Here is a 57,671-nt window from a genome sequence, read left to right as displayed (position 1 = left end):
GACCACAGCGAGCATAACCAATCCAAAAGTCCCTAAATAATGAGAAGATGCTCCACTTAGTACAGGGCCGCCCGTGTCAAATAGTCCGAACAACTCCGTACTAGTCGCTCCTAGATAAGCAATCCCTACATAGATAATTGCAAGGAATGTAGTCGCGACTGCACCTGCTTTCGCTGTCGCCTTAAGAATTTCACGCTTATTCGTCACACCCATGGAGCGGATGGCGTTAATGACGATAATCCCGAAGACCAGTGAGGCGAGTGCGTCCATTGTATTATAGCCTTCCATAACACCTTTTATTAACGCTCCGCTTGTATAATCGCCTTGTGGAGGCTGAATCACACCCATTGGTTTTACAATGACCAAAACCAATAAAGCCAACAAAAGAACGATGAGTGCCGGTGAGAGAATTTTACCGACACGGTCAACAATTTTTGCAGGATTTAACGACAACCACAATGTTAGACCAAAGAACAATAACGTGAAAATAATGGAAGCACTTTGTATATACTCCTCGCTAATAAATGGGGAGATTCCGATATCAAACGCAACTGCACCTGTACGTGGAGCAGCGAAGAATGGACCGATTGTTAAATAGAGTAGTGATGTGAAAACAACTGCATAAACTGGATGAATCCGGCTTGCAAGTTGCTGTAAATTTTGGCTTCCTGAGAAGCCCATCGCTAGTATACCAAGAAACGGAAGTCCCACGCCTGTCACTAAAAATCCGATAATAGCTAGCCACATGTTCGTTCCGGCGTACTGCCCAAGCTGTGCTGGAAAAATAAGATTTCCGGCTCCAAAAAATAGTGCGAATAGCATCAAACCAATAGCAAGATACGATGAAAATGATAATTTCTTTTGCATAATTCCAGTTCCCCCTTGATGTTAAAACAGCATTATGTGTATGCAATATATCGCTAAAGTAATAATACGCCTATAGCTTCCTAAATGCAATATATCACTGGAAGTTCTTTTAAAAATACCTGTTGCAGCATAATACTGCAACAGGTATTTTTTCACATTTTATAATGCTCCCCGTCAACCATCAAGAACAACATACGTTTTATGTCTTCCGGAACAATCGATAGATTCAATTGAGGGTCATGAATTTCTTTATGCTTCAACATCGCAAGAAGCGCACCAATCAGACCCACTTGTAACAATATCAAATCAATTTCTGCTATTACTCCTTTTTTAATCCGTTTCAAAATTTCACAATCAATGATCGATTGCTTATAAATGTATCGGACATAGTCCTCAGAAAGCTCTGGATGCTTCTGTGATTCATTATACAAAATTGAATATTGAGGTCTATTTTTAAAAACAACTTCCATGACATATGTAGCCCATTCATGGAAAAGTTCTTTTTCAGACAAGGCTACGTAATAGTCTTCATCCCTCTCTGCAAGACGCTCCGGTTCAACAGTCGCAAGCAATAGCGCTTTTTTTCCTTTGAAATGCTTGTACAGTGCCGCTTCTGACAATCCAACTTTACTGGCAATCTGTGCAGTTGATGTTGCGTCAAAACCCCGCTCAAAAAAAAGTTCTCTAGCCACTTCAATAATTCGTATTTTCGTCAGATTTCCTTTTGTTTGTTGCTTATTTGAATGAGGCGAACCCGTCATCAAGCATAACCACACTTCCGTTAATCACATCTGCTTCTTCTAATGATAGCAAGTATACCGCATTTGCGATCGCTTCAGGACGAATAAGCTGCTGACGCATTTGCTGTTTTTTCAAATGCTCTTCCAAACCAGCATCTTTATAACCTTGAATGATTGGTGTATCGACTCCGCCTGGCGCAACGCCTACAACACGAATTCCGTAAGGCGCCAATTCCAGTGCAGCCGTTTGCGTCATCATGCGAACTGCTCCCTTGGATGCCTGATAAGAAAATGTACCATGGTTCGCCATATATCCGAAAACGGAAGCCGTGTTAATAATAACTCCTTTGACATTCAAATCACGCATTTTCCGTCCTGCCGCCAAAATCCCGTAGAATACTCCGTTTTGATTGACACCAATTACTCGATCATAATCGCTCATGTCATAGTCCAATAAATGTTTCATTCCCCCAATACCAGCATTGTTATGAAGAACATCGATTGAGCCATAAAGTTCGACTGCTTTATCGACAAGCGCTTCAACTTCTTCGAATTTAGAAACATCTACTTGTACAAATGTTGCTTCTCCACCTTCTTCTTTAATAAGGCTAACCGTTTGATTTCCGCCTATTTCATTAAAATCGGCAACAATAACTTTATCCCCTTTTCTTGCGAATTTCATTGCTGTCTCGCGTCCAATGCCACTTGCTGCTCCCGTAATTACGACTACACGTTCTGTCATGACAATCTCTCCATCCTCATTTAAGTTAGTTAGTACTCACTCACATATTTTGATCATACACTTCTATTTATCATTTCACAACTCTTTGTCTTCAAAAAAACGTACTGCATGTGAGTATGCAGCACGAGATTAATAGTTGTTTATTTGATTAAAAAATTAGTGTGACTATATCCTTCTCTCGTCTTTTTCACTTCAAGAGTCGCTGGGAAAGCGGCCTTCAATTCTTCTACGTGAGAGATGACGCCAATCATCCTGCCTGATTTCTGCAGGTCGATAAGCGTATCTATCGCTTTGTTCAGCGATTCTTCATCAAGCGAACCGAATCCCTCATCAATAAACATCGTGTCTATCGAAACTGAGCCTTGGAAGCTTTGGATGACATCTGCCATACCAAGTGCCAGGCAGAGGGATGCATTGAACTTTTCACCGCCTGACAAAGTCTTCACATCGCGAGTTTGTCCTGTATAGGCATCGTATACATCGAGACCCAGTCCGCTTTGCCTCCCTCGCACTTCCTGACGGTCACTTCGCATCAAGACAAATTGTCCGTTCGACATCTCTTTCAACCGTTCATTTGCAGACTGGATGATTCGCTCCAAATATTCGATTTGAATATAGCGTTCGAACGATAGTTTCAATCCGTTCTGCCCTCTTACAATATCGTAAAGGTCTGTGATTTTCCCATAAATCCGTTCAAGTTCAATCACCTTTTCAGACGACTTCACAAGTTTCTCTTTCAAACCAAATGCAGTCTTTTCAAATTCTGACGAAGCATTGTAGTCAGTAAGAGCGGCTTCATAGTCACGTTTCAAATCGTTCACTTTCGTTTCCAAACTACTTAGATCCACTATTTCTTTTCCTTCAAGCATAACTCGTAATTCCGCCACTGCATCGCGCAATGAATGGAGTTGCTGTTTATAGTTTGCAACTTTTTCTTTTAACGAATTACGGTCCACTTCTGGCATTTTTGCCTCGCGATAAGCCTCTACAGTTGGGAACGCGGATTCTTCCAATGCTTTTTTGAATCTACTTTCCGCCCGACTCTTTTTCCCTTTGGCTTCTTCCAAGGTTTTCACTGCATGCATTTCCGCAGATTTCGCCGTCGTCAGTTTCTCACTAGTTTCTTCACGCACTTTCTGTACGCTTTCCCAAGCATGATCTAATTCCGCTTTTTTCTTTTCTGCCCCAGCAATACGCTCCTGAAGTGCGGCAAGTACCTGCACATCTTCCGGTATCGTTTGTAATGTCATGTTAAAAAGGGCTAATTGAGTATCGTACAACGATTGTTGTCGTATCAATGCGTGTTCCATATCCGATTTTTGTGTCATGAGCTGTGCTGCGACTACTTCTTGTTGTTTCAATTTCTCTTTCAGATCGACGAGTAATTTTCGATCCCCGCGAAGCTTGGCCACTTCTGTCTCTACTTCCCGTTTAACCTCATGTAAATTCTTTTTATCCACTTCTATAGCTAACAGCTTCATTTCTTGTTCTTTATCCTTTAACTGTTCTACTGCATTTTGATAGGTAATGGCTACAGTTCGGAATTGACTTTCGGCTTCTTTCAGCCGTTCTTTTTCTGCCTCAAGCTGTTCTTTTGAAACAGTTGCTTCAATTGTTTTATGAGATTTGGCGGGATGTTCTTCGCTTCCACATACCGGGCAAGATTCACCGTCATTAAGAGACGCAGCTAACATAGCTGCTTGGTTATTCAACCAGAGTTGTTCTACTCGATCGTATTTCTTTTGACATACTTCATAATGCGCTTCCTTGTCGCTCTTTCCTTGTTCCAATATGTTCATCCGATTTTGAATGACGTTGAATTCATCCAGTACTTTGCATTTTTCATTTACCACATTTAATTGATCGATACGTTCATCATACTGAACAAGTCCCGCTTCAACCGTCTCGATTTTCAATTTCATACTTTCCACGTTCTTGGTTTCTTCTTCTGTTTTTCTAGCGGTTATTTCTAGTTCTTTTCCCAGAATATTATTTTCTTTTTTCATCAAATCAAGAGCAGCTTTTTTTGACGCTAAACTCGAAACTTCTGGTAAATAATCTTTTAGACGAATCAAGCTTTCTGCCAGTTGGTCACGGTCTTCTTTTCTTTCTTCTTCAGCTCTAAAACGTTGTCCGGCAAGTTCCATCTTCTCTGTTGCAATCTGGACTGCTTCCTGGGCTCTTTTAAGATCAACAGCTTTTGAAACAGTTTCTTCTTTCAATGCCTGAAACTGCATCTCGATTTCTCCAATTGAAACGGCCCGCTCTGCATCAGCCAGCTGCTGTTCTTTTCGTTCCATAGTCGGCAACTGTTCCGCTAACCCATTTAACGTAAATTCTTTTTGACGCAATTCAACAAAACGTTCATTCACACCTTTCGCGGAGTGGTACGTTTCTTGCATTTTGGTATGCTTTGCATAGACGTCGTCATAAGTCTTTTTAACAACAACCGTCTTTTCTTGATAAAATACAAGTTCTTCTTCTAACCCTTGAACGACTTGATTCACATTGTAATGTTCATTCGCCAGGACAGTAAAGACCGATGACTCACGTTCCGGCAGTAGGGAAGTTATTTGGCTAATATGCCCCTCGCTCTGTTGCATCTCTTTTGTCAATATCAGCTGTGCATTGTCTTTTTTCTCTTTCAATCGTTCTACAATTTCACGGTACTGATCTGTTTTAAATATTTTCCGCATGATTGTTTCTTTGTTTTCTGTATCCGATGTTAGAAACTTCCGGAATTCTCCTTGCGGCAACATCACAATTTGACTGAATTGCGCCTGTGTAAAACCGATCAGTTCCTCCGCCTTCTTATTAATTTCAGATACAATCTGTCTTTCAACTAGTGGTACTTCCCCGTCTGCCGTAAGTTCATAGAACTCGCATCGCGCGGTCGTTTCAGATTTATTCCCCTGTTTCACATATGGAATTTGCCGCATAATCCGATATGTCCGATTATGAATGTCAAACGTCAGCTCAACGGTCGTTTGAACTGCATCGTCAGCGAAGTCACTTCGCATCGCACGGTTATCCGTTCGGTCTTCTCCGCTCGCCTGACCGTATAGCGCAAAACAAATACCGTCAAAAAGCGTCGTTTTCCCTGCACCTGTTGCACCCGAAATGACGAATAGCCGATTGTCTTTCAATTCCCTGAAATCGACCGTTTCCATCCCTTTATATGGTCCAAATGCTGTCATTATTAGTTGGATTGGTCTCAATGTCCTGTCCCCTCCTTATGCATAACTTCATGGAGCACTTCCGCAAAAAGAGTTTCCGTTTCCGTGTCTGGCGCTTCGCCTTTCATCTCATCATAAAATGCTTTAAATAGTGCTAAATCATCATGCTTCACATGTTCCATCCGTTGTTCATCCCTCGAATTTGCAGTCTGTATAAACACTTTACGCTCAACATGCATCGCATTCGGATAGACCGACCGAACTTTTTCCATGGGGAATAAGACCGGTGTCTCATCCAATAGTTTGACGAATACGTAGTCCTCACTCACCGTATGTAATAAAATATCTTCCATAATCCCTTCAACTGTCCGCATATCGTGCTTCGGTTTCAACGCACGTTTTTCAACAACAACTTGTCCTTCCGCATCAAGTTCAATAATTAAAAAACCTTTGTTATGGTTTTCTTCTGAAATCGAGTATTTCATTGGCGATCCTGCAAACCGCACCGTTTCATTTAACACATAATGTGCCTGATGCAAATGTCCAAGTGCTGTGTAGTGAAATGGTTCGAAAAGATGTGCCGAAACGTATTCTGCTCCGCCAATTGCCAGTGGCCGTTCCGAGTCACTCGTATTGTCTTCACTTTCCCCGTGAGGTGTCACAAACGCATGTCCTACAAACACATGTCGTGCACCATCTGCCATTTGTTCACGAATTCCAGCTATCACTTTTTTCATTGCATCATTATGATTCACGATTGTTTCATCACCATATAAATGCTTTACAATCGATGGATCTGCAAACGGTACGAGATGAAAATGGACTTCTCCGAATTCATCCGTTAAAACGATCGGCTCTATTTCTTTCGTCATTTGACCGGCAATATGATAACCATTCACTCGCATCAATCCGCTTCCAAAATGGAGGCGTCCTGGGCTATCGTGGTTACCGCTAATTGCAAGGACAGGTGTCTCAAGTTCCATGGTGATTTTTCCGAGCACTTCATCGAGTAGTGCAACCGCTTCTGTCGGGGGTACCGCACGGTCATATAAATCGCCTGCGATAACGACCGCATCCGGCTTCTCTTCTCTAATTGCCTCAATGAATTGATCAAGGACATAACGCTGTCCGTCCGTCATATAAATCCCTTGAACGAGCTTGCCTAAATGCCAGTCCGCAGTATGAAAAAATTTCACTTCAATTTCCCCTTTCAATGTTCTTTCTCTCTACTTTACAGGATAATTCCGTAAAAATGAAACATACATTCCTTTTTACTTTTTCCAATGTTAAGGTTGACCTTCTAATTTTAGTATGCCTATAATGACAATGAGTCCAATTTCATATGATCCACCGCTAGGGGTGCTCTAACAGAGCTGAGAGAGGCATGTGCCTTGACCCTTATAACTTGAACTGGTTAATACCAGCGTAAGGAAGAGGTGCTGACACAATAATTCTGCCGGTCTGTTTTCCGGGACACTGTTGTCTGTCTACAACCCACTTCTTCTTCAAGGAGTGGGTTTTTTGTTACGTTTATTTAATTGGATAAAATCAAAGGGGGAGTGTTTTAGTTATGAAGTTCACCGAACGATTACTTGAAAAGACGTTACCAATCTGGAGACAGAATCATAGCCATCCTTTCGTACAAGGAATTGGCGATGGGACGCTTGATCCGGATAAATTCAGGTTTTATATGGTACAGGATTACTTGTATTTGATTGATTATGCAAAACTATTTGCGATTGGGGCTGTAAAAGCCGACGACTTGGAAACGATGGGCAAATTTGCGACACTACTCGATGGGACGCTGAACAAGGAAATGGCCCTGCATCGAAGCTACGCGCTGCGGTTCGGCATTTCTGAACAGGAACTTGAAAATGCTAAGCCGTCACCAATTGTTCTTGCCTATACGCACTACATGTTACACGTCTGTCAAAATGGAACCGTTGCGGAAGTGATGGCTGCTCTGCTTCCTTGCGCATGGAGTTACTGGGAAATCGGTAAGGAGCTAAATGCTATTCCAGGTGCTGCCGATCACTCGTTATATGGCGATTGGATTCAGATGTATTCTTCGGATGAATTCGAGGAACTTGCGGGCTGGTGTATTGATTTAATGAACAAATCAACAGAAGGAAAACCGGAGCATGAACTGTTAAAGCTCGAGGAGATCTTCCTCAATACAACTCGTTATGAATATATGTTTTGGGATATGGCAAATACAAAACAAATGTGGCCTGGAGTTGAAATGATAAATGCTATCGTTTGACGGTGTTTCATTCACGTACCAATCAGGCAACAGCATACTCGATAATCTGTCATTCAACATTCTTCCCGGTGAGTTTATTTCGATAATTGGTGTTAGCGGTTCCGGTAAAAGCACGATTTTCCGTCTTGTAACCGGATTAGATGAACCCTCAAACGGTACCATTTCTCTTGAAGGGAATCCAAATACTCAGCGCCTCGGAAAGGTCGGCTATATGCCCCAACAAGATTTGCTACTGCCTTGGCGAACCATTTTAGAAAATGCATGCCTTCCACTTGAAGTAGCCGGATTAGATAAGAAGGCCGCCAAGGAACAAGTACAACCATTATTACAAGAGTTCGGCCTTGGTGGAACAGAGGATAACTATCCAGAAGAACTTTCGGGTGGAATGAAGCAGCGCGTCGCTTTCTTACGCGCTGTTCTTTCTGGCAATTCCCTCCTATTGTTGGATGAACCGTTTTCAGCACTCGACGCCATCACCCGACTGGCTATGCAAGAGTGGCTCATCAATCAATGGGAAAAGCGCAAATCAACTGTGCTTTTCATCACACATGACGTAGAGGAAGCACTGTTTCTGTCAGATCGTATTTTTCTGTTGCAAAACAAACCTGTCACTTCTTTCGTGGAAATCGAAGTGCCTCTTGAAAGACCTCGACTAAGAAACGATTTACATCGCGCTGAAATGCTCCAGCTAAAAGAACTGCTTATCGGCAAGCTTAGAAGTGAGGTAACGCTGTGAAAAATACGACATCCTTAGTAATTATTTTAGGATTTCTAAGTATCTGGGAGTTGAGCGCACGCCTTTACGGTAAAGCGTTCATTCTACCTTCCCCTATTCAAATTTTTATACGTTTTTGGGAACTGAAGGAAGTATTATTGTTGAAACATCTGCCGGTTACTTTGATGACGATTGTTATCGGCTTAGCCATTTCGATTATTTCAGGAACAGCAATTGCAGTGCTAATGTCTTCCCGTCCCGGCGTACGAAAAGCACTCTATCCAATTCTCATTGCATCTCAAATGGTTCCTATTATTGCACTTGCACCTATTTTTGTACTGTGGTTCGGATACACAATTTGGAGCAAAGTTGCCGTTACTGTGCTCATCACATTTTTCCCGATAACAGTGAATACATTCGATGGTTTATCGTCAGGAAAAAAAGATATAAAAGAACTCTTTTTGACGATGGGTGCTTCAAAAAAGGATATTTTCTATAAATATTCCGTGCCAACTGCCCTTCCCCATTTCTTTTCTGGAATGAAAGTCGCCGTGACCCTCAGTGTGATTGGCGCGGCTATCGGGGAATGGCTCGGTGCTCAGGCTGGACTTGGTTACTTTAGCCGGCGCATGATGACGCAGTTCGATGGTGCAGCTGTTTTCGCGCCCATCTTTGTACTGAGTGCCGTCGGAATCGGTCTATTCATCTGTGTGACCATTATTGAAAATCGAACGTTAAAATGGAGGATTAAGAATTGAAGAAAATCACATTATCACTAACAAGTATCGCGCTAATTCTATTGCTCAGCGCGTGCAATACTAATGAAAAAACAGAAAAGGTAAGTATCATGCTTGATTGGTATCCTAATGCGGTACATAGCTTCCTTTATGTTGCGGAGGAAAAAGGTTATTTCAAAGATGAAGGCATTGAACTGGATATCAAGTTCCCCGCAAGTCCGACTGATCCTATTAACCTTGCAGCAACAGGAAAAGTGACTATGGGCATCACCTATCAGCCTGACGTTATAATTGCAAAGTCTGAACAGAATATCGGTATTAAATCCGTCGGCGTTCTCGTTCGTTCGCCATTGAATCACGTAGCATTTTTAAAAGAAAGTGGTATCGAGTCACCAAAAGATCTAGAAGGAAAAACTGTAGGCTATTCAGGAATCCCTTTGAACGAAGCAATACTAGAAACAATGATGAAAGCAGATGGTGCAGACTACGGTAAAGTAAACATGGTCGATGTGGGGTTTGAATTAAATTCTGCATTGATTTCAAAAAAAGCAGACGCTGTTATCGGGGCATATATTAATCATGAAGTACCGCTACTTGAATATGAAGGATTTCCAACAGGGTATATTGACCCGACAGACTTCGAAATACCTTCGTTTTATGAACTTATTGTTGTGACAAGTGACGATACCTGGAAGAAAGACCAAAAGAACATCGAAGCATTTTGGCGCGCTGCCGGAAGAGCCTTCGATGATATGGAGAAAAATCCTGAAGAAGCGCTGTCTATCTTGCTAAAATACCAGGATGAAGCGAATTTCCCACTCGTCGAGGTCGTTGAAAGTGAGTCGCTTTCAATTCTTCTTCCGAAAATGAAAGCACCTGGTACGTTTGGTGAGCAGGAGGAACAGGCATGGCAAGCAACTGCCGATTGGATGACAGAAACCGGATTATTGAAAAACAAAGCAAATCTTGATGGAATTTTCATTAATATGGACTAACAAGAAACAAGCTTACACTGAGGTTATCACCGCCATGGATTGTGTTATCACCGACCCAAACGTGGTTATCACCGATACAACCATTTCCTCCAAAAAGCAGCCAGGACTTTTGAAGAGAAAAGTCTTGGCTGCTTCATCATGTTGTTATTGATTCAAACCACTATAAATCATGTCTGCGTTCCATCTAAGCATTTTTACATACGTATCGCCATCATCACCAGGTTTCCCTAGAGAGTCTGTAAAGATTTTTCCTTTAATCGGCACATTCGTTTCCCTTGATACCATTTCCATGCTACGTGGATCGATACTTGTTTCTAAAAATAGCGCTTGAACCTTTTCCTCGTTGATGGTTGCAATGATAGTTGTCAGCTGTTCAGGTGTTCCTTCATGGTGTGAATTGATTTCCCAAATGTAGGCTGCATTAAAATCATACGCTTTGGAGAAATATTTGAACGCACCTTCACTTGTCACAAGTATCCGTCGTTCTTCTGGGATTTGGTTCATTTTCTCCACGATTTCTTCATGAAGGGCTTTGAGTTCAGTGATATATGCATCCGCGTTTTCATCGTAGATATCTGCATTTTCCGGATCTATTTTCTTCAGGGATTTACGCACATTTTCTACATACTTGATGCCATTGCGCACATCGAGCCAAGCATGGGGATCTTCTTCCCCTAAATGGTCCTTCGAACTGAGGAGCATCGGTTCAACCCCTTCACTTACACGAAATACCGGCGCATCCTCTCCCGCTTTTCCAGCGGTTTCCATCAATTTAGTAAACCATGCATTTCCTTCTTCTAAATTTAGCCCGTTATAAAAAACAACATCTGCATCTGTCGTCAAAGCGACATCTGCCGGAAGTGGATCATATTGGTGAGGATCTGATCCAATCGGTGCAAGGCTGTGAACATCGACCAAATCTCCCCCGACATTTTTCACAATATCGTAGACAATCGAATACGTCGCAACGACCTGCAGTTTTTCACCCTTCTCTTTTGGAGCAGTCGTACCTTGCCCACACGCCGACAACAAGACCCCTACAATAAGCATCGTAAACAGCATAATACTTTTTTTCATAATCAAACTTCCCCCCCTGTTTTGAATTACCATTTATAAAACGGCTGATTTTTGTTTATTTGTTCGAATTGCCCGCCACAATAAACCTTGTTTCGGTGAGAATATAAATGCTAAGAAAAATAAAGCTGTTGCGACGAGTACAATTGTTGCGCCAGATGCAAGATTGTACGTAAAGCTCAAATACAAACCAATTATCGCCGAAATCGTTCCACATGTAGCCGAAATGACTATCATGACAGACAGCCGGTCAGTTAACAAATAAGCTGTCGAAGCGGGTGTAATAAGCATTGCAACGACTAATATGATGCCCACTGTCTGTAACGATGCGACCGTAACAAGTGTTAATAGAACCATTAAGAAGTAATGAATCATCTTAGTCGGAAGCCCATATGCTTGAGCCATAATTGGGTCAAATGAACTGACAAGCAACTCTTTATAAAATATAAACACACTTAACAACACGAAAATACCAACTATCAACGTCATCCACATATCAGAAGGTCTTACCGCCAACACATTCCCAAACAGGATGTGATACAAATCCGTGCTGCTCTTCATAAACGTGATAAGGATAATACCCGCGGCAAATGCAGCTGTAAACATGATGCCAATCGCAGAGTCATTTTTCACACGACTGTTTTGATTGATGAATCCAATACCGATAGCCGTTAAAATACCTGTTATCACCGCTCCGATAAAGAAATTGATGCCTAGCATGAAAGAAATTGCGACACCTGGTAATACGGCATGAGATATCGCATCCCCCATGAGGGCCATTCCTCTTAAAATAATAAAACAACCAATGACGCCACTAATAATACCAACCATCACTGATGTAATAAGCGCTTTTTGCAGAAAACCATATTGCATGACTGCCTCAATGAAATGCATCATTTCGCCATCACCCCATCTAAAAACGATAATTGTCCGCCGTATGCTTTTGAGATCATTTGAGGCGTAAACACTTCTTTCACACTGCCCTTCGCAATTAACTCCTTGTTTAATAACAACAGTTCATCGAAATACTTTTCCGCCTTATTCAAATCATGATGGACAACAATGATTGTTTTTCCTTCATCGCGCAACTCTTTTAAAATCTTCACGATCATCTCTTCACTCGTTGCGTCGATTCCGACAAATGGCTCATCGAGTAAAAATAAATCTGCCTCCTGAGCAAGTGCTCTGGCCAAGAAAACACGCTGCTGCTGACCACCAGATAACTCTCCAATTTGTCGATTTTGGAACTCGACCATATCTACTTTTTCAAGACATTTCAATGCCAAATCCTTTTCTTTCCTACCCGGTCTTTTCAATAGTCCAATTGTCGGGTACGTACCGATGAGAACTGTATCCTTGACGGTTATCGGGAAATCCCAATCGATTGTACTGCGCTGCGGAACGTAAGCAATTCTTTTACGTACTTCTTTCAACGTGGAACCAAGAATCGTAATTTCACCTTTATCTTTAGAAATCAAATTTAGTAATACTTTAAGCAAAGTGGACTTCCCTGCTCCATTCGGTCCAATGATTCCAACAGATTTCCCCTCTGATATCGTAAATCCTATATCGTGTAACACTTCTTTTCCAAAATACGACACATGCAAATTTGAAACTACAATTGCATCCTTCATATTTACACACCTCCATACAACTATTTATATGCTGAAGTTTCCCAAGGGAAACTTTAAAACCAAATTTTTTTTGCCCTCAGGAAACTTTATAGGCAAAAAAATGAATTACATTATTGTTTCCCTCAGGAAACTTTACTAACTTCATAGTAGAACATCTAAAACCAAAAGTAAAGAAAAAATTATTTTTTAAAAAAATAAGCCCTAGACAGCCATACCAACAGCATCCGCGGATTACCTGATTAGATTTCAGTTCACAGGCTTCACCCGATGAACTGTAAAACTGTCTAGACAATTTTACATTCCCGGCTTAATTAAACATTCCTATTACACACTATTTAGACTGGCATGATAATTGCATAACTATATATATTGAACTAATAATTCTATATAATCACCAGCGAAGGCGCCTCATAGGGGTAGCCTCCCCAAGCGCCGAGCGTTGTTGAAAGGATTCTTTATGTCAACATATATAGTTAATAAAGGAGTGGAGAAATCATGTCGAGAAATTTCACAAATCTACTGATTGAAGATGACATTGCAATCGTGGAAATAGACCATGCACCAGCCAATACATTGTCAACAGCATGCATTGCCGAACTAAGAGAGGTTTTTAAAAGTCTTGCCAAGGACGATAAGTTAAAAGCGATTATTTTAACTGGTGCAGGTCGTTTCTTTGTTGCCGGTGCTGATATTAAAGAATTCGTTGGCGCACTAGGTGACGACCAGAAAGGATTGGCAATGGCCACAGCGGGACAAGCAATTTGCAACGAAATAGAATCGATGAAAAAACCCGTTATCGCAGCCATTAATGGTGCTTGTCTTGGCGGAGGATTGGAATTGGCTATGGCTGCCATTATCGGATTGCAGTGTCTGCGGCCAAACTTGGACTACCTGAGCTTCAACTTGGACTTATCCCCACGTTCGGCGGAACGCAAAGGTTGAGTAGGATAACCAGTACAGCAACTGCATTGGAACTAATTTTAACAAGCAAACAACTTAACGGCGACGAGGCAAAGTTAGCTGGACTTATCCAATTAGTCGTTTCCCCAGCAGATCTCTTGCCAACAGCAAAAACGATTGCCAAAGCATTTATTGACGGTAAGAGTATGACCAGTGTCACGCGAGCTGTAGAATGTATTATACAGGGAGCAAATGAATCCTTAGTAAACGGGCTAGAACTGGAACGCAACAAATTTGCCGAACTGTTTTTAACAGACGATGCCAAGGAAGGTATACACGCATTTGTCGAAAAAAGAAAACCGCTATTTAAACATACGTAAAAGGGGTTGTGAACAATGACAGAAGAAGTCCTTTTTTCAATAAGCGACAATGGAGTTGCTGCAATTTTACTCAATCGGCCGAAAGCTTTAAACTCACTGTCCTTCGCGATGGTTCAAGCAATCAGGGAAAAATTAACAGATTGGAAGACAAACAAACGTGTCAAAGCTGTCATAATCAAAGGTGCAGGAACAAAAGGTTTATGTGCCGGCGGAGATATTAAAACATTATATGAAGCGAAAAATAGTGCAAATGGTCTCCAAAAAGCAAACGACTTTTTCACAGAAGAATATCAAACAGATTTATCCATTGCCCAATTCCCTAAACCAATCATTGCTTGTTTAGATGGAATAGTCATGGGAGGCGGCGTAGGTTTAACTTATGGTGCTTCTATTAGAATCGTTACCGAGCGTACCGTTTGGGCAATGCCAGAAATGACAATTGGTTTTTTCCCTGATGTAGGTGCCGCCTATTTTTTAAATAAGGCTCCGGGATTCATCGGTCGATATTTAGCATTGACTGCCACACATTTAAAAGCTGCAGATGTACTGTATATGAATGGGGCAGATCAATTTATGCTTCACGAAAAACTCCTGCTTTTCATCGATGAATTGGAGGGAACGCAATGGGAGCAGTCAACCATTGACACATTGCTTGCCAAATACACATCAGCTGCACCGGATGAAGGTAAACTAGCATTATTGCAAAAAGATATAGGCGACTATTTCTCTAAGACAACGATAGAATCCCTCTTCGATGCCTTAGGGAAAAGTGACACTTCATTCGCGAAAGAGACCATAGAAACAATGCGTACGAAATCACCTGTGTCTTTAAAAGTGACATTAAAGCAGTTAATTGACGGCGAACAAAAAACATTGGAAGAATGCCTTGCCACAGACCTTATTCTTGCAATGAACTTCATGAAACACGAAGACTTTTTCGAAGGAGTTCGCTCTGTCTTGATTGATAAAGATTTAGCACCCTGCTATAAGTATCCACACATTTCATCTGTTTCGAATGAAATGGTCAATGGCTTTTTCATAGCCGACTAATTAGAGAAAGCCGAATCCCCCAAAAAGGAATTCGGCTTTTTTCCATTCCTTTCTTAGAACCAGCGCTCCGTTACAACTTTTTTACGCGTATAAAACTGTACCCCGTCTTTCCCATTTGTGCCTAGATCTCCGTAGAATGAAGATTTGTTACCGGCAAAAGAGAAGAATGCCATTGGTGCAGGTACATTCACATTTACTCCAATCATACCCGCATCAATTTTTTCACGAAACGTTTGTGCGCTTTTACCACTTCCCGTATAAATGACCGCTCCATTGGCAAACTTCGATTGATTTGTCAGCGCAATTCCCTCTTCTAAATCCTTCACACGCACAATGCTTAACACTGGAGCAAAGAGTTCTTCCTGCCAGATTTTCATTTCGTTGTTCACGTTATCAAAAATAGTCGCTCCGAGATAGTTTCCTTCTGCCAGTTGACTATCTATTTCTCGACCATCGACAATCAGCGAAGCCCCTTCAGCTATACCACTCTCTATATAACTAAGCACACGTTCTTTATGCGATTTGCGAATAAGGGGGCCGACAAAGTTCTCTTCATAACGTCCATCTCCTACTGATAATTCACGCGTTTTTGCAACAAGTAGCTCCATAAAATCATCTGCAACTTCATCAACAACTGCAACGACCGAACAAGCCATACAACGCTCACCGCTACTGCCAAACGCTGCACCAATAACTCCTTGAACCGTTTTTTCGAGATGACAGTCCGCCATGACAACCGCATGGTTCTTTGCACCAGCAAGCGCCTGGACACGTTTACCGTATTTCGTACCCGTTTCATACACATGTTTTGCAACCGGTTCTGATCCAACGAAAGAAATTGCTTTGACATCTGGGTGTTCCAGTAAACCGTTCACCACTTCTTTTCCCCCATGCACCAAACTTAGTACACCTTTCGGAAAACCGGATTCGTGAAATAATTCAACAAGATGTCCAGCTAAAACGGGCGTTCTTTCAGATGCTTTCAGTACAAATGTATTCCCGCAAGCAATAGCGAGTGGAAACATCCAGAGGGGCACCATCATCGGGAAATTAAATGGCGTTATCCCTGCGACAACTCCAATCGGGTAGCGCCAGACAGATCCGTCAATACCGGTAGCCATATTTGGTAGAGCCTCTCCCATCATCATGCTAGGCGCTGACGTAGCAAGTTCAACTACCTCAATCCCTCTTTGCACTTCCCCTCTAGCATCTGTCAATGTTTTTCCGCTTTCCATCGTAATAATCTGTGCTAACTCCTCTTTATGTTCCTCCAACTTTTGCAAGTAAGTAAACAGAAGACGTGCACGGTTCGGGACTGGTATATCGGCCCACGATAGAAAAGCTTGTTTTGCCACTTCCACTGCAGCATCGACGTCTTTCTTTGTAGATAGTGGCACATAAGCAATTGTTTCACCTGTTGCCGGATTGGAGATTGTTTCCGTTTCAGTACCAGCTGAGTCCACCCATTCACCGTTAATCCAATTTTTCATTTGCTTTATAGTTGTTGTAGTCATTTATTTCAATCCCCCTATTGTAAATGCTATTTTTTGATGTCCAATTCTTTTATACAAAGCTGACATATCCTCTTCCGCTAATCCCTCATGTTCCGCTTCTTCATAAACTGCCAAAAGGGCTTGGCTGATTGGGAGATGCAACTGATTACTCTCTGCCAATTGCAATGCGAATCCCATATCTTTTCGTAATAACTTCAGCGCAAATCCCGGTTCATACACTTCATTCGCGATAAATGATTTGAAATTCCGTTCATATATTCGACTCTGTCCATAACTGACATTTAACATATCAAAAAGCTTGTCCATATCCATTCCATTTTCATTTGCTAATGCCAACGCTTCACTTACCCCGGCAGTATAGAAACCGATAAGCAGATTATTAATTAATTTTGCGATTGTCCCACTGTCAATTCGCTCATTCACATGAAACAAGTTTTCGCCTAGTACTGAAATAATCGGTAATGAACGCTCATAGTCCACCGCTCGGCCACCAACCATAAATGTCAGTGTCCGATTTTCGGCACCTATCACACCCCCGCTGACTGGTGCTGCTAAATAAGCAACTCCTTTCGTTTGTGCTTCCTCGCTTATGCGGCGATTCACTTCCGGCGAAACAGTGCTCGTATCAATCAAAAGAATATTTTCATCGCTTTGGTGAATCAACCCTGCTTCTCCTAAGTAAACTGATTCCACCGCGGCTGTTGACGGTAAACTCGTCAAAATAATAGCGCAACATCCTGCCATTTGTATTGCAGAAAGACCAATTATTCCGCCCGCTTGCTGAAATACAGTTTCCGCTGATTCACTTCGGTCATTTCCATAAACAGTGAATCCAGATTCCAGTAAGTTTTTCGCCATAGGCATTCCCATATTTCCTAAGCCGATCATGCCAATTTTCATCATCGAATCCCCCATTCTTTAGACGCTATATCGAGCGCTTTCTATTATTCCTTGAACAATTTCTCTCTTCTTGATAAACATATTACTGTAAAGCGGGGCTGAGATTGCTTGAATTTCCATCAGCATAAGCCCACGACTTTCCTCATCAGTAAGAGCACTTGATACAAACGAAATTGCTGCTGTTTGAATACTGCGATACCCCTCTTCACAAATGACATCGGACATTAGCAACTTCCTTTTTTCCTTGGATTCCCCATTTTTAATTAGTGCCTTCTCAGTCCTTAGCAACGCAGATTCCATGATGAATAGCCTTTCATTCATACTGGATAGTAATCCCAAATACTCTTGTTCCTCATCAATTGATTTCCCTAAAGGTCCAGCAAGCGCTTTCACGACGACTCCGATAAGTTGTTTCGCCTTTACTAAGTAGTCGTATTGCCGCGTCAAAGCATGCGCCCGATTGTCCACTTCGTTTTTTGCAGACCATAGTTGCCCCTTTTCGATTTTTTTCAGTAAACCTTTAGCAATTGCAAGACGATTAATTTCATTCGTCCCTTCGAAAATTCGATTGATTCGTGCATCGCGATATAAATTTTCTACTTCATATTCCTGCATATAACCATATCCCCCGTGGATTTGCACTGCCTCGTCAACAATATAATCAAGGGCTTCTGAACTATTCACTTTATTCATTGCACAATCAACCATGAAGTCAGCGACAATTCTTACTAACTCCTCTACCGAATCAACCGATTGAAGCGCTTCATCCATTTCCCCCGCTGTTCGGTATGCCGCACTTTCTGCACCGAAGATTCGTACTGCCATATTGGCTACCTTTTCTTGGATCATCGTGAAGCCAATCAATGCTTTGCTGAATTGCTTTCGCTCTTTCGCATAAGCTACTGATAGATGTAATGCATGCTTTGCCGTTCCGATATTGGCAAATGCAAGTTTCAAACGAGCCATATTTAAAATATTCAAAGCAATATGATGCCCTTTCCCAATTTCCCCCAGGACGTTTCCAACAGGTATTTTGACGTCTTCCAAAATAAGAGTAGCAGTAGAAGAACCGTTAATCCCCATCTTTTTTTCCTCTGGTCCAACTGACACACCTTCAAATGTTCGCTCTACGATAAATGCAGTCATACCTTCGGCTATTTTTCCAAACACTACGTAACAATCAGCGAGATGGGCATTCGTTATCCATTGCTTTTCACCATTCAATATCCAATCCGTCCCTTCTTTGTTCAAGACGGCAGTTGTTTTCGAATTCAAAGCATCCGACCCTGCATTCGACTCTGTCAAGGCGTAAGCGCCAATCCATTCCCCACTTGTCAATTTCGGTAAGTACTTTTCCTTTTGGGCTTCTGTACCAAAATAGACATATGGCAATGTACCAACACCAACATGAATATTAAACGAAACGCTAAATGAGCCGGCCGCACCCATTATTTCTGCAACGAGACCTGCAACCATTTTCCCTAACTCAAAACCACCATAGGCTTCCGGGACTTCAATACCAAGAAGACCGATATCCCCAGCTTTTTCAAAAAGTACGCGAACATCTTGATTTTCTATCGACAAACCTTTTTCAAGTTGAGGCTTCACGTCCAGTTTCAGAAATTGTTTGGTTGTTTTAGCAATCATTTCATAGTCGTCTGTAAAATCTTCGGGTGTAAAATAGGAATAAGTCATACTACTATTTGTTAAATTAGTATCTGAGATTAAGTGTTGTATCTGCTCCATTTCTCATTCCCTCCATTCAATGTTATATATTGCAAGTTGCATGCCAATTAAATTTCGGACGGAACACAGTTGTTTCTATGCTATGGAAAGCGCCAACTGTCTAAGTGACTAGACAAGTTGACGCTTCTACTTAGCTGTTTGCATTTATAGCTGATAACGAGATAATTTATTATAAAGGGTTGCTCTTGTGATGCCGAGACGTTTAGCCGCTTCCGACTTGTTTCCACTTACTTCTCCTAATACTTTTTCAATGATATTCTTCTCTTCTTCCTCATGCACAAGTTGTCTTACTTCATTTCTTGCGCTTAACGACGAGGGAATAGTCATATATTCTTGTTTCTTTTCTATTCGAAAAAATTCGGTTGGTAAATCACTCATTTTAATATGGGATTCGCTTGTCAAAGCAAATAATCTTTCCAATACATTAATTAACTCGCGTACATTCCCTGGCCAATGATATCGAAAGAATAGTTGCATGACTTCCTTATCAATCGTTTTCCCCTCACTATCGTACATTTGACAAAGAGTTGGTAGCTGTTCGGAAATAATCAGTGGGATATCGCTTTTCCGCTCCCTAAGTGGAGGAATATTCAAGGGGATCACGTGAAGCCGATAATATAAATCTTCTCTAAACTCGCCTTCCCTCACCATTTTTTCAAGATTTTTATTTGTAGCTGTAATAATCCGAAACTGGACCTGAATCGGTTCAGTTCCACCAATCCGTTCCACCTCTTTTTCCTGAATCACCCTAAGAATTTTCACCTGTGTCGCAAGAGGCATGTCACCAATTTCATCCAAGAAAATTGTCCCCATGTGAGCAAGCTCAAATTTCCCTGGTTTCCCTCCTTTTTTCGCACCTGTAAACGCACCTTCCATATAGCCAAATAACTCTGATTCGATTAAGTTCTCGGGAATCGCTGCACAATTAACACTGATAAAACGTCCACTGCTCATCTTACCCGTATCATGTATCGCCCTTGCAAATTGCTCTTTTCCAACACCACTTTCCCCAGTGATCAAAACGGGAGCCTTAGACTGTGCTGCCTTTCTTGCAAGCTTCTTTGTATTAGATATCGCGGGACTCTCTCCGAGAATATCTTCAAAAGTGAACCGTTTCTGTGCAGCAACTTTACCCACCTCAATCGACGTTTCACTCCCTTTTCGTTGCTCTAACAAATCTATTTGAGTGATAATTTGCTGGACTTCAGAAACGCCTTCATAAATAAGCATACCGACGGCCCCAACAATACGACCATTTTTCCAAATCGGCATTCGGTGAACAACCATTTTTTGCCCCTGCAGCCAATGGATTTGATTACGCTCAGGGATACCCGTTCTAAGGACAATTGGTATCCTTGTATTCTCAATAACATTTTCTACTGGAAGGCCAATAGCCTCCTCCTTTGTCACGCCAACATAGCGGCTATAGTTTTCATTGAACAATTGAATCACACCAGCTTCATCTACAATCGTCAATCCTTCATAAGCCGTATCAAAACATAGTGTATACCACTCGATTGTCTCCTTTGATTTTTCAAGTCGTTGAAAAAGGGCTTGATTAATCTTCAGCAGTTCTATTTGTGTGATTACTCCTTGGAGCATGCCTGTCTTCTCACATACGACATAGGTTGGACATCCATCCAATTGCTTCACGGAGAAATCTTCATTCACCGATTGGAAGACTGCACTAATAATAGAGTTAATCGGTTCATTCCAACCTATTCCACTCTTAATAGTAGCAAAGCAATCCCCTATTGTGACGACTCCGATTAGTCGTTCATGATCCACAACTGGCAGTTCCGAACAATGTCCTTCGGAGAGCAAACGTAATGTTTCTCCGATTTCAAGGTCCTTTGTCAACACTTGCGGATATTCGCTCATCCATTCTTTAACCCTATAATAATCTTCTTTTACCATTTCTCATCATCCACCTTTTGATAATGTGAAAAGGCGATGATCCATTCTCCAGCAGGCCTTACCTCCATGCCTTAAAGAACGAATCATCGCCGCTATTCAGTATTACTGCTCTTTTGTTAATACGGTCTTCGCTATTGACTCGTCCAATGCTTCAAATTCATCATAAGAAATAGTAACGTATAATTCACTTCTCGTTTGCATATCAGAAAGTGCTTGTTCTTGTGAGCCCTCATTGATGATTTTCTCAAAAATACGTTCATAGGCTTTGGCAGCAACTCTTAATGATGTGACTGGGTAAATTACCATTTGGAAACCCATTTCAGCAAATTCATCGGCGCTATAATAGGGTGTTTTTCCAAACTCAGTCATGTTTGCAAGCAAAGGAACCGAAATCTCTTTGGCAAACAGTCTGAATTCCTCTTCTGATTGAAGAGCTTCCGGGAAAATAGCATCCGCACCCGCTTCCACATATGCCTTCGCTCTATCAATCGCTTGCTCTAAACCTTCCACTGCGCGCGCATCTGTTCTCGCAACAATAAGAAGTGTCGGTGCAACCTGTTTCAACACTACTATTTTCTGCACCATTTCTTCAGTAGAAACCAAGTTCTTTCCATTCAAATGGCCACATTTCTTAGGTAACTGTTGGTCCTCTAATTGTACTGCTGCGACATTCGCTTCTACCATTTCACGGGCTGTCCTTGCTACATTCAATACACCACCAAAACCTGTATCGATATCAACAAGCAGCGGTAAATCGGTAGCACGCACTATATCTCTTGCTCGCTCCGCAACTTCAGTTGACGTCACAATCCCTAAGTCTGGTAAACCACGACTAGCCGTATAGGCGGCCCCCGATAAATATAGTGCAGAAAATCCGGCATCCCGTGCAATAAGCCCTGCCATCGCATCATGCGCACCAGGGATTTGAACGATTCCTGATGCATGCATGATTGAATAGAATTTCTTAGCTAATGTCTCTTGTGATGATTGTTGATCAACAATCCATGCCATTGTCATTTCCCTCCTCTCTTAAAGCAAAAATAAGTCGACAAATTCTTTGACGTTCATCTGTTCTAACTTACTTTGGCTTTCGCACGCCACTTCTATTTCTGTTCGCTTCTTTTCAGGGTAATGAGTCATCAATGTAGCCGAAAATTTCTCGCGTATTTGAGGAATAGCTTCCTCTCTTCTAAAGCGATGACCAAGCGGATACTCACTTACAACTTTCTCTGTTGTGGAACCGTCTTTAAATGTAACTTGAACAGCATTGGCGATCGAGCGCTTGCTCGGATCGAGATAATCTTTACTATACTGCTCGTCCTCTACGACAATCATTTTATTTCTTAATTGATCGATTCGTGAGTCATTTGCCACGTCATCTTCATAATGATCTGCAACAACATCGCCATATAGTAAACCAAGTGCCGTAATGTATTGGATGCAATGGTCACGGTCAGCAGGGTTGTTGAGCGGACCTACTTTATCGATAATCCGAATAGCAGATTCATGTGTCGTGATTGTAATTTTTTCAATATCATCAAGTCGCTCCTTTATCTCCTGATGCAGGATAATGGCACATTCCGCCGCTGTTTGCGCATGGAACTCGGCTGGATACGATACTTTAAACAGTATATTCTCCATCACATAAGAGTCTAAAGAACGTGCCAGTGTTAATTCCTTTTGATTGTATAAAACATCTTGGAATCCCCACTCCGGAGCGGATAGCGCTGTCGGGTAACCCATTTCGCCTGTCATTGCCATCATCGCCAGTCGTACACCCCTACTCGTTGCATCTCCTGCTGCCCACGATTTTCGTGAACCGGTATTAGGTGCATGACGATACGTTCTAAGGCTTGCGCCATCAATCCAGGCATTTGTCAACGCATTATTTATTTCTGTACGTCCCCCGCCAAGCATTTTGGTGACGACCGCAGTTGTAGCAATTTTGACGAAATGAACATGGTCAAGTCCAACACGATTCAAACTATTATCTAATGCCAGTACGCCTTGAATTTCATGTGCTTTAATCATCATTTCCAATACATCACGTACAACAAGTGGTTTTTTTCCTTCCGAGAGACGTAAACGGCTTAGATAATCCGCTGTAGCTAAAATGCCACCTAAATTATCGGACGGATGACCCCACTCAGCAGCTAACCATGTGTCATTATAATCGAGCCATCGTATCATGCAGCCAATATTAAATGCGCCTTGGACCGGGTCCAGTACATACGATGTACCAGGTACACGACTGCCATTTGGAACAATAGTACCCGGTACTACAGGTCCTAGTAATTTCGTACACTCCGGATAGCTTAATGCCAATATTCCACACCCGATTGTATCTATTAACACATTATGTGCTGTCTTATATGCTTCCTCGCTTGTAATTTCTTTATTTAAAACATAGTCCGTAATTTCCTCTATCAGTGTATCCATTGTCATTTGTTCTTTCAATTTCAACATCTAACTCTTCCTTTCCGCTTTCAATTTGTTTAGAATAGTATCAAGTGATGCCTAGTGTATCGCTGTTGTGGTGAACGGCCAGTTACAACTCCCCAGTTGAATGATTGCTGTGTCGTTCGCCTATATAATGAACCCTTGGACGGTATAAACGATTATTTTCATGTTGTTCAATAACATGCGCACACAATCCTACTGTTCTCGAACCAAAAAAGATTGGTGTGTATAATGGGATTGGAATGCCCAGCATCCAATATACCGGTGCCGCGTAATAATCTAGATTTGGATAAAGTCCTTTCTCTCTTTCCATTATGGTTTCTCCCGCCTCACACATTCGGTAAAGGAGATCGTCACCCTTTAGCGCACATAACTCCTTTAAAGCATCCTTCATTACCAAGGCCCTTGGATCCATCTTTTTCATATAGACTCGATGACCAAACCCCATAATTTTCTCTTTATCACGTAAACGCTTTTCTAATATCAATTCAAATGCGTCAACAGAACCAGCCTCTAAAAGCATATTCATGACCGCTTCATTCGCTCCTCCATGTAAATAGCCCTTTAAAGAAGCAACCGCTCCAGTCAATGCACCATATAAATCCGAAAACGTCGAGGCAATTACCCTTGCGGTGAAGGTGGAATTTGGCATTTCGTGCTCGCTATAAAGTAGTAGCGACTGGTCAAAAATAGATTCTTCCAACTCTGTCGGTTTCCTCCCCGTAATCATATAAAGGAAATTAGCACTGTATGGCAATTCTTTCAACGGAAGGATTTGTTCCTCTTCCTGTAAAATGTGAAAGCTGTTCGCAATTATTTCCGGTATTTTTCCAAGTAACTCGTAAGCTCTTTTTTTATTGATAGCTAGAGTGTGCTGATCAATTTCCTTATCATAGCCCGCTAAAGCAGATATCCCAGTTCGCAATGCGTCCATTGGATGTGTCTCTTTAGGCAATGCTTGCAAAATCTTTGTGACACCTTCTGGCACACCATGCTCTTTTTTCAATTTATCTTCCACACCTGTTTTTTCAGTATCAGACGGCAAGGTATTTTCCATTAGCAAGTGGACAATATCAAGATACCCTTTTGTTTTTGAAAGCTCGATTAAATCGTATCCTTTGATAATAATCTGACCCAATTCCGTATCGAGCAGCGAAATGGATGTTTCAGTGGCAATCACGCCTTCAAGTCCTGGTAAAAATGTAAGTGTATTCGTCATACTATTTTCCCCCAATCTGAATGGTTATGACTCTGAGATTTGTAAACGCTTTCACTTCACCAAAAATTATCCTATTTGTATCTGTTCGCAGCGCTTCCCCTTATTTCTGACCATAAAAAAAACAACTTCATAAGAGAAGTTGTTAAAGAGCGCCAGAATCCCAACTAAAAGAAAGCCGCCTGCTAAAAATAGGCATAGCTCATCCGCGCGTCCTTAACACCCCCTATCCTCGTAGGTCAACATGTGTTATAAAAAGAGGCAGGTCTCCTGGCTAATGATCATTGCTATTCGTACCTTCCCACTTTTTTATAAAAAGCAGTGGTTTAAACGAAATCGCTCCCATTTACAGTTGCGGGACAGCGTCGGATTCTCACCGAACTTCCCTTTTAAGCAGACCAATACATCAGTATTAATCCGCACCTATTTTTACACATATTCAATTATCGAAATATCCCCTTGACTATAACACAAACTTTTAAATATTCCAATTCTTTATTCACATCTGATTTCTATTCCTATAGAATAGTATTAAAGACTATAGGAACTATCTATCTAGCGTAAGTTGATTATTCCCAGCGGTGCATCCGGCGTTATCACACAACTTCACAAGGGGGGAAAACAAATGCAACTTGTAATTGAACAACGGCAAGGACTCCATTTAACAATGACACCTGATTTGAGACAAGCCATTGAGATATTGCAGTATTCCACTTATGAGCTATACCAATACTTACAAGAAAAAGAGTTGGAAAACCCTTTAATCGAACTAGAGTCAGATGAGTATAAACAGAAATCTGATACATATTCAACACCTTCAAAATCAACTTTACTTCCTGTAGACTTTCTTGAAAGTAATGAGGGCGGAATGAAAATTGATTTGATGCAACAGGTAACATTCACATTTAAAGATGAACAAGACCGCAAACTCCTTAAATATCTTATTTATAATTTAGATGATAATGGCTATTTATACTTGGATGAGGAGAAAACATATAATTTGCAGGAGATTGAACGAGGTATTCATCTTCTTCAGAAAGTTGGTCCAACAGGAATTGGCGCGAGAAATTTAATAGAATGTCTCCAATTGCAAATTATATATGAGTACCCTGAGGAGATACTTGCAGAATGTTTGATTCTCAACCACTTGGATTTACTGGCAAACCACAAATGGAACGAAATCGCCTTTCGTATGAATCTATCGCTAGTTGAAGTAAAAGAAATTCATGAATTTATTAAAACACTTAACCCGAAACCATGCAGTCATATCTCGGACTTCAAAACAGAGTATTTGACCCCCGACATTGTTGTTGACTTTAAGGATGAAGAGATATCTTATCACTTAAATGATGGATATCTACCAAAAATTCAACTGAATAAAGAATATACGAACTTACTTAAAGAGAAAAGTACCACGTCGAAGTATCTTAACAGCCAATTCAATGACTATCAGCAGCTTCTAAACAGCATTGAACAGCGAAGAACAACAATTTTAAAAATAATGAAAGTGATTATTAAGAGACAAGAACAGTTTTTTAAAGATGGATTTGTCTCCCTGCAACCATTAACGCTAAAAGAAGTCGCAGAAGAGATTGGTATGCATGAGTCGACTATCAGCAGGGCAACGTCGAATAAAGTAATTCAAACACCTAAAGGCACTTTCTATTTTAAAACATTATTCACGTCAAAGTTGGAAACATCGGATGGAAACGCCATATCTCAAACGAAAGTGAAAGCCCTTCTGGAAAAGTTCATTGCCGAAGAAAATAAATCCAAACCACTTTCCGATCAAACGATCGCCAATTACTTCAATAGCACAGAAGGTATTATTATTTCTAGGCGTACGATAAGTAAATACAGAGAAGAACTAAGTATACCGACTTCAAGAATGCGTAAAAAGTAATTGGATAACCTTTCATTTTCTATCATTCAATATCAATTTATATATGTTGAACAAATGAATACGGCGTATGCGCTTTACAAAGGATTTTGGGAGGCCACTGAAAAGACCCCAATACTCGGAGTGAATTGGAATTCCTGCTACTATCGCTTTGTGGATGCCTCCCGCGATAAGCCAGAAAGAAGATCACTTTCAGTCTTATCGCTTCGGCTACCACGAAGTCGCGCCTTCGCTGGGTGTCCATTTGAGAAAGCGCATTTCATTAGCTGTGATGAAATCTGCAACCTGGAGTGCTTCTTTCTTGACTTTAAGCAGTATCAACTAGTAATCACAATATAATCTCGGCATATACATCTCAAAATTACACTTCTCTCGATAATGAACACCCTAGCGCAAGCGCTGCAAAGGGGTCGCCGAAGCCGTAAGACTGGATGCGAAGCGCTAATCCAGGCTTATGGCGGAAGGCATCCCCAAAGCGCCAAGCGATCTACAATCCACACTCCGAATTACAACTCTCTCATTAGTGAGCGCCACAGCAGATTCAATGGGATTCTTTAATTCAACATATATAGCACAAATGGGGAACGAGTATTCAATCCCCATTTATGCATACCAATGAACTAATTGAACCTTATATATCCCCTAAATCGGCCACTTCCCCTGTTACAGCGTCTACACATTCCGCTGCATCCAACAAGCCACAAAGAATATATTTACCCATGATTTCGTCATATACATAAGTCGGATCAAGCGTAATATAGGGGATCATCTTCTCAAACGCTTCTTCATGTGTTACGACCGCTTTTGCGGCAGGAGCAAAGGCATCGAAAATCTCGAACATCGCTCCGTTGTCAAGGTAGTTCAGTACTTTCATTGTTTCGGGGTGCATGAACACGACTACTTTTCGATTGAAAAGCGTTTGGTCTTCGTCATTTAATGTACAGTGTGCTTCGATGAATTTCTCTTGGCGCTTGAGTTTAAATAACTTCCAATTTCCTGATTCGTCGGGATATTCGGCCCTTAAGACATCCCTGGTGTTTTTTTTGCTGCCTTCAATTTGTTTAGCTGACAATGTCAGTTTTTCACTATCGTCGTTTTTACCGAATGCTTCCTCTATGCTTACTTCAGAAACAACTGTGATTTCCTCACGATTAATCTGTTCGTACAGCGGCTTATCCCATACAATTACTTCGTCTACTCTTACTTCTGAACGCTCATGTTCCATAAATGGAATTATTCGGGCTCCCTCCACTGTTACATACACTTCATCCATTGCATAAACGGGCACGAAGCGTTTTTCCGTTTCAGATGGAAACTTCACGAGTTGAAGCTGCTTTTTAACAATTGGCTCAATCTCTTCTAATGTCAACGTGAATTTCGATTTCTCCACAAGCTCCTGGGACGGGATTGTTCCATAGGAATGATAAGAAGTCAGTTTACCTGTATCATCAAATTCGACTTCAAACATACAGCTCGGAGTAATATGGATACCGTCGACATCTGATTTAAATTGAAATCCGTTTGCATTCGCTTCCGTTAACTTAAAATCCTGTTCATAGATCAGTCCAGTCTCTTCTTCAAGCCATGCCGCGACTTCGTCCACGGTTTGATTGGGAAAGTGAGTTTTTGTGGAAAATGTTTCACCTTGCACAAATGATACACTGCTAAAATGTTGCTTTTGAATAGCATACTCAACAATTGCTGTGCCCACAGGATTATAATCCTCATCAATTGGTTCATTTAACTCTTTAGGAAACCATTCCATGTTGAAATTATAAACAGCAATCCCTGTACTATCTCGTTCTTTATAAATGAAGTACCTTTCCAACCGGTATGCGTCCAAACCAAACTTCACTTGCGCTTCATCAGCTATCCTTTGTAAACGTTCGTCCATGCTTCCACCCTTTTCCTATGTATTTATTCAAAAATAAAAGCTGATTGCACGTGGCAGTCAGCTCCGGAGTTACTTTGATAATTTTAAAGTCTCGAATTTCGAAAAAGTATTACCTTGAAGATTTCCCTTCTAGACTCCAACGCCTAGAGTTTCGGGTTATAAGTCGACCCAGATACGAGTTGCTTGGCACTATTTTGATCACTCGAAAAATACTTTATCGACATTATATTTCGCACGTTGTGTATTAATGATATACGTTTCGTAAATTTCGCGTTCCATCGGATCTTCGATTACTAGGACAGAAATTTTGTTTACTTCGTTACGATGATCTTTGATTGGCGATACTGAGTCATCAAAGTGCTTTTTCACGCGCTGGCGCAATTTACGAGCTTTCCCTGCAAATAACAATTCATCTTTATTGTTATAAAATAAGATGATGCCGCCTTTATCACGTGGGATTTCATGCAAATCAATAAACCCATAAACCGGTTTAATTGGCGCAGCGTCTGCAGTTATCTCTTGTTTGCGTTGTACGATTGTTATATCCGGATTCGGTACTGTAATTGTAATCAATTCAACTTCACGTCCTCTTCTATTCTGAACTTGAATCTTACCACAAAATCGCTTAAAAAGCGAAGAATGATATCAAGCGGATTGATCCAAAAACTGCTTTAATTTCCTTACAAATTGCTCTGTCAGTTCACTGTTTTTCAAATTGGACATCATGCCGGAAAGTACAGGTTTTCGATAGTTATTTTTCGAAATTTCCTGTTCAATGACCTCCAGACTGATTAACAGGTCTTCATCCGCTACCCTCTGCTTGACCCGCTTGATTTCTTTTAACAATTCTTCAGCTGTAATCGATCGATCAGCTCCGCACATCCCATTTTTCACTAATAGTTCTGTTGTTAGAAATGGTTTAGATAGACCTTTGACGATGGAATCGATCCGTTCTACGATATAATACGCTAACCCTACATAATCTAAAGAGTCTTCATTAAAGACAATAATTTCAATATAGCCTTTTACGATTCCACCCAAAATGACAACAAGATCTGTCATATGCTCTTTTATGTCTTCTCCATACAAATTCAGTAAAAGGCTTTCTTGGGCTTCATACGTTTTTCTACGCATGTCATTCATTAACCCCAACATTTCGTCATTGATTGGATTTGTTTGCTCTCGCATTTGCATGAGAATAAAATCCGAATAACGAGCAATCTCTTCAAATTGAATAACGAAAAACTGTTCAAATCTTTCCCTCGGTCCAATTTCCATTTGATAAATACTGCCTATCCGCTCAATCAGCTTCGTACTAAAGTACTCAAATATCGAAAATTGAAGGCTTTCCTTCGATTTAAATGAAAGATAAAAAGAACCTTTCGAAATGCCACATGCATCTGTAATTTCTTGTACGGATGTTGCGTCAAATCCGTTTTTCGCAAAAAGTTCAGATGCCTTTTCGATGATCAATATTTTTTTATCCGACAAATCAAAACCTCCACTTAGTAAAAAAGTAATATATAAAACTTAAAATGAAAAATTCTTTTAAACCCACTCCAGCTACCTTTTATAAGATGCCTTCGCTATATCCAAATGTTCAATATATAAGACACAATTGTTTCACTTGACTCATGACTGACCAGTCAGTTAATATGAAAAAGGATCGATTGACTCTTCATATTCAATGATAAAGCATTATGACTAGTTGGTCAAAGTAAAAAATATTGGAGGTACATATGAATTCAATCATTAACTTTGTCATGAAGAACAAATTAGCTGTATGGCTTCTCACTTTAATTATAACAGCCACCGGTATTTATTCCGCAACGAAAATGAATTTGGAAACAATACCTGATATTACAATTCCTATCGTAAGTGTAACGACGATTTACCCGGGTGCTACTCCTGATCAAGTGGTAAATGAAATCTCGGAGCCGCTTGAAAAAGCGGTTAAAAGCTTAAATGGAGTTACATCGGTAAGCTCCTCATCGTACCAGAATGCATCATCTCTGCAAATCGAATATTCATTTGGCACGGATATGAAACAGGCTGAAGAAGATGTAAACGATGCACTAAAAAATATCACCTTGCCAGAAAACGCGATGGATCCGAGCGTTGGTAGAATTAGCATTAATGCTTTTCCAATTCTAGCTCTCAGTGTTTCAGACAGCGATGCGGATCTTGAACAGTTAACGATAAAAGTAGAAGACACACTCGTTCCTGAGCTTGAAGGAATTAATGGCGTTTCAAGTGTTGCAGTATCAGGGCAACAAATTGAAGAAGTCATTCTCACATTCGATAAAGAAAAATTAGCCGCCAACAATTTGGATGAAGCTACAGTGAAACAAATTGTAAAAGGCTCAGATATGACAATGCCACTTGGCTTGTTCCAATTCAATGAAGAAGAACAATCGGTCGTCATCGATGGCAACATCACAACCGTTGAAGATTTAGAAAACATGCTAATCCCTATGATGCCCGCTTCCCCTTCTACTGGAGGCTCTGAAATACCTGCAGGACCACCAACGGGAATGGATGCTGGTGCTTTCAAATTACCTTCAGTCAAGCTGGGGGAAATTGCAACAATTGAGCATGTCGGAAAAGCCGAATCTATTTCAAGAATGAATGGAAAGGAAGCCATTGCTGTTCAAATTGTGAAATCGCAGAATGCCAATACGGTAACTGTTGTCGATGATGTTAAAGAATTGATGTCACAATTCGAAAAAGAAAATGATGGCGTCAAAATTTCTACCACACTCGACCAAGGGGAACCCATTCAACAATCCGTTGATACAATGATTAATAAAGCATTGTTCGGTGCGCTCTTTGCAGTAATTATTATTATGCTGTTCCTTCGTAACTTTAAATCTACAATTATATCCATTGTGTCGATTCCAATGTCACTGCTAATTGCAATCATCTTCTTGCAGCAGATGGATATTACATTGAATATGATGACACTTGGTGCAATGACCGTTGCAATTGCACGCGTTATTGATGACTCCATTGTTGTAGTTGAAAACATATTTAGAAGAATGTCACTTCCAACCGAAAAACTAAAAGGTAAAGAACTCGTACGCGAAGCGACAAAAGAAATGTTTAAACCTATCATGTCGTCTACACTCGTTACGATTGCAGTTTTCCTGCCAATCGGTTTAGTAAGCGGTATGGTTGGCGAGTTATTCCTGCCATTCGCATTGACAATTGTCTTTGCATTGCTCGCTTCACTAGTTGTAGCAATTACAATCGTACCAATGCTGGCACATTCTTTATTCAACAAACAGCTTTACTCAAATACTAGCACCCATAAAGAAAAACCTAGTAAAATGGCCGCTTTTTATAGGAATATATTGAACTGGACGTTAAACCATAAATTGATTACAACTATCCTTTCAATCGCATTACTTGTCGGCAGTTTATTCCTTGCTCCAGTTATCGGTGTGAGTTTCCTTCCAGATGAAGAACAGAAAACGATGTACATCACGTACACACCCGAACCTGGGGATACACTCGACACTGTCAACAGCAATGTTGAATTAGCAGAAGACTATTTATTGGATTTAAAAGATGTTGACGTCGTGCAAGCTTCCGTTGGCGGAGAAAATCCGATGGCTCCTGGGGCTTCAAACGGTGCTCTCATGTTTGTAACATTTGATAACGATACTGCTGAGTTTACAAAAGTGAAAGAAAAAACAATCATTGACCTCCAAAAGCTATCTACAAAAGGCGAATGGAAATCGCAGGACTTTTCAGCAAGTGGTTCAAGCAATGCAGTAAGTTATTACGTTTACGGAAATAACTTGAACGACATAGAGCCTATCGTTGCAGACATTGAAAAAATCATGAGTGACAATAAAGATTTGAAAAATGTTAAAACAAGCTTGGCAACCAATTATAAGGAATATACACTCGTTGCCAATCAAGAGAAGTTAACACAATTTGGCTTGACAGCTGGACAAGTGGGGATGGCTCTCTATCCAAATAACCAGCAAGAAGTATTGACAAAAATCGAAGAAGGCAATAAAACAATCGAAGTTTTGATCAACGAAGAAAAGAAAGAACATAAAACAATCGATGACTTATTAAAAGAAAAAGTACAGTCACCACTTGGAACAGAAATCGCTATATCTGAATTGGTTGACGTACAAGAAGGAACTACGTCAGATACGGTTTCCCGTAAAGATGGAAGATTGTTCGCAAGTGTTTCGGCAGAAATAACGACGAAAGATGTGGCAAAAGCATCGTCAGCTATTCAGACTAAAGTTGACGAACTCAAGGTCCCATCGAATACGGAAATAAGCACTGCAGGGGTAACAGAAGATATCGCAGAAGCGTTTACACAACTCGGACTCGCGATGGTTGCCGCAGTTGCCATTGTCTACTTGATCCTGGTCGTTACGTTTGGTGGCGGACTTGCACCATTGGCAATCTTATTCTCCCTTCCATTCACAGTAATTGGAGCTTTGGTCGGGTTATGGATTGCTGGAGAAACAATCAGCGTTTCGGCAATGATTGGTCTTCTAATGCTTATCGGTATCGTTGTAACAAATGCCATCGTATTAATTGACCGTGTTATTAATAAAGAAAAAGAAGGACTTACAACAAGGGATGCGATTTTGGAAGCTGGCTCTACAAGACTCCGTCCAATCCTTATGACTGCCCTCGCAACAATCGGTGCATTGATACCGTTAGCTATTGGTGCTGAAGGTAGCGGACTTATTTCCAAAGGACTCGGCGTTACGGTTATCGGCGGATTAACGAGCTCAACATTGCTCACGCTTATCTTCGTTCCAATCGTGTATGAGTTCTTAGGGAAATTCCGTAAAAAAGAAAAGAAAAAAGCATAAATAGAAAAATGCCTGTCCACTCACGACGTTAGTTCGTTTGGTGGTAGGCATTTTTTATTTTAACATTGTAGGTCAAGTACATCAGCCTAGGTCATAAGAATTTCATCATGCAGCAATGTTCTTTTGGATTACAGTAATATCTTTTGTAACTCCATAACTCCCTTTTCTCATTCACATAGTGTCTTACTTCACTTCAACCACATCTGCTGATAGAGTTTTTACATGATCATACTCATTCTAATAGTTGACTTTCCATTCTTAATCATGTAAATTATTCATTAATATCAAAAAGCGTTGAAGAGAAAAGTAAAGTGGATATGATTTCTTACAGAAAGCTTCGGTAGCTGAAAAGAAGCAGAATGGCTCCACTTGAACAATGGCCTCTGAGCTCTGCGTTAAACGTGCAATTTGTTTGCATCAGTAGATGTATGCGGGAGTTGGAACCCGTTATCCATTCCACAGTTTAGAATCCATCGTGATAGGATTCTGCACTTGTTGAGGTTGTTCATGTGAATGAGCAATGAATAAAGGTGGTAACACGAGTATAAGTCTCGTCCTTTTCAATCGATTAATGATTGAATTGGGCGGGATTTTTTTGTCTATTCGTTTCATACTATATTAAAATGAGGAGTGGATTTATAATGACAACTGGTTTATTAGTTTTTCAATCCGATTTTGGAATAAGTGATGGTGCCGTGAGTGCAATGCATGGGGTAGCAAACTCGGTCCATCGTGGAATCCCCATTTTTGAAATCACCCATCAAATTCCTCAATATAATATTTGGGAGGCGTCCTATCGTTTATTGCAGGCAATCGGCTATTGGCCAAATGAAACGGTTTTCGTGTCAATTGTAGACCCCGGCGTTGGATCTGACAGGCGTGCAGTTGTTGCGAAGACTGCAAATGACCACTATATCATTACTCCAGACAATGGCACATTAACGCATGTTTTGCAATTCATCGACATAACTGAAATCCGGGTAATCGATGAAACGAAAAACCGGCTTCCTAACTCGGGTGAATCGCATACGTTCCATGGTCGCGATATTTTCGCTTACACAGGCGCTAGGCTGGCCGCAGGCGTTATTCAGTTTGAAGAAGTTGGCCCTTCTGTCGATCCTACAACGATTATTACGCTACCTATGAAAATGTCGAGTATTGTTGAGGAAACCATTACTGGCATTGTCGATATTATCGATCGCCCATTCGGCAACCTCTGGACAAATATTAGCAGAGTACAGTTCAGAGAAATTACGAAACAGTACGGCGATTCAATTGAAGTTTCTATTAGTACAGATGGCCGCATGATTTACAACAACATCATGACATTCGGTCGATCGTTTGCGGATTTGCACATCGGTGAGCCACTGGTCTATGTAAATTCACTCGACAACATTGGTATCGCCATTAATCAAGGATCATTTGCAGATGCATACCGGGTTGGTACGGGGACAAATTGGGAAGTTATTATTCGTAAAGCACCAAGAATTGTATATGAATAACTTCATTATAATTCGTTGGAAACTGCTGATAAATCATTTTTCTAAACACAAAAGGCTAACGCGGAAATTTTCATTTCTCCTTCGTTAGCCTTTTCCATTATAACAACCGTTTGTCTATTTCATCATCGTCAAAATTAACGCCAAGAATTTTATTCATTTTCACTTTCGCCTTGTTTTTTATGTTCTCATCAATATGGGAAATCACTTTAAACACAGCAGCGGCTATGACGCTAGCATCGTCTGCCAGTCCTACCACAGGGATGAAATCTGGAATAAGATCGATTGGAAATATCAAATAGCTGAGTGCACCGACAATAATCAGTTTTGTCGATTTAGGAATCTCAGGACTTTTTGCAGCGTAGAAAAGGAGCAAGCTATAGTATACTGTCGTCTTCCCCGCTTGCTTTCCGTATTTCATCACTTTATCCCAAAATTTCCCGTCTGAATAATGGTTTTCTGTCTCCTCTATATGGGCCTCAGGATCAAAGTCTTTTAATAAATCTTCATAATCTTTTTGTTTTTTCATCATGTCAAAACCTTCCCCTCAAGTGTTCATTACATTAATTCTACACGCAACGACACAAGGTGTCATTTGAAAGCCCTGGAAATGGACAGACAGATTTGGATAACACTAAAATTTACGCTTTCACATATAATTAATTTCTTATTGTCGATGAATGAAGTTTCATAACTTTTTTTATAGTAGAAATATCTGATATATATGTTGAAAAAATGTATACAGCGTAGGTATCCCCTAGCGCCGCAATGGATTCTATAGGTTGCTTATTTCACCATAGACAGATCACGTTCAACATGAAAAATATTAGTATGCATTAAGGTAGGTAAGTTATTCATCACACTGACAGGTTTATATGTATGCTTACAACTTCTGATGCAAAATAGCACCTCTATTTATGATTCAAACCTACTCATACCTTCTTTCTTAATACCTTCCCGCATATAATGTACTACTCTAATGAGAAGGAAAGGACGTCCGAATTGGATTTACCTGTATCGATTGAAACTAAAAAGTTACCCCATGCGACATCTAAAGTGAAAGTGTATTACCCAGTTGTTGTCCATTTACAAAATACTAATGCCCAAAGCACCATCAACCATGCCATCGTCACAACTTTGAACGAAATATTAGTTGAACTAGGCTTTCACGATGCAAACCTTCTGGAATTGATTGCCTCTTACGAATTGAAAACCAATCAACGTGGCATTCTTAGCTTAAATCTTATTGTCTATTCATTTACTGGCGGTGCGCACGGTATGACAATTGTTAAATCATTGACGTTTGATACAAAAACCGGAAAACAATATGAGTTGAAGGATTTATTCAAAAAAGGTAGCGATTACGAGAAAAAGTTGTCAGACATCATAAGCCAACGAATCAAGGACTGGAATATAGAATTGCTAGAACCATTCAAAGGTATTCGCAGTGACCAGGATTTCTATATTGCGGACACCTCTCTTGTCATCTATTTTCAGCTCTATGAAATCACGCCATATGTATGGGGGTTCCCATACTTCCCGATTCCAATCCTTGATTTAGCCGATATTATTAATCCAGACGGACCATTAAATCGGATGATGGCCTTCACATAATAATTCCATAAGAAAATCAAAAAAGTCTATTGGCGAAACTTCAATCCTACTTCGCCAATAGACTTTTTCACTTTTTGTTTCTCCGCATCCAGTGCCACCAAAAAATACCAAGCAAGCCAGAAATGAATACGACTCCCCCACTAATTAAAGCAGTCTTTTTTCCATTATCAATAGGTTTGACATTGTGCGGTAGAACTTGCCCTTGACCTAAGATATCAATATCTTCAGCGGCTATTCCAAGTTCTTTTGTCGGGTCACAAATTACGCTCGTCAGTGATTTATCGCCATACATATCCGATACACTGGCATACACCAAATATTCTTTTCCGACGACGAACTCGATGCCGCAATCTCCCCCACCACTGCCTGTCGCAATAGCAACTTCCGTTTTATTAATGCCCTTCCATGTTTCTTTCACCTTAAAAATGACCGTCTTCCCATACCCACCGAATAGCCCATTATTGTCTTTTATTCTGGTGACTTCTCCACTAAAGACTGCTTGCGAACGTGAAAACCCCTCCTCAGCTGATGGTTCTTTCGCACATGAACAAGCAGTAGCAGGCACAGGTTTTAGGAACAACGTAAGGAGTATGACTAGACATATTGGAAACACATGTAGCTTCTTTCTCATGAAACCCCTCCCCTTCCCTCTATTTCCTATTAGTCCGTTTTATAGATTACGAAGTTACACCCAGTCGAGTTATGCATAACGGGAAATCAATCCATTTTATAAAATCATTTTTACTTTTTCATTAAAATTTTTAAAAAATCTATTTCCTTATCCTTATAAATAAACAAACAGTCCAGTGGACCCAAATTTCACCTCCTCAGAAAAACTTTATATAGAGCGATATATATGACCTCTTCTCCTTTATTTTGTGACTTTATAATATTCCCCAGGAAATAAAGAATTCCGGCTCCAAACAGACCCGCTTCACAAAATTGTTCAAAAACTTTACTTTTTAGTAATAAAAAAATAAATAGTCATATACAAAAATCTCCTATTTCGATTAAGTCGTATTTACATTATTGTATTATTAATGTAAGTTTGATTCATAAGAAGCGTGATTGGAAGGATGGAGATTAATGAAGCGAACACTCGTAATGAGCGATATCCACGGGGAATTGGAGATGTTTGAGCGTTTATTATCCGACCTGAATTATGATCCTAATCAGGATGAACTTATTCTTTTAGGCGATTATGTTGACCGTGGGCCTAAGTCAAAAAACGTGCTCGATAAGGTCATTGAACTGCAAGCCCAAGGAGCTCTTGTGCTAAAGGGCAATCACGAAGACATGATGGTTAAAGCGTTGACCACGGACGATGAACGTGGTTGGAAAAATTGGATTAATCGCAATGGAGGTACCGCCACATTAAAAAGTTATGGATTTACAGAAAGTGAGTTCACAGTTCTTGAAGAAGAGGAATTTATAAAACCCGTTCTCAATTCTGAAGCGTTGGACCAACACATAAAATTCATTAAAAGCCTAGACCATATCATTGAAAAGGACAACTATATTTTTGTCCATGCAGGCGTTCATCCAACAATACCGATTGCCGAAACAGATCCCTACATTCTAATGTGGATTCGTGAGGAGTTTCATACAGGATATACCGGGGACAAGACGGTCATCTTTGGTCATACGCCAACAAAAATTTTTCATGGGGACTTAGATAATCATACGGTTTACTTTGGAGATAACCGGATTATTGGCATCGATGGCGGAGCTGTCTACGGCGGACAATTAAATTGCCTAGAATTACCGAAGCAAACAACGCATTACGTTAAATGATTTACAGAACTTATTAGATAATCTTTGATAAATTATATTTCGGTTCTAACTACATAATGAGGTGATGTTCAATGACTAGTCAAAAATATAAAGAACTCATACCAAATCGAATTTTCATTGGTGGTGTAGATGCTATTGATAATCTTCTTGCGACCGAGAATATCGATGTCATTTACGATTTACGAGCTGAAGTGAAAGGCGAACTGCCGAGTGACAGAAGTATCCACCAGCCTATAGTTGACGATGCCGAGCAACAAGACTATTCAATTCAGACTGCAGTAAAAAAAGTAATCGATGCTTATAATGACGGAAAGAATGTCTATTTCCACTACAATACCGGACGCGGCAGGGCGGGAACAATTGCAACTGCAACGCTTTTGGAATTAGGCTTGGCTGATTCCGTTGATGAAGCCGAACAAAAAGCGATAGAAATCCAACCAACTATCAATTTAAAGCCCCAATTTAAAGATGCATTGAAAAGAATTTACAAAAAATAATAAAAGGAATTAGCTCTTAGAAAATGCCTGTCCCTAAAATTTGATGGGACAGGCATTTTTGTATGATTTTAAGTTACTTTTTCTGCTGATTCCTTCGTTTAGATGAAGGCATAATTGATTTCTCTTTCTCGGCTTTCTTCTTCACTTCACGTTCAATCCGTTCAAAACTTCTTATGTCGGCCGGTCTGACTGTGATCGGTTCCTTCTTTAACAATTTCCCCATTCCAAATACAAGTAAAAGGAGAAGCACTGTAAACGGCAATGCTGCAACTAGAGAAGCGGATTGCAATGCATCCAAACCTCCAGCATATAGTAGTACTGCCGCAATCGCTGACATTAAGACTCCCCAAACCATCTTTACAATCAAAGGAGGCATTAAACTCCCTCTCGTTGTCATACTCGCCAGGATATACGTTGCTGAATCCGCGGATGTCACTAGGAATGTAAAAATTAATAAGATTGCTAATCCGGACATGAGTCCAGTAAAAGGCATATGTTGGAACGTCTCAAATATGGCGGAAGTGACATCGGCGTCAACAGCTTCCGCTATCTTTGTACCATTGTTTAAGTCACTATACAATGCCGTTCCACCCAAAGTCGCAATCCACATGCACGCAAATACCGGTGGGATAACCATCACTCCGATGATGAATTCCCGAATCGTTCGCCCTTTAGATACACGCGCAACGAATGCTCCGACGAAAGGTGACCATGCGATTGTCCACGCCCAATAGAATATTGTCCAATCCCGTACCCATGTGCCGCCTTGATAAGGCTGTAAACGCAGACTATATTGAATGAAATTCGTTATATAATCACCAATCGCAAGTGTAAAGCTTTCTAGGATGAATACCTTAGGACCTACGATAAAAAAGAACATAAGCATCGCTATCGCCATACCTAAGTTAAAGTTCCCTAAATAACGGATACCCTTATTCAGCCCCGAAGCTGCCGACATCATGTAACAAATAAAAACGATAATTATAATAATCAACTGTATGCTGAATGTACTTTTAATGTTAAAAACAGACTCCAATCCGCCGCCCATCTGCAAAATACCGAGCCCAAGTGAAGTGGCGATCCCCATGACAGTAGCAATGACCGCAAAAGAATCAATACCAATCTTCAGCTTTTTATTGGAACCGAGCAGCGGTTCCAATGCTGTGGAAATGAGACCATCTTTTTTCTTTCGGAATTGTAAAAACCCGATGACCAAGCCTACGATACCGAAGATAGCCCATTGAGAAATACCCCAGTGGAAAAATGAGTAACCCATTGCGACCCGAGCCGCTTGTTCTGAATGCGGCTCTACGCCCCCGATCGGTGAAGTGAAATAGTGACTCATCGGTTCCGCTACACCCCAAAAGACAAGACCTACTCCGAAACCTGCCGAAAATAACATACCAATCCAAGTGAAAAATGGATAATCAGGCCGTTCTTCATCGCCTCCAATTCTGATTGCTCCATATTTACTGATTGCCAAACCAGCCAAAAATACGACTATAATAAAAACGACCAGCAAGTAGAACCAGCCAAAATTTACCGTTGTGAAATTATATAACTTATCCGCTACTTTTCCGAACTCGGTTGGTAATACTGCTCCTGCTACTACAAGTAAAAAGATAACTGTCGCTGAAATTGAGAATACTGGATTTTTCCAAAACTTCCTATCCAAAGAAAACCGACCCCTATTAAATTAGTTAATAACTACATACCCTAAACTACTTCCAATTAAATCGCAAATGAACGTTTTAATTTTTTTAAAACTAGTAAGCACTATTCCTTAGTTTAGCGGGTTTTATAGAAAAAAAAAAAAAAAAATGAACCCCTATGTTAAGGATTCATGTTTCTTTTTCCGTTGGATAACCATATAAAGGAGAAGGACAGCACACACAAGAGCACCCGACACCAGGTAAACCGATTCATATCCGAAATGGAGTGCAATTAGCCCAAGTACAAACGATCCAATTGCAAGACCCGAATCAAAAAATGTGAAGAATGTAGCGGTTGCATATCCACTTCTCTCATGTTTTGTCGACTGTACGGCAAGTGTCTGGAAACTCGGGACAAGTGCACCGTAACCAAATCCGACAAAAGCACCCGCAACTAAAAAGGACGTTGCAGAATTCATGTTTGCCAACAGGACAAGACCGATAGCAAAAAATATAAACCCGGGTATTATTACATATTGAGGTCCCTTTTCATCGAAAAGCCTACCTGTAAACGGGCGAGTTAATAACATGACCGCCGCGAACACGAGAAAGAAAGTACTCGCCAAGGCCAAGAGTCCTTTTTCCTGTGCATAAATGGATAGGTACGATAAGACACTCGCATAAGACAACGCAATCAAACTTCCGAGAAATGCCACTGGCACAGCCCCTCTTTCAAACAGGTCGCCAAATGACAATTTAATTTTCACATCATTTTTCACAGGAATAACTCCGGCAGGCGCCGATAGAGATGTTAACACACCTACAATCATTAATGCACTCAGCACGATGAACAATACATCGAATGAATAGGATTGAATGACAGATAGCGCAATTAATGGCCCGAGAACAACAGCTAAGTTTGTCGACATCGAAAAATAACCCAGGCCTGCACCTCTTCGCGTAATCGGCACAATATCCGCCGCAATTGAAAGGGTCGCCGTTGTAATAATACTAAACCAGATCCCCTGTACAAAACGCAATACTAAAAGCCCCGCAAACGGTTGGATAAAATAATAGAGGACTGTACATATCAAATAGAGGACAAGACCAATCCATAACATTTTTCGCTTCCCTGCAATATCTAGTATTTTTCCTGTAAACGGTCTGACAACAATTGCGGAGATTAAGAATACTGTCATCAATAAACCCGCCTCTTCATCTGTTCGGTTCAACACCCCGATTGCATAAAGCGGCAGAGTAGTCACAAGACCATAAAATACGATAAATACAGATATATTAGTGAAAAACAAACTGACAAATGGTTTTGTCCAAATAGGTTCTTTCTTCTCCAAATTACTCACTTCTTTCATTGTCCAGCTTTTTCAATAATCCTCTTAGTATTACCTGTTCTTCACTTGACAAACCTTTTAAAAATTCATTTTCAAACTGAATAATGCTAGCCTCAATCAAGGGGAACTTAACTACCGCTTCTTCAGTTAGACGGACTATCTTTTCCCTGCGATCTTTTCCTTCATGTGTCGTTAACCATCCCAATTCCCCCAACCGACTCACAGTTCGTGTAATCGTCGGGGCTTCCACATTCAAATACTTCCAGACATCTGTCAAAATCATTTCCCCATGACTATGAACGCAGTACAATACTGTCCATTGTGATGCGAACAGATCATATTCTTTTAACACTAGATTTAATTCTTTACTTAATAATCGTGTCTTTTGAAAAATTTCATGGAATAGCGGATTCAAGCCTTCAACCCCTTTTATTTACTTAGGTAACTATATTAGTATACTTCTAGGTCCGTAATTTGTAAAGGAACCTAAATCAATAAAACAGGCGAACCCTACACACCTGGAAATGCCTGTTTTATCACATAGAGATATTCTGTGTGTCTTGCCACTTCATTGAAACAATTTTTGTAATGACAAGTTCAGCTAAAGTGGTCTTCTGCCCGGTCTATCTCGGAAGGCATCCACAAAGCGTTTAACCGTCTTTCATGGACTCCTTAAGCTGCAGTTTCTGCTGTAATTTTCTGATCTCGTGGCAACGCCAACCCGACAAGTCCCATAATCGGTAGGAAAGAAACGATAATCATCGTCGGGTATATACCAATACTATCCATCATGATTCCAATGACAACCGAACCAATTGCCCCCATACCAAATGCCAAACCGACAGTCAGCCCTGCCATCGTTCCAATTTTGCTCGGGACAAGCTCTTGCGCATACACAACCGTCACCGAAAAACTTAGCATAATAAAAAAACCGATTAACATCAGTAATACTGCCACAGCCCATAGTGGAACATTTGGGAGCAGCAAACATAACGGTATTGGCACTGCCAGCGAAAGTACAATGATATTTTTTCTCCCTATCTTATCTGCCATCGGACCACCAAAAAATGTCCCTACTGCTCCGAGTGCAAGAAACAAGAATATATATAATAGTCCTTCTTTATCTGTAATAGGATATTGGTCTGTCAAATGAAAGATAAAGAAACTAGTGATAGTAGTAACATAAAATGATCGTGCAAAAATAATTACAAGCAGCAAACCAAGAGCTACCCCCACCTGTTTTCTTGTTAAAACGCCAATAGATGAAAGGAGAACCTTTTTACGATTGTTTAACCTCTCCTGTTCCAACTGTTTTTTATACCAAGCGGATATTTTCATTAAAATAAAAATACCAAGCATTGCAACAAGCATAAATAACGCTGCTGATTTTTGACCATATGGAACTAATATGTACGCACCAATCAACGGAGCAAGCGCCTGCCCAGAGTTCCCGCCTACTTGGTAGATGGATTGAGAAAGCCCACGCTTCGATCCTGCAGCCATAAAAGAGACGCGAGATCCTTCCGGATGAAAAACGGCGGAACCAAATCCAAGCAACATGACAGAAATGATTAACAACCAGTAATTCGGAGCAAAAGCAAGCCCCCCCATCCCAACAAGCGAGAATACCATTCCAAATGGAAGCGCATAAGGTTTTGGCTTTCGGTCACTTAAATACCCAATAACCGGCTGTAATACAGATGCTACCATATTCAAAGCGAAGAAAATGAAACCCAGTTGAGTAAAGTTAAAGCCTCTCTCCTTCACAAGAACTGGAAACATCGCTGGAATTACAGCTTGAAGAGTATCGTTCAGCAAATGACATGCGCCAATTGCAAACATTATCGGATAAACTGGATTTCCTAGTACATTGGACTCTTTTAGTGTCGGCATTTGATTGTCGCATCCTTTCTCTGACGACGATAAATTAATAAACCAAGTATATCGCAATTTCTGAGTATTGGAACGGTTAAAATGCAGAAACAATGATTTTGACTACGTATGTCGATATACTTATTAAGAGTAGAGACTTACTATTGATAGCAAGAAGCGATTAAAACAAGAAAAACCATTCCGCTTGTCAGCAATCAAAGTATACCCTCATGCTTGGTGCAATTCCTTATTATCCAAAAGCAAGGGGATTTTCAATTTATGTACCTGGGATATCCCGAAGTCGAATCGAGCTGAATCCGACAAATACAATATATAGAAGTGAGGGATTGTGTTGGAAATGAAAAATAATATGATGTGCGACTTAGAAACTGGCCTATGCGGTCCCGGCGGTGATTCTGAAATGCAATTTATCGACCTTTCTGTGCCTCAAAAAAAGATCGACTTGTATTATGTAACGGATCCAATTTGTTCTCATTGCTGGGCATTGGAACCGGTTCTCCGCAAATTTGAGGCGCAATACGCTCAATACTTTAACATGCATACATTGATGGGTGGATTATTGGAAAGCTGGGACGGCTTTACAGACACCGCAAATGGCATCAATGACCCTGTCGATGTAGCCGAACACTGGAAAGAAGTCGCTGAACAATCCCGCATGCCAATTGATGGGATTCTCTGGTATGACAACCCAATCGCCTCTTCCTTCATCCCATCCCGTGTATTCAAAGTGATTCATAAACAAAATCCGGAACTTGCAAACATATTTTTGCGACGTGCACGAGAAGCCCTTTTCGCTTTCAATAAAAATATTGCTCAAGATAATATGTTAATCGATCTTGTCAATAAAGTTGGGCTTAACGGAGGGGAGATCGTCAAACAATCGAAGCTTCCAGAAGCCGACATTTCACTTCAAGAAGACTTTCAACTTGTTCGCCAACTAGGCATCCAAGGATTTCCGACGATTGTTATGTTGAATAAGGAGAAAAAAGGCATCAAAGTTGTTGGTGCACGTTCGCTAGACCAATATGTCTCCGCACTTCAACAAATGTTGCCTGAAGAGAATTTACAACCGAAGCAGCTACCAAATTTGCTATCTCTAATTCAAAAAGAGAAACTATTATTCTCATGTGAAATAGAAGCATTTTATGGAATTGAAGAAAAAGATGTTGAAGATTTCGTAAGTAAACAATTGGGAAGTACCGATTTTAAAATGAAAGAAATTCTCGGCGTAAAATATAGCACTATCATCGATTAATGCTATACGATGGCTAACTGGACATATCCTGTCCGGCCTGTCATCGTTTTTTATTTCCCTTAATTCAATACTTCTATTACCTCAGATTAATGTATAATGGGAATTATCAAACAGTTGCAAAGGGGGTTTTCACGTGAATATTTTAATCGTTGGCGCAGGTGCAATAGGTGGTTACTTCGGGGGAAGATTAGTGGAAAAAGGAGAGAAGGTAACCTTTCTTGTTCGGGCAAAGCGGAAAGAAATGCTTGACACATATGGCTTGAAAATCGAGAGTGTTAATGGCGATGCTAAACTTGTCCCACGTCTGATTACATCAATCGACAGTGGGGAAAAATTTGATTTAATCATCATTTCTACGAAATCTTATCATCTTGCACAAGCAATCGATGATGTCCGTCCATTCGTTAAAGCGGACACGATTATTCTGCCTCTTTTAAACGGTATTGGTCATCTCGATCAATTAATAGAAGCTTTCGGTGAAGATGCCGTCATAGGAGGTCTCTGTTTTATCGAGACAACGCTTGACGAACACGGTACCATCATACAAAAAAGCCCGCTCCATCAACTAGTGTACGGCGAAAGATCCGGTGAACTGACACCGCGTATTGAAAAACTACAAGAAGTTTTCGAAGGAGCAAATGCCTCATTTATTCTAAGTGAGAAAATTAATCAAGAAATGTGGCATAAATATTTGTTCATTACTGTAATGTCCGGCATCACTTCACTTATGGAATCTCCAATTGGGCCTATCATGGAATTGGAAACCGGTCGCAATACCGTTTCCTCTCTGTTAGAAGAAATCGGTGCAATTATGAAGAAAATCGATGCACCTATACAAGATACAATCACGAAAGAGCTGTTCGAAAAAATCAGTAATATGCCATACGATATGAAATCGTCGATGCAACGTGACATGGAAAAGTCCCTTCCCCTAGAATCAGATCATCTACAAGGTTTATTATTACACCATGCACATATGCATGCTATTCCAACGCCGGTACTGGAAACACTCTATACCAAACTAAAAATTTATGAAAAAAGGCACTGACAGAAACAAGACCGAGTGAGCTATACACTTGGTCTTGTTTCCAATAGTTTTAGTCATTGTGAATTACTTAAGAAATCTGTATACTCGCAATCTGCTTATTGAGATTCTCTGTGATGTTTCGTAATTCTAGTGTAATATTTTTAAAATCCACAGCCGTTGCTAGTTGCTCTTCAGAAGCCGCAGAAATATTCTCCGCATTTCCTCTATAGCTTTCGGTGACAATTGACATTTCTCCGATGAATGTATTTACGTCATTGACATTCACTTCGATATTTTCAGCCATTGTATAAGAGCCATCCAATAAGCCGTGAACCTCTCCCACTCTCTCTACAATGTTAGAGAAAATAATGTCGGAGTTCTTCACTTTTTGAATACCCATTTCTGTCATTTCTCTCGTATGTCTCATTTCATTTCCTATATCCACGGTATCTGCAGTCAAGTCTTCCACCACCCTACCGATTTGATTGGCATGTTGACTTGAAAGATCCGCAAGTTTGCGAACTTCATCTGCTACAATGGCAAAACCTTTTCCAGCTTCTCCTGCCCGAGCAGCTTCAATTGCCGCATTTAAGGCTAATAGATTTGTCTGTTGAGCAATTTCAGTCATCAGGTGCAAGGTTGTTTGTATTTCTTTCGTCCGATCCTCGAGTCTTTCTACCACCTGTCCCATCTGTTCTGTACTTGTCGAAATAATAGACATTTGCTCAACTGTTTCCTTCATTCCCATTTTCCCTTCAAGTGCTTCCCTTGTAGCATTTCGGGAAGATTCTTTGGAAACATCCAATTGTTGAATAATGGAAGTCGAATCCGCCAACACATCTCCTAACATTTGTCGACTTCTTGTTGCATATTTCAAAAGATCATGTGCAGCCTCCACCATATTTTGAGTCGCAGCGGCCGTTACATGCGTCGAGTTCTCCGATTCCTTTGATCCTATTTCTAAATTCCCCACGTTTTTTAGTACTTCATCTGATGTCGCTGTAATGTTTCGCATCATTTCTTTAATTATATCCGCATGATCCTTCTCTTCTTTCAGTTTAGAGAAGTGCTTGTCCCGCACAATGATCTGAACAATGACGACCGTACTCGTCATTAGTAAAAACACGGCGTGTATCATCAGTAAACTGAATGGATAATCTGAAGTCCCACATAATAATTCAGGGAATACAAAGTATCCGGCTAAATGCTGTATGACAAAAATGGCTGTGCTCAGTAAAATGAGACGTACATTCTCAAAATAGGCCAACGCGGCAATGACCATAAATATCGAAAAATGATACTCTACCATTCCACTGCCGCCCGCAATAATAGAGATACTGCCAAACGTTAACGATAATGTTATTAAGTATGGAATCCATTTATCGTCTCTTTTTTTCTTAAAACAGATGAAAGCCCACAACAATGTAATGAGAGGTAACAAAAAGATGATACTAACAAGCACCCCATTAGTTGCCGTACCCGCTCCTCTGGACTGAACGTAAACAATATACTGATCTATCCATCCGGCGTATCTATGAAGGAAATGAATAATTCCCGAAAGAATGGCTACTATTAATGCAAAGTACATCATTACGAAATTTTTACCGATATTCAAACTCTTCCACCCTCCTCGTAATTCATTAGGACTACTAACGCCCACTTTAAAAAAAGTTATTTTTAACTACACTATAAGCATTTTAGCACACAAAATAATTTTCTGAATACTTTTTACCCAGAAAAAATATCCGATTAGTAAATGACTAACTAAACGGATAGTCCTTCCATTAAATTCAAGCTAATCTTAGTTAATCCTTTGTTTATATTTTTACCTCTATTGTTTTTTTAGTTCTAGAAACAATCAGGCTTATTGTAATTCCCGCAAAGAATACTGTTGCAAACGACAATATTAATTGAATGGAAGGAATCAACAAACTTCCTGCTGTAACAATCAATATGTCCACGCAAAAAATCACAAATCCCGGATTAACGGCTAGTTTTCTTGCAATCATTTGTGCGAGTAAATCAGTCCCCCCGATACTGATGTCTTGCCGAAGCATGATGCCTATTCCCGTGCCTATAACTATTCCCCCGCATATGGCGCTTACCAGAGGAACAGTTTCCAATGCCCTTCCAAACATATGTAAGGGGTACAAAAGATCTATGAGTAGTGATGAAAGCAACATACCATGAATTCCATTATAAAAAAATGAGCGATAGTATTTCCAAGCAAACATAAATATCGGGATGCTTACAATAAGAAATGTGAGCCCTACTTTGACATCCATCGCATAATGAAAGATTAGGCTTATACCGAGGGCACCCCCGTCCAATAACTCAAAAGGAACGAGAAACGTATTTACACCAATTGCGGCAAACAAACTTCCGATAACTATCGTGAACGCCTTCTGTAACATATGCATATAACCCCACCCATTTCAAAGACTTTCTAGATGTATATGAGTATCATGGGCAATTCTTTACTCCATTATCAAAATTCGTTTTTAAAAAAATAACAGGAATTAATTCCTTCAAAATTGTGAAGAGTATAGGTGAGGCACCCTATTCAAGAAGAATCATCACGCAAGTTACTTCAACAAATTTTCACCACTTAAATGAGGAGGCTATCACTTGTCAGAAAACCGATCTACTAACAAGTCGAATGAGGAGCAAGAAGACACACTGACGAACAGACAGGGGCATCCTGTTACAAACAACCAAAACTTAAGGACTGTCGGCAAACGAGGTCCTGCTGTGCTCGAAAACTATGATTTTCTAGAGAAAATTAGCCACTTCGACAGGGAACGGGTTCCTGAACGCGTCGTCCATGCACGCGGAGCCGGCGCGCACGGTTATTTTGAAGCATACGGAACAGCCGGCAGCGAAGCGGTTTCCAAATATACACGCGCAAAACTTTTTCAGGAAAAAGGAAAACAGACGCCTGTCTTTGTCCGCTTTTCATCTGTTATACATGGCGGCCATTCACCCGAAACACTTCGCGATCCACGAGGTTTTGCCGTGAAGTTCTATACAGAGGAAGGCAACTGGGATCTTGTCGGGAATAATTTAAAAATTTTCTTTATCCGTGATGCTATTAAGTTCCCCGATATGATTCATGCCTTTAAACCGGATCCGATCACGAATATTCAAGACAGCGAACGATTTTTCGACTTTTGCGCGAGTTCTCCTGAATCGTTCCATATGGTGACATTCGTTTATTCACCTTGGGGTATTCCTGCCAACTATCGCATGATGCAAGGCTCCGGTGTCAATACGTATAAATGGGTGAATCAGGAAGGAGTCGCTGTACTTGTTAAGTATCATTGGGAACCCAAACAAGGCATTAAAAACTTGACTCAACAAGAAGCAAGTGAGATCCAAGGGACAAGTTTTAATCATGCAACACAAGATTTATATGATGCTATCAAAAAAGGTGAATATCCAGAATGGGAATTGCTTGTCCAAATTATGAGCGATGATGAACATCCTGAGCTCGATTTCGATCCGCTTGATGATACGAAGCTATGGCCTGAAGATAAGTTCCCTTGGCTGCCTATCGGCAAAATGGTTTTAAACAAAAATCCTGAAGACTATTTTACGGAAGTCGAACAAGCTGCATTTGGTACAGGTGTCCTTGTCGATGGTCTCGATTTCTCTGATGATAAAATGCTCCAAGGCAGAACTTTTTCATACTCTGATACGCAACGTCATCGCGTTGGCGCCAATTATTTGCAACTTCCGATCAATGCGCCGAAAAAGCGGGTCGCAACGAATCAGAGCGGCGGACAGATGCAGATTAAAGTTGATCGCGCTCCAGGTCAGAACCCGCACATTAACTATGAGCCTTCGATTTTAGGCGGATTAAAAGAAGCTGGACAAGATGGTGTGGAATACACCCCTTATATTGAAGGAAACCTTGTGCGAGAATCAATTGACCGACAAAGCAATACAAAACAAGCGGGAGAAACGTATCGCATGTTTGAAGAATGGGAGCGAGCCGATTTGATTTCAAACTTGGTGTCAGACCTTTCAAATTGCGACCAACGCATTCAAGAAAAAATGATTGCTCTTGCCGAAGAAGCTGATGAAGAATACGGACGTCGTTTACGTGACGGCTTAGTACAATCATCAAAAGAAGGCTCAAGTCAGAAACCGCTCGGTAATAGAGATGGTGATAAGGCACCTGCTGAAGCAGTGGAAAAAGGACATGACGCTGATCCATATTAATAAAACATCTCACTCAATGGAAGAAATCCATTGAGTGAGATGTTTTTATTACTGAGGTAAATATCAATTTAAAATGCGTTATTTTTTTAAAAATTCACCCCAAATACAGCTATCACACCTTGTACCTGCATACCAAATCGACCCATGGATGACGATTATACTTTTAGTGCCACTAGCGAAGGCGCCTTAACCGGGGTAGCCGTAAGGGTTCAATGGAACTCTTGATTTCAATTGATAAAGCTCAATAACTATATATATGTAACCAGCTTGACCAGCTCTTCAATTTATTCCCTTCATTATAAAGTAATACCTTTTACTTCTCTCATTTCATTTCCCATCAAAAAACATCTTTGTTACACTATACTAACAGATAGTTCTATTTGGAGGTGCTCAATATGAATACGTTCATCAGTAAAATAAAGCCCATTCTAACACATCCAATCACTCTGGTTATGGTATTACTTTTCCTTAAAATCATCGCCTTTCGTGCCGTCGTATTTCATAATAAGTCTGTCTTCCATATTGCACTCATTGAATTTCCATTATGGGCATTCCTACTTTCCCTCGTCGTTCTTTTAGTGAAAAAACGGATGTGGACGGGTATCTTTGTATTCAATACGATATTGTCAGTTTTATTTATCGCGATTATTTATTACACTCGCTATTTCTCAACTATTCCATCTTATTATGACTTACAACAAATTTATCAATCGAACTCCGTAGGAGGTACAGTAGGCCTTCTGAGCAAGCCCTATGATTTCCTGTTTTTCTTGGATATTCTACTTATTCTACCGATTGCACGTTATTTTAATAACAAAAAGATTAAACCTTCAGCTAGCGTAAATAGACGGCTGGCAATCCTATTTGGCAGTATTAGTATTATTACAACTCTACTCGCTTTTAGACAACCACTTATTGACGTTTCTTATTTCGCAAAAGAGAACGGCTATTTACAATCGCAGGCGGTGCAGGTTTTCACACGCAGCTTCGGTACCGCACTTGCTTCAGATGTTAATTTATCGGAACGAGATGTCGAAAAACTAAAAGGGAATGATTATGTTACAGCGAATGAGCATGACTCCTACGGTATTGCTAAGGATCGCCATGTTTTTGTTATCCAAGTCGAGTCGCTTCAAGGCTTTGTGATCAATAGAAAAGTAAATGGTCAAGAAATTACACCGAATTTAAATACCTTACTGAAAGATAGTACTTATTTCGATAATGTGTATCAGCAAATCGGGGCTGGCAATACTTCTGACGCAGAATGGCTTATGCACACGTCCATTTATCCCGAAGGTATGGATCCAACAGTAAATGTCATTAATGGAGATTTAGTACCTTCTTTACCGCGTACTTTGCAAAAGAATGGCTATGGTACAGCAACTTATCATGCCGATGACATAACGTACTGGAGTCGAGAAAAACTATATCCGGCACTTGGTTTTGACCATGTTTACACTGATAAAGAAATTCCAGCAGAACGAATGATAGGATTTGGTTCAGCGGATGAAGTAATGTTCGATTTTGCTTCTGCTCAACTTCCAGCGCAAATAAAAGAATATGAAAAGATGTATTCAAACCTGATTACACTGACAAGTCATACACCCTTTGACATGCCTGATGAACTTCAATCTCTTACATTACCGGAAAGTTATGAGAACACATATGTAGGAAATTATCTCCAATCTATCCGATATACTGATGAACAAATTGGAGCATTCATTGACACATTGAAAAAAGAAGACCTTTATGATAATTCTTTAATCCTAATCTATGGAGATCATTCAGGTATTCATGGGGCCCCTGTTACAAAAGACGATGAGGCTGTTCTTTTAGATTTACTCGGCCATCCTTACAATTTACAAGACCGCTTTGTTGTACCGGTTATTTTTTCGGGAGGCGCACTATTTTCCGGGGAAACAATTAATCACTTAGGCGGGCAAATTGATTTGATGCCGACACTGTTAAACTTACTCGGCATTGAACACGATGCGCAGATGATGGGTCACAATTTATTTCAATATGAACACAATTTGCTCGGAATGCGTTACCACTTACCAGGCAGTTCGTTCATAAACGATGATACGTTATATGTTGCGCCAAGTGCTAAATTACCTGCAATCCTCTATAATCGGGATACGATGAAAGAGAAGTCGCGTACGAATAAAACACAACAATCCATCGACAACGCCTTACAAATCATGCAACAGTCCGATCAAATCTTAAAATCTTATAGCAGTCGAAAATAATGCAAAAAGGGTTATCTTCACTTGGAGATAACCCTTTTTACATATCTATTATTGGTCGTTTTCTGCTCTGTTTTTAAAAGTCAAAGTTATCCGGATCTGGACCAACCCGGTGATTTTGGTTCAAACTATCAATACTCCTCATATCATCCGCCGTTAATTCAAAATCAAACACTGACGCATTTTCGACAATACGGTGTTCTTTCGTCGATTTCGGAATTGTAACTACGCCATTTTGTAAATCCCAGCGTAAAATGATTTGAGCAACAGATTTGTTATATTTTTTCGCGATTTCCTGAAGTTCTGCGTTATCGAGCAACTCTCCCTGCATAAGTGGAGACCATGCCTCCAACTGAATACCGTATTGCTGGCAAAATGCTTGCAGGTCCTTTTGTGTCAAACGCGGGTGATATTCCACTTGGTTCACCATTGGTTTAATTTCGGCATCCTTCATCAATTTTTCGAGGTGATGAATTTGGAAATTACTTACCCCGATTGCTTTAACCCGGCCTTCTTTATAAAGTGTTTCCAATGCACGCCAAGCCTCTTTATACTTGCCTGCTACCGGCCAGTGAATAAGATATAGATCCAAATAATCCAAGCCGAGTTTTATTAAGCTCTCTTCATAAGCTGCGATTGTTGTATCATATCCCAACTCTGAATTCCAAACTTTGGACGTGATAAATAGATCGTCTCTCACAATACCTGTCTCTTCAAGCGCCTTTCGAATACCTTGTCCAACGCCAACTTCATTGCCGTATATAGCAGCTGTATCGATACTGCGATAACCATGTGATATTGCAGTCTTCACCGCATCTACCAGTTCCTGACCCTCTTCAACTTTAAATACGCCAAGACCTAACCAAGGCATGTTAACACCATTATTCAACGTAGTTGTAGATTGTAAGTTTTTCATTATTTATTATTCCTCCATTTTTTAGATAGGTTATATTACGGGGTAAACAGTTGCCCCCCCTTTTTTAGGATAAGTTAATCACCGACGAATCTTTTTTTTCCAACACTCGACTGACACCGGTTAATATGGCTGCAATCAGTACCATTGTTCCACCAATCCAAGCCGTATGAATGAGCCCAATCGAATCGGTGACAACTCCTCCTAAGAATGCGCCCATCGCAATTCCTGCATTAAATGCAGCAATGTTCATTGCGGAAGCGACGTCTATCGCACTTGGTACAAAACGTTCAGCTAACGTGACAACATAGACTTGAAGTCCCGATACATTCATAAAGGCAAACAAACCCATGAAAATTATTGTTACAAGACCTGCTACTTTAAATGGTACCGTAAACGTCAAAACAAAAAGCACAATTGCCTGAGCAATAAACATATAGAACAGCGAACCAACTGGGTTTTTATTTGAAAGTTTTCCACCAATCATATTACCTATTGCAATCGCAACTCCATATACAAGTAAAATAAGGACAATCGTTTCTTGTTTAAATCCCGTTATTGTCTGAAGCAACGGAGACAAATATGTGAAAACGACAAATGTGCCCCCATATCCCAATGCTGTAATCGCTAATACCAGCAATATTCGGCTATTCGTGACGAGCTTTACTTGGTCCCGAATCGTTGTCGGAGGACTTTGACGTAAATCGGACGGAACAAGAATACTATTCGCAATAAACCCTGCAATCCCTATCACTACGATTGCCACAAAGGCAAAGCGCCAACCAAACTGTTGTCCGATAAATGTACCAAATGGAACGCCAGTAATCGTTGCAACTGTAAGTCCTGTAAACATGATTGAAATTGCACTTGCTCTGCGATTTTCAGGAACTAAATCTGCAGCAATCGTTGAACCAATTGCCATAAATACACCATGTGCAAATGCGGAAATGACACGGGCTGCCAGTAAGACGGCAATACTTGTTGCACTCGCCGCGATACCATTCCCAATAATAAAGACTACCATAATCCATAGCAGTAATGATTTCCTTGGCATTCTAGAAGTGACCGATGTTAAAACTGGTGCTCCTATCATTACACCTAACGCATACAGCGAAACAGTCAGTCCAGCTGTTGTAACCGATATATCCAGATCTTGAGAAATCAGCGGCAATAACCCTACACTGATAAATTCCGTTGTTCCAATTGCAAAAGCGCTTATCGCTAATGCAAGCAGTGCAAATATACTTCTTTTTTTATCTACCGTCATTTTTCCCTTTCCTTTCCCATGTTGTATGATTAAACTCACGAAGAGCAAAATAAAATATATCGTACGACCCATCGCTTATGTTAGTATGAATCACAAGGATCCCAAAGAAAAGTACGCACTTTAAAGTAATGTAGGCACTAATAAGTGATATAGGTACTTTTAGGTTCCTATAGAGGAGGATTGGGATGACAAAAAAGAAGTATAATATTTCCGTGGAAGCAACTTTAGAAGTAATCGGTGGAAAATGGAAATGTGTGATTCTGTGCCATTTAACTCATGGCAAAAAACGGACAAATGAATTGAAACGACTCATGCCTGACATTACGCAAAAAATGTTAACACAACAATTGCGTGAACTGGAGGCAGATGGTGTTATAAACCGTATTGCTTACAACCAAGTTCCTCCGAAAGTGGAGTATGAGTTAAGTGAATACGGCTTGAGTTTAGAGAGCATATTGGATGCGCTATGCGCATGGGGTGTTGTTCATATTACGAAGGTATATGGAGACAAGTCTTCCGTCTTAGAGGATAGCATTTTAAACGAAAATCTAAACTAATCTTTCATGCAAGTTGACTAATATTCATTTCAACTGAAACATAAAAACGAGATTCCTTTAAAACGGAATCTCGTTTTTAGTACTCTGAAAAAGCTATAGGATTACTGCCCTTCCCTTGGTATTACAAATCAATGGCTTCGGTGTCGTCCGGTCTTTGACTGATGTGAAGGACGATCAATTCATTTTTTTATTGTCAGTATAGAAGAAAGCTCCATACAGGATATTGCGATGATATAGAAAAAACGTGTCCTACAATTGGTTGCTGAGGGTGCTTTTGCTGGGCTTCAATCTGTCGGCACTACTTCTATTCGATCTTTTTCAGTTCCTGCCACCACAACCGCCGCAGATGCATCTCCTACAATATTCACGGTTGTACGCATCATATCCAGAATCCGGTCAATACCTGCAATGAGCGCAATTCCTTCAAGTGGCATATTGACCGAAGTCAACACCATCGCTAACATAATCATGCCAGCACCGGGGACACCCGCCGTTCCAATTGAAGCTAGAATAGTAATCAAAACAACGGTTAAGAGTTGAGCGAATGACAAGTTCAGATTGTAAAATTGTGCAATGAAGATCACTGCAACACCTTGATAAATGGCCGTACCATCCATATTTACGGTGGCTCCAAGCGGAAGAACAAAACTTGATATTCTATTTGGCACACCAAGGTTTTCATTCGTGTTTTTAATGGTGACCGGTAGCGTTCCCGCACTGCTCGCAGTGCTGAATGCGACGAGTGCAGCCGGTGATATTCCTTTAAAAAATTTGAGAGGGCTCATTTTCCCCCACACCTTTACGGCAGACGAGTAAACAATAGCCGCATGGAGTATGCATGCAATATACACAGCCACTATTACTTTTACGAGTGGCAATAGAACAGAAAGTCCATACTGACCGACAACTGGAGCAAGCAATCCTAGAATTCCAAGTGGGGCCACTTTCATGACAATGCCGGTTATTTTATACATTACCTCCGAGAAGCCTTCAAAGAATCGATACACTGGTCGTGCTTTTTCTCCTACAAATGTTATAGCTAAACCAATGAACAATGCGAAAAAGATAATTTGCAGTATATTCCCCGAGGCTAAAGCCATAAACGGATTTTCGGGAATAATATTCAAAATTGTTGTGATGGCGCCCTGTGGTTCCTGCGTAGCCGCTTCAGGAATCGTCAATCCTTCCGTCGAAATCGTAATTCCTTTACCAGGAGATATCATAAACGCAACAGCAAGACCGATAATGATCGCAATCGCTGTCGTCCCCAAATAGTAAACAATCGTTTTAATACCCATTTTCCCAAGCTGTTTTGGATCAGACGTTCCAGCAACACCTACAACTAGAGTCGATAAGATAAGTGGGGCAATTATGAATTTAATTAAACGTAAAAATAGATCTCCAAATGGCTTCAAAAAGTCAATGGAACTGCCGAAAATACTTCCTAAAATTATTGCCAAAATGAATGCGATTAAAATTTGTGTAACAAGGTTGAACTTAATTTTCATTTCTCTCTCCCTTCCTCATTTTTTTACTTAGTCCATCTTATACAAGCCGGACCATTCATATGATTGAAAAAGCGTGTTCCGTATGAAATAACTACGGAACACGCTTTTGTTTTATTAACAACATTATTAAATCCATCTACCTACAATCGGATAATTGTACGTTTCGTCATTTAACGCTTTGACGATTGCTATGATAGGAACAATGAACCACATTATACCAAATGCAATTACCAATGGAATGCCGATAATTACAATAATAAGAATTAGAGAAATAGTAAGCAGTGCCCCCATGACAAGTTGGAATAAAACCGCTTGTATTGCCATCCTTTTTACTTCTAAATCATCAATAACAAGATAAATGATAAATGGCACCAAAAATGGCATGAAGAACGCACTTGCATGAACTAATACCTTTAATCCTTTATTCTCCATATAACAAACCTCCCTAGCTTTTTCTAGTCGCTTAGTATACGAAGAAAAGAGCAGGAAAATTCATTTACTTAAACTGGAGCTTGTCAAACATTTCATTGATTTTATTCACATCTACTTTTTCATGTACCTCGTCTGAGAGTCCATATTTTTCTTTAAGCATCATAATCCGCTTTACGCTTTCATTGAGTCGCTCTTCTGTTATCTCTCCTGCCTCAATAGCCGTTAGGAGCGCGTTGAAAGTATTAATTTGATCGTCATAGTCACGGACTACAAG

47 protein-coding genes, 1 pseudogene, 2 riboswitches and 1 other annotated feature (2 of these 51 cut by a window edge) are annotated in these 57,671 nt (G+C 40.4%); of the genes and pseudogenes, 17 read left to right on the top strand and 31 right to left on the bottom strand.

Annotated features, from left to right (window positions below; all coding sequences use genetic code 11):
• The 5 genes from brnQ to MKZ11_RS11975 all read right to left on the bottom strand — a co-directional run.
• Positions 1 to 867 carry the 5' portion of a branched-chain amino acid transport system II carrier protein gene (gene brnQ, locus MKZ11_RS11995; protein ID WP_340794659.1) on the bottom strand. Its footprint begins 489 nt before the window's first position, so 867 of the gene's 1,356 nt are visible here — the first part of the coding sequence; the start codon lies at positions 865 to 867; its stop codon lies beyond the left edge, outside the window.
• Positions 868 to 1,019: 152 nt separating this feature from the next.
• A complete protein-coding gene (locus MKZ11_RS11990; protein WP_340794658.1) occupies positions 1,020 to 1,628 on the bottom strand; it encodes a TetR/AcrR family transcriptional regulator in 609 nt (202 codons plus the stop codon).
• Positions 1,603 to 2,349, bottom strand: coding sequence for an SDR family NAD(P)-dependent oxidoreductase (locus tag MKZ11_RS11985; protein ID WP_340794657.1), 747 nt, complete (start codon positions 2,347 to 2,349; stop codon positions 1,603 to 1,605). Before MKZ11_RS11985 ends, MKZ11_RS11990 begins: the two co-directional genes overlap by 26 nt.
• A 140-nt stretch (positions 2,350 to 2,489) precedes the next feature.
• Positions 2,490 to 5,567 (bottom strand): SMC family ATPase, encoded by a 3,078-nt coding sequence (locus MKZ11_RS11980; protein WP_340794656.1) that lies wholly within the window; start codon positions 5,565 to 5,567, stop codon positions 2,490 to 2,492.
• Entirely contained in the window at positions 5,564 to 6,721 is a 1,158-nt protein-coding gene (locus MKZ11_RS11975; protein ID WP_340794655.1) for an exonuclease SbcCD subunit D, read from the bottom strand. Before MKZ11_RS11975 ends, MKZ11_RS11980 begins: the two co-directional genes overlap by 4 nt.
• Before the next feature lie 149 nt (positions 6,722 to 6,870).
• Positions 6,871 to 6,974: riboswitch (TPP riboswitch) on the top strand.
• A gap of 121 nt (positions 6,975 to 7,095) precedes the next feature.
• Between MKZ11_RS11975 and tenA the strand changes: the two genes are divergently transcribed.
• From tenA to MKZ11_RS11955, 4 genes are read left to right on the top strand one after another with little or no spacing between them, the layout of a single operon-like run.
• Entirely contained in the window at positions 7,096 to 7,788 is a 693-nt protein-coding gene (tenA, locus tag MKZ11_RS11970) for a thiaminase II (RefSeq protein WP_340794654.1), read from the top strand.
• Positions 7,775 to 8,524, top strand: a complete 750-nt coding sequence (locus MKZ11_RS11965) for an ABC transporter ATP-binding protein (RefSeq protein ID WP_340794653.1) — start codon at positions 7,775 to 7,777, stop codon at positions 8,522 to 8,524. Before tenA ends, MKZ11_RS11965 begins: the two co-directional genes overlap by 14 nt.
• Positions 8,521 to 9,261: an ABC transporter permease gene (locus tag MKZ11_RS11960; protein ID WP_340794652.1), complete on the top strand. Its 741-nt coding sequence runs from the start codon at positions 8,521 to 8,523 to the stop codon at positions 9,259 to 9,261. Before MKZ11_RS11965 ends, MKZ11_RS11960 begins: the two co-directional genes overlap by 4 nt.
• Positions 9,258 to 10,235 carry an ABC transporter substrate-binding protein gene (locus tag MKZ11_RS11955; protein WP_340794651.1) on the top strand — a complete coding sequence of 326 codons (978 nt, stop codon included), beginning with the start codon at positions 9,258 to 9,260 and terminating at the stop codon, positions 10,233 to 10,235. Before MKZ11_RS11960 ends, MKZ11_RS11955 begins: the two co-directional genes overlap by 4 nt.
• Positions 10,236 to 10,379: 144 nt before the next feature.
• Here MKZ11_RS11955 and MKZ11_RS11950 read toward each other — a convergent pair whose 3' ends face one another.
• The 3 genes from MKZ11_RS11950 to MKZ11_RS11940 are packed head-to-tail and all read right to left on the bottom strand — an operon-like array spanning position 10,380 to position 12,943.
• The gene (locus MKZ11_RS11950) at positions 10,380 to 11,312 is read right to left on the bottom strand and encodes a metal ABC transporter substrate-binding protein (protein WP_340794650.1); all 933 of its coding nucleotides are present in this window, start codon (positions 11,310 to 11,312) and stop codon (positions 10,380 to 10,382) included.
• 33 nt (positions 11,313 to 11,345) lie between these two features.
• A complete protein-coding gene (locus tag MKZ11_RS11945; RefSeq protein WP_340796990.1) occupies positions 11,346 to 12,203 on the bottom strand; it encodes a metal ABC transporter permease in 858 nt (285 codons plus the stop codon).
• The gene (locus MKZ11_RS11940) at positions 12,203 to 12,943 is read right to left on the bottom strand and encodes a metal ABC transporter ATP-binding protein (RefSeq protein ID WP_340794649.1); all 741 of its coding nucleotides are present in this window, start codon (positions 12,941 to 12,943) and stop codon (positions 12,203 to 12,205) included. Before MKZ11_RS11940 ends, MKZ11_RS11945 begins: the two co-directional genes overlap by 1 nt.
• Before the next feature lie 495 nt (positions 12,944 to 13,438).
• On the opposite strand from MKZ11_RS11940, the pseudogene MKZ11_RS11935 reads away from it, so the two are divergent.
• Together MKZ11_RS11935 and MKZ11_RS11930 are read left to right on the top strand one after the other, a co-directional pair.
• Positions 13,439 to 14,223, top strand: a pseudogene (locus tag MKZ11_RS11935) (enoyl-CoA hydratase-related protein).
• Positions 14,224 to 14,238: 15 nt separating this feature from the next.
• Positions 14,239 to 15,273, top strand: a complete 1,035-nt coding sequence (locus MKZ11_RS11930; RefSeq protein WP_340794648.1) for an enoyl-CoA hydratase/isomerase family protein — start codon at positions 14,239 to 14,241, stop codon at positions 15,271 to 15,273.
• Positions 15,274 to 15,326: 53 nt separating this feature from the next.
• Here the strand turns inward: MKZ11_RS11930 and MKZ11_RS11925 are convergent, their stop codons facing one another.
• The 7 genes from MKZ11_RS11925 to mmgD all read right to left on the bottom strand — a co-directional run bounded on the left by MKZ11_RS11925 (position 15,327) and on the right by mmgD (position 25,029).
• Positions 15,327 to 16,787 (bottom strand): CoA-acylating methylmalonate-semialdehyde dehydrogenase, encoded by a 1,461-nt coding sequence (locus MKZ11_RS11925; protein WP_340794647.1) that lies wholly within the window; start codon positions 16,785 to 16,787, stop codon positions 15,327 to 15,329.
• A complete protein-coding gene (locus tag MKZ11_RS11920; RefSeq protein ID WP_340794646.1) occupies positions 16,788 to 17,690 on the bottom strand; it encodes an NAD(P)-dependent oxidoreductase in 903 nt (300 codons plus the stop codon).
• A 15-nt stretch (positions 17,691 to 17,705) separates the two neighbouring features.
• On the bottom strand, positions 17,706 to 19,433 hold the full coding sequence (locus MKZ11_RS11915; protein ID WP_445326992.1) for an acyl-CoA dehydrogenase family protein: 1,728 nt from the start codon (positions 19,431 to 19,433) through the stop codon (positions 17,706 to 17,708).
• A gap of 144 nt (positions 19,434 to 19,577) precedes the next feature.
• Positions 19,578 to 21,350 carry a sigma 54-interacting transcriptional regulator gene (locus MKZ11_RS11910; protein ID WP_340794645.1) on the bottom strand — a complete coding sequence of 591 codons (1,773 nt, stop codon included), beginning with the start codon at positions 21,348 to 21,350 and terminating at the stop codon, positions 19,578 to 19,580.
• Positions 21,351 to 21,452: 102 nt separating this feature from the next.
• A complete protein-coding gene (prpB, locus tag MKZ11_RS11905) occupies positions 21,453 to 22,361 on the bottom strand; it encodes a methylisocitrate lyase (RefSeq protein ID WP_340794644.1) in 909 nt (302 codons plus the stop codon).
• 18 nt (positions 22,362 to 22,379) lie between these two features.
• Positions 22,380 to 23,816 carry a bifunctional 2-methylcitrate dehydratase/aconitate hydratase gene (locus tag MKZ11_RS11900; protein ID WP_340794643.1) on the bottom strand — a complete coding sequence of 479 codons (1,437 nt, stop codon included), beginning with the start codon at positions 23,814 to 23,816 and terminating at the stop codon, positions 22,380 to 22,382.
• Between the two features lie 82 nt (positions 23,817 to 23,898).
• Complete coding sequence (gene mmgD / locus MKZ11_RS11895) at positions 23,899 to 25,029, bottom strand: citrate synthase (protein WP_340794642.1); 1,131 nt, start codon at positions 25,027 to 25,029, stop codon at positions 23,899 to 23,901.
• Between the two features lie 240 nt (positions 25,030 to 25,269).
• Positions 25,270 to 25,468: riboswitch (cobalamin riboswitch) on the bottom strand.
• A 183-nt stretch (positions 25,469 to 25,651) separates the two neighbouring features.
• On the opposite strand from mmgD, the gene rpoN reads away from it, so the two are divergent.
• Positions 25,652 to 26,929 (top strand): RNA polymerase factor sigma-54, encoded by a 1,278-nt coding sequence (rpoN, locus tag MKZ11_RS11890; protein ID WP_340794641.1) that lies wholly within the window; start codon positions 25,652 to 25,654, stop codon positions 26,927 to 26,929.
• A 628-nt stretch (positions 26,930 to 27,557) separates the two neighbouring features.
• On the opposite strand, the gene MKZ11_RS11885 is transcribed toward rpoN, so the two are convergent.
• The 3 genes from MKZ11_RS11885 to MKZ11_RS11875 form a co-directional block, all read right to left on the bottom strand.
• The gene (locus tag MKZ11_RS11885; protein WP_340794640.1) at positions 27,558 to 28,820 is read right to left on the bottom strand and encodes a hypothetical protein; all 1,263 of its coding nucleotides are present in this window, start codon (positions 28,818 to 28,820) and stop codon (positions 27,558 to 27,560) included.
• 198 nt (positions 28,821 to 29,018) lie between these two features.
• The gene (locus MKZ11_RS11880) at positions 29,019 to 29,393 is read right to left on the bottom strand and encodes a nucleotide excision repair endonuclease (protein WP_340794639.1); all 375 of its coding nucleotides are present in this window, start codon (positions 29,391 to 29,393) and stop codon (positions 29,019 to 29,021) included.
• A gap of 72 nt (positions 29,394 to 29,465) precedes the next feature.
• Positions 29,466 to 30,311, bottom strand: coding sequence for a TetR/AcrR family transcriptional regulator (locus MKZ11_RS11875; protein WP_340794638.1), 846 nt, complete (start codon positions 30,309 to 30,311; stop codon positions 29,466 to 29,468).
• 248 nt (positions 30,312 to 30,559) lie between these two features.
• Here MKZ11_RS11875 and MKZ11_RS11870 point away from each other — a divergent pair, with 248 nt between their 5' ends.
• Both MKZ11_RS11870 and MKZ11_RS11865 read left to right on the top strand, forming a co-directional pair.
• Positions 30,560 to 33,670, top strand: coding sequence for an efflux RND transporter permease subunit (locus MKZ11_RS11870; protein ID WP_340794637.1), 3,111 nt, complete (start codon positions 30,560 to 30,562; stop codon positions 33,668 to 33,670).
• Between the two features lie 285 nt (positions 33,671 to 33,955).
• Positions 33,956 to 34,232: a binding site (T-box leader), on the top strand.
• Between the two features lie 79 nt (positions 34,233 to 34,311).
• Positions 34,312 to 35,172: an SAM hydrolase/SAM-dependent halogenase family protein gene (locus tag MKZ11_RS11865; RefSeq protein WP_340794636.1), complete on the top strand. Its 861-nt coding sequence runs from the start codon at positions 34,312 to 34,314 to the stop codon at positions 35,170 to 35,172.
• Between the two features lie 97 nt (positions 35,173 to 35,269).
• Here MKZ11_RS11865 and MKZ11_RS11860 read toward each other — a convergent pair whose 3' ends face one another.
• The gene (locus tag MKZ11_RS11860) at positions 35,270 to 35,701 is read right to left on the bottom strand and encodes a YkvA family protein (RefSeq protein ID WP_340794635.1); all 432 of its coding nucleotides are present in this window, start codon (positions 35,699 to 35,701) and stop codon (positions 35,270 to 35,272) included.
• Positions 35,702 to 36,171: 470 nt separating this feature from the next.
• Here MKZ11_RS11860 and MKZ11_RS11855 point away from each other — a divergent pair, with 470 nt between their 5' ends.
• A complete protein-coding gene (locus tag MKZ11_RS11855) occupies positions 36,172 to 36,783 on the top strand; it encodes a DUF3298 and DUF4163 domain-containing protein (RefSeq protein ID WP_340794634.1) in 612 nt (203 codons plus the stop codon).
• 67 nt (positions 36,784 to 36,850) lie between these two features.
• Here MKZ11_RS11855 and MKZ11_RS11850 read toward each other — a convergent pair whose 3' ends face one another.
• The gene (locus MKZ11_RS11850) at positions 36,851 to 37,414 is read right to left on the bottom strand and encodes a hypothetical protein (protein WP_340794633.1); all 564 of its coding nucleotides are present in this window, start codon (positions 37,412 to 37,414) and stop codon (positions 36,851 to 36,853) included.
• Between the two features lie 455 nt (positions 37,415 to 37,869).
• Here MKZ11_RS11850 and MKZ11_RS11845 point away from each other — a divergent pair, with 455 nt between their 5' ends.
• A complete protein-coding gene (locus MKZ11_RS11845) occupies positions 37,870 to 38,577 on the top strand; it encodes a metallophosphoesterase family protein (protein WP_340794632.1) in 708 nt (235 codons plus the stop codon).
• A gap of 71 nt (positions 38,578 to 38,648) precedes the next feature.
• Positions 38,649 to 39,074 carry a protein-tyrosine phosphatase family protein gene (locus tag MKZ11_RS11840; protein WP_340794631.1) on the top strand — a complete coding sequence of 142 codons (426 nt, stop codon included), beginning with the start codon at positions 38,649 to 38,651 and terminating at the stop codon, positions 39,072 to 39,074.
• Positions 39,075 to 39,147: 73 nt separating this feature from the next.
• Here MKZ11_RS11840 and MKZ11_RS11835 read toward each other — a convergent pair whose 3' ends face one another.
• The 4 genes from MKZ11_RS11835 to MKZ11_RS11820 all read right to left on the bottom strand — a co-directional run bounded on the left by MKZ11_RS11835 (position 39,148) and on the right by MKZ11_RS11820 (position 43,968).
• Entirely contained in the window at positions 39,148 to 40,749 is a 1,602-nt protein-coding gene (locus MKZ11_RS11835; RefSeq protein WP_340794630.1) for a BCCT family transporter, read from the bottom strand.
• Positions 40,750 to 40,902: 153 nt separating this feature from the next.
• On the bottom strand, positions 40,903 to 42,096 hold the full coding sequence (locus MKZ11_RS11830) for an MFS transporter (RefSeq protein ID WP_340794629.1): 1,194 nt from the start codon (positions 42,094 to 42,096) through the stop codon (positions 40,903 to 40,905).
• Complete coding sequence (locus MKZ11_RS11825) at positions 42,080 to 42,490, bottom strand: MarR family winged helix-turn-helix transcriptional regulator (protein WP_340794628.1); 411 nt, start codon at positions 42,488 to 42,490, stop codon at positions 42,080 to 42,082. Before MKZ11_RS11825 ends, MKZ11_RS11830 begins: the two co-directional genes overlap by 17 nt.
• A 257-nt stretch (positions 42,491 to 42,747) precedes the next feature.
• The gene (locus MKZ11_RS11820; RefSeq protein ID WP_340794627.1) at positions 42,748 to 43,968 is read right to left on the bottom strand and encodes an MFS transporter; all 1,221 of its coding nucleotides are present in this window, start codon (positions 43,966 to 43,968) and stop codon (positions 42,748 to 42,750) included.
• A 337-nt stretch (positions 43,969 to 44,305) separates the two neighbouring features.
• Here MKZ11_RS11820 and MKZ11_RS11815 point away from each other — a divergent pair, with 337 nt between their 5' ends.
• Together MKZ11_RS11815 and MKZ11_RS11810 are read left to right on the top strand one after the other, a co-directional pair.
• Positions 44,306 to 45,223, top strand: a complete 918-nt coding sequence (locus tag MKZ11_RS11815) for a DsbA family protein (RefSeq protein ID WP_340796988.1) — start codon at positions 44,306 to 44,308, stop codon at positions 45,221 to 45,223.
• Positions 45,224 to 45,356: 133 nt separating this feature from the next.
• Positions 45,357 to 46,271 (top strand): ketopantoate reductase family protein, encoded by a 915-nt coding sequence (locus tag MKZ11_RS11810; protein WP_340794626.1) that lies wholly within the window; start codon positions 45,357 to 45,359, stop codon positions 46,269 to 46,271.
• Positions 46,272 to 46,338: 67 nt separating this feature from the next.
• Here the strand turns inward: MKZ11_RS11810 and MKZ11_RS11805 are convergent, their stop codons facing one another.
• Together MKZ11_RS11805 and MKZ11_RS11800 are read right to left on the bottom strand one after the other, a co-directional pair.
• Positions 46,339 to 47,865 carry a methyl-accepting chemotaxis protein gene (locus tag MKZ11_RS11805; RefSeq protein ID WP_340794625.1) on the bottom strand — a complete coding sequence of 509 codons (1,527 nt, stop codon included), beginning with the start codon at positions 47,863 to 47,865 and terminating at the stop codon, positions 46,339 to 46,341.
• 202 nt (positions 47,866 to 48,067) lie between these two features.
• Entirely contained in the window at positions 48,068 to 48,670 is a 603-nt protein-coding gene (locus MKZ11_RS11800) for a YitT family protein (RefSeq protein WP_340794624.1), read from the bottom strand.
• 208 nt (positions 48,671 to 48,878) lie between these two features.
• Between MKZ11_RS11800 and MKZ11_RS11795 the strand changes: the two genes are divergently transcribed.
• Complete coding sequence (locus MKZ11_RS11795) at positions 48,879 to 50,474, top strand: catalase (protein ID WP_340794623.1); 1,596 nt, start codon at positions 48,879 to 48,881, stop codon at positions 50,472 to 50,474.
• A gap of 395 nt (positions 50,475 to 50,869) precedes the next feature.
• On the top strand, positions 50,870 to 52,723 hold the full coding sequence (locus tag MKZ11_RS11790; RefSeq protein ID WP_340794622.1) for an LTA synthase family protein: 1,854 nt from the start codon (positions 50,870 to 50,872) through the stop codon (positions 52,721 to 52,723).
• Positions 52,724 to 52,796: 73 nt separating this feature from the next.
• Here MKZ11_RS11790 and MKZ11_RS11785 read toward each other — a convergent pair whose 3' ends face one another.
• Both MKZ11_RS11785 and MKZ11_RS11780 read right to left on the bottom strand, forming a co-directional pair.
• Positions 52,797 to 53,636 (bottom strand): aldo/keto reductase, encoded by an 840-nt coding sequence (locus MKZ11_RS11785; RefSeq protein ID WP_340794621.1) that lies wholly within the window; start codon positions 53,634 to 53,636, stop codon positions 52,797 to 52,799.
• Between the two features lie 64 nt (positions 53,637 to 53,700).
• On the bottom strand, positions 53,701 to 54,900 hold the full coding sequence (locus MKZ11_RS11780) for an MFS transporter (protein WP_340796987.1): 1,200 nt from the start codon (positions 54,898 to 54,900) through the stop codon (positions 53,701 to 53,703).
• 185 nt (positions 54,901 to 55,085) lie between these two features.
• Here MKZ11_RS11780 and MKZ11_RS11775 point away from each other — a divergent pair, with 185 nt between their 5' ends.
• Complete coding sequence (locus MKZ11_RS11775; RefSeq protein ID WP_340794620.1) at positions 55,086 to 55,457, top strand: winged helix-turn-helix transcriptional regulator; 372 nt, start codon at positions 55,086 to 55,088, stop codon at positions 55,455 to 55,457.
• A 284-nt stretch (positions 55,458 to 55,741) separates the two neighbouring features.
• Here MKZ11_RS11775 and MKZ11_RS11770 read toward each other — a convergent pair whose 3' ends face one another.
• The 3 genes from MKZ11_RS11770 to nagZ all read right to left on the bottom strand — a co-directional run.
• Positions 55,742 to 56,959 carry a dicarboxylate/amino acid:cation symporter gene (locus tag MKZ11_RS11770; RefSeq protein WP_340796986.1) on the bottom strand — a complete coding sequence of 406 codons (1,218 nt, stop codon included), beginning with the start codon at positions 56,957 to 56,959 and terminating at the stop codon, positions 55,742 to 55,744.
• A 132-nt stretch (positions 56,960 to 57,091) separates the two neighbouring features.
• The gene (locus MKZ11_RS11765) at positions 57,092 to 57,397 is read right to left on the bottom strand and encodes a DUF4870 domain-containing protein (RefSeq protein WP_340794619.1); all 306 of its coding nucleotides are present in this window, start codon (positions 57,395 to 57,397) and stop codon (positions 57,092 to 57,094) included.
• 64 nt (positions 57,398 to 57,461) lie between these two features.
• On the bottom strand, positions 57,462 to 57,671 hold the end of the coding sequence (gene nagZ, locus MKZ11_RS11760) for a beta-N-acetylhexosaminidase (RefSeq protein WP_340794618.1). The gene runs 1,002 nt beyond the window's last position; 210 of the gene's 1,212 nt are visible here — the last part of the coding sequence; its start codon lies beyond the right edge, outside the window; the stop codon is at positions 57,462 to 57,464.

Origin of the sequence: Sporosarcina sp. FSL K6-1508, from assembly GCF_038007465.1 — a bacterium.
GTDB classification, from domain to species: Bacteria; Bacillota; Bacilli; order Bacillales_A; family Planococcaceae; genus Sporosarcina; species Sporosarcina psychrophila_B.
This window is presented reverse-complemented; position numbering and strand designations above follow the sequence as displayed.

Bases quoted from the DNA above. Each gene is read 5' to 3' on its own strand.
- MKZ11_RS11990 (WP_340794658.1), bottom strand. From the start codon at position 1,628: ATGACGGGTTCGCCTCATTCAAATAAGCAACAAACAAAAGGAAATCTG.
- MKZ11_RS11985 (WP_340794657.1), bottom strand. From the start codon at position 2,349: ATGACAGAACGTGTAGTCGTAATTACGGGAGCAGCAAGTGGCATTGGA.
- tenA (WP_340794654.1), top strand. From the start codon at position 7,096: ATGAAGTTCACCGAACGATTACTTGAAAAGACGTTACCAATCTGGAGA.
- MKZ11_RS11965 (WP_340794653.1), top strand. From the start codon at position 7,775: ATGCTATCGTTTGACGGTGTTTCATTCACGTACCAATCAGGCAACAGC.
- MKZ11_RS11950 (WP_340794650.1), bottom strand. From the start codon at position 11,312: ATGAAAAAAAGTATTATGCTGTTTACGATGCTTATTGTAGGGGTCTTG.
- MKZ11_RS11945 (WP_340796990.1), bottom strand. From the start codon at position 12,203: ATGCATTTCATTGAGGCAGTCATGCAATATGGTTTTCTGCAAAAAGCG.
- MKZ11_RS11940 (WP_340794649.1), bottom strand. From the start codon at position 12,943: ATGAAGGATGCAATTGTAGTTTCAAATTTGCATGTGTCGTATTTTGGA.
- MKZ11_RS11930 (WP_340794648.1), top strand. From the start codon at position 14,239: ATGACAGAAGAAGTCCTTTTTTCAATAAGCGACAATGGAGTTGCTGCA.
- MKZ11_RS11925 (WP_340794647.1), bottom strand. From the start codon at position 16,787: ATGACTACAACAACTATAAAGCAAATGAAAAATTGGATTAACGGTGAA.
- MKZ11_RS11920 (WP_340794646.1), bottom strand. From the start codon at position 17,690: ATGATGAAAATTGGCATGATCGGCTTAGGAAATATGGGAATGCCTATG.
- MKZ11_RS11915 (WP_445326992.1), bottom strand. From the start codon at position 19,433: ATGGAGCAGATACAACACTTAATCTCAGATACTAATTTAACAAATAGT.
- MKZ11_RS11910 (WP_340794645.1), bottom strand. From the start codon at position 21,350: ATGGTAAAAGAAGATTATTATAGGGTTAAAGAATGGATGAGCGAATAT.
- prpB (WP_340794644.1), bottom strand. From the start codon at position 22,361: ATGGCATGGATTGTTGATCAACAATCATCACAAGAGACATTAGCTAAG.
- MKZ11_RS11900 (WP_340794643.1), bottom strand. From the start codon at position 23,816: ATGTTGAAATTGAAAGAACAAATGACAATGGATACACTGATAGAGGAA.
- mmgD (WP_340794642.1), bottom strand. From the start codon at position 25,029: ATGACGAATACACTTACATTTTTACCAGGACTTGAAGGCGTGATTGCC.
- rpoN (WP_340794641.1), top strand. From the start codon at position 25,652: ATGCAACTTGTAATTGAACAACGGCAAGGACTCCATTTAACAATGACA.
- MKZ11_RS11885 (WP_340794640.1), bottom strand. From the start codon at position 28,820: ATGGACGAACGTTTACAAAGGATAGCTGATGAAGCGCAAGTGAAGTTT.
- MKZ11_RS11870 (WP_340794637.1), top strand. From the start codon at position 30,560: ATGAATTCAATCATTAACTTTGTCATGAAGAACAAATTAGCTGTATGG.
- MKZ11_RS11865 (WP_340794636.1), top strand. From the start codon at position 34,312: ATGACAACTGGTTTATTAGTTTTTCAATCCGATTTTGGAATAAGTGAT.
- MKZ11_RS11860 (WP_340794635.1), bottom strand. From the start codon at position 35,701: ATGATGAAAAAACAAAAAGATTATGAAGATTTATTAAAAGACTTTGAT.
- MKZ11_RS11850 (WP_340794633.1), bottom strand. From the start codon at position 37,414: ATGAGAAAGAAGCTACATGTGTTTCCAATATGTCTAGTCATACTCCTT.
- MKZ11_RS11845 (WP_340794632.1), top strand. From the start codon at position 37,870: ATGAAGCGAACACTCGTAATGAGCGATATCCACGGGGAATTGGAGATG.
- MKZ11_RS11840 (WP_340794631.1), top strand. From the start codon at position 38,649: ATGACTAGTCAAAAATATAAAGAACTCATACCAAATCGAATTTTCATT.
- MKZ11_RS11830 (WP_340794629.1), bottom strand. From the start codon at position 42,096: ATGAAAGAAGTGAGTAATTTGGAGAAGAAAGAACCTATTTGGACAAAA.
- MKZ11_RS11820 (WP_340794627.1), bottom strand. From the start codon at position 43,968: ATGCCGACACTAAAAGAGTCCAATGTACTAGGAAATCCAGTTTATCCG.
- MKZ11_RS11815 (WP_340796988.1), top strand. From the start codon at position 44,306: ATGAAAAATAATATGATGTGCGACTTAGAAACTGGCCTATGCGGTCCC.
- MKZ11_RS11800 (WP_340794624.1), bottom strand. From the start codon at position 48,670: ATGCATATGTTACAGAAGGCGTTCACGATAGTTATCGGAAGTTTGTTT.
- MKZ11_RS11790 (WP_340794622.1), top strand. From the start codon at position 50,870: ATGAATACGTTCATCAGTAAAATAAAGCCCATTCTAACACATCCAATC.
- MKZ11_RS11785 (WP_340794621.1), bottom strand. From the start codon at position 53,636: ATGAAAAACTTACAATCTACAACTACGTTGAATAATGGTGTTAACATG.
- MKZ11_RS11780 (WP_340796987.1), bottom strand. From the start codon at position 54,900: ATGACGGTAGATAAAAAAAGAAGTATATTTGCACTGCTTGCATTAGCG.
- MKZ11_RS11775 (WP_340794620.1), top strand. From the start codon at position 55,086: ATGACAAAAAAGAAGTATAATATTTCCGTGGAAGCAACTTTAGAAGTA.
- MKZ11_RS11765 (WP_340794619.1), bottom strand. From the start codon at position 57,397: ATGGAGAATAAAGGATTAAAGGTATTAGTTCATGCAAGTGCGTTCTTC.